The 57,671-nt window shown below is 37.6% G+C and carries 53 protein-coding genes, 1 pseudogene and 1 riboswitch (2 of these 55 cut by a window edge); of the genes and pseudogenes, 31 read left to right on the forward strand and 23 right to left on the reverse strand.

Features of this window, described 5'->3' with window-relative positions; translation table 11 throughout:
* From ribD to ribH, 4 genes are all read left to right on the forward strand, one after another.
* Positions 1–418 carry the end of a bifunctional diaminohydroxyphosphoribosylaminopyrimidine deaminase/5-amino-6-(5-phosphoribosylamino)uracil reductase RibD gene (gene ribD / locus ACE38V_RS10875; protein WP_375841279.1) on the forward strand. 665 nt of this gene lie to the left of the window's left edge, so only the last 418 of its 1,083 coding nucleotides appear in the window; its start codon lies off the left edge, out of view; the stop codon is at positions 416–418.
* A 13-nt stretch (positions 419–431) separates the two neighbouring features.
* A complete protein-coding gene (ribE, locus tag ACE38V_RS10880) occupies positions 432–1,091 on the forward strand; it encodes a riboflavin synthase (protein ID WP_375841280.1) in 660 nt (219 codons plus the stop codon).
* 91 nt (positions 1,092–1,182) lie between these two features.
* Positions 1,183–2,376: a bifunctional 3,4-dihydroxy-2-butanone-4-phosphate synthase/GTP cyclohydrolase II gene (locus ACE38V_RS10885; RefSeq protein WP_375841281.1), complete on the forward strand. Its 1,194-nt coding sequence runs from the start codon at positions 1,183–1,185 to the stop codon at positions 2,374–2,376.
* Between the two features lie 19 nt (positions 2,377–2,395).
* Positions 2,396–2,863 carry a 6,7-dimethyl-8-ribityllumazine synthase gene (gene ribH, locus ACE38V_RS10890; protein WP_375841282.1) on the forward strand — a complete coding sequence of 156 codons (468 nt, stop codon included), beginning with the start codon at positions 2,396–2,398 and terminating at the stop codon, positions 2,861–2,863.
* Between the two features lie 278 nt (positions 2,864–3,141).
* On the opposite strand, the pseudogene ACE38V_RS10895 reads toward ribH, so the two are convergent.
* From ACE38V_RS10895 to ahrC, 8 genes and pseudogenes are all read right to left on the reverse strand, one after another.
* Positions 3,142–3,424: pseudogene (locus tag ACE38V_RS10895) on the reverse strand (thioredoxin reductase); the annotation flags it as partial.
* Between the two features lie 100 nt (positions 3,425–3,524).
* Complete coding sequence (locus ACE38V_RS10900) at positions 3,525–5,270, reverse strand: methyl-accepting chemotaxis protein (protein ID WP_375841283.1); 1,746 nt, start codon at positions 5,268–5,270, stop codon at positions 3,525–3,527.
* An 82-nt stretch (positions 5,271–5,352) separates the two neighbouring features.
* Positions 5,353–6,054, reverse strand: coding sequence for a Crp/Fnr family transcriptional regulator (locus ACE38V_RS10905; RefSeq protein WP_375841284.1), 702 nt, complete (start codon positions 6,052–6,054; stop codon positions 5,353–5,355).
* Positions 6,055–6,264: 210 nt separating this feature from the next.
* Positions 6,265–7,230: a carbamate kinase gene (gene arcC, locus ACE38V_RS10910; RefSeq protein WP_375841285.1), complete on the reverse strand. Its 966-nt coding sequence runs from the start codon at positions 7,228–7,230 to the stop codon at positions 6,265–6,267.
* A gap of 18 nt (positions 7,231–7,248) precedes the next feature.
* Positions 7,249–8,679: an arginine-ornithine antiporter gene (gene arcD, locus ACE38V_RS10915; protein WP_375841286.1), complete on the reverse strand. Its 1,431-nt coding sequence runs from the start codon at positions 8,677–8,679 to the stop codon at positions 7,249–7,251.
* 124 nt (positions 8,680–8,803) lie between these two features.
* On the reverse strand, positions 8,804–9,829 hold the full coding sequence (gene argF, locus ACE38V_RS10920; protein ID WP_375841287.1) for an ornithine carbamoyltransferase: 1,026 nt from the start codon (positions 9,827–9,829) through the stop codon (positions 8,804–8,806).
* 85 nt (positions 9,830–9,914) lie between these two features.
* Positions 9,915–11,150, reverse strand: coding sequence for an arginine deiminase (arcA, locus tag ACE38V_RS10925; RefSeq protein WP_375841288.1), 1,236 nt, complete (start codon positions 11,148–11,150; stop codon positions 9,915–9,917).
* A 334-nt stretch (positions 11,151–11,484) separates the two neighbouring features.
* Positions 11,485–11,946: a transcriptional regulator AhrC/ArgR gene (gene ahrC, locus ACE38V_RS10930; RefSeq protein WP_375841289.1), complete on the reverse strand. Its 462-nt coding sequence runs from the start codon at positions 11,944–11,946 to the stop codon at positions 11,485–11,487.
* Between the two features lie 376 nt (positions 11,947–12,322).
* Here ahrC and ACE38V_RS10935 point away from each other — a divergent pair, with 376 nt between their 5' ends.
* Both ACE38V_RS10935 and pgmB read left to right on the forward strand, forming a co-directional pair.
* Complete coding sequence (locus ACE38V_RS10935) at positions 12,323–14,617, forward strand: glycoside hydrolase family 65 protein (protein WP_375841290.1); 2,295 nt, start codon at positions 12,323–12,325, stop codon at positions 14,615–14,617.
* Between the two features lie 37 nt (positions 14,618–14,654).
* A complete protein-coding gene (pgmB, locus tag ACE38V_RS10940; RefSeq protein ID WP_375841291.1) occupies positions 14,655–15,326 on the forward strand; it encodes a beta-phosphoglucomutase in 672 nt (223 codons plus the stop codon).
* A gap of 27 nt (positions 15,327–15,353) precedes the next feature.
* On the opposite strand, the gene ACE38V_RS10945 is transcribed toward pgmB, so the two are convergent.
* The gene (locus ACE38V_RS10945) at positions 15,354–15,998 is read right to left on the reverse strand and encodes a lysoplasmalogenase (protein WP_375841292.1); all 645 of its coding nucleotides are present in this window, start codon (positions 15,996–15,998) and stop codon (positions 15,354–15,356) included.
* A gap of 263 nt (positions 15,999–16,261) precedes the next feature.
* Positions 16,262–17,428, reverse strand: a complete 1,167-nt coding sequence (locus ACE38V_RS10950; RefSeq protein WP_375841293.1) for an MFS transporter — start codon at positions 17,426–17,428, stop codon at positions 16,262–16,264.
* Between the two features lie 542 nt (positions 17,429–17,970).
* On the opposite strand from ACE38V_RS10950, the gene ACE38V_RS10955 reads away from it, so the two are divergent.
* From ACE38V_RS10955 to ACE38V_RS11010, 12 genes are all read left to right on the forward strand, one after another.
* A complete protein-coding gene (locus ACE38V_RS10955) occupies positions 17,971–18,135 on the forward strand; it encodes a YezD family protein (RefSeq protein WP_375841294.1) in 165 nt (54 codons plus the stop codon).
* A 150-nt stretch (positions 18,136–18,285) separates the two neighbouring features.
* Entirely contained in the window at positions 18,286–19,353 is a 1,068-nt protein-coding gene (locus tag ACE38V_RS10960; RefSeq protein WP_375841295.1) for a sulfate ABC transporter substrate-binding protein, read from the forward strand.
* 487 nt (positions 19,354–19,840) lie between these two features.
* On the forward strand, positions 19,841–20,665 hold the full coding sequence (gene cysT, locus ACE38V_RS10965; RefSeq protein WP_375841349.1) for a sulfate ABC transporter permease subunit CysT: 825 nt from the start codon (positions 19,841–19,843) through the stop codon (positions 20,663–20,665).
* 47 nt (positions 20,666–20,712) lie between these two features.
* Positions 20,713–21,591 carry a sulfate ABC transporter permease subunit CysW gene (gene cysW / locus ACE38V_RS10970; protein WP_375841296.1) on the forward strand — a complete coding sequence of 293 codons (879 nt, stop codon included), beginning with the start codon at positions 20,713–20,715 and terminating at the stop codon, positions 21,589–21,591.
* A gap of 27 nt (positions 21,592–21,618) precedes the next feature.
* Positions 21,619–22,689, forward strand: a complete 1,071-nt coding sequence (locus ACE38V_RS10975; protein ID WP_375841297.1) for a sulfate/molybdate ABC transporter ATP-binding protein — start codon at positions 21,619–21,621, stop codon at positions 22,687–22,689.
* Positions 22,690–22,993: 304 nt separating this feature from the next.
* Positions 22,994–23,722: an amino acid ABC transporter ATP-binding protein gene (locus ACE38V_RS10980; protein ID WP_375841298.1), complete on the forward strand. Its 729-nt coding sequence runs from the start codon at positions 22,994–22,996 to the stop codon at positions 23,720–23,722.
* A 19-nt stretch (positions 23,723–23,741) separates the two neighbouring features.
* Entirely contained in the window at positions 23,742–24,551 is an 810-nt protein-coding gene (locus ACE38V_RS10985) for a transporter substrate-binding domain-containing protein (RefSeq protein ID WP_375841299.1), read from the forward strand.
* Positions 24,552–24,614: 63 nt separating this feature from the next.
* Entirely contained in the window at positions 24,615–25,253 is a 639-nt protein-coding gene (locus tag ACE38V_RS10990; protein WP_375841300.1) for an amino acid ABC transporter permease, read from the forward strand.
* A gap of 14 nt (positions 25,254–25,267) precedes the next feature.
* Complete coding sequence (locus ACE38V_RS10995; protein WP_375841301.1) at positions 25,268–25,918, forward strand: amino acid ABC transporter permease; 651 nt, start codon at positions 25,268–25,270, stop codon at positions 25,916–25,918.
* 711 nt (positions 25,919–26,629) lie between these two features.
* Positions 26,630–28,090 carry a catalase KatA gene (katA, locus tag ACE38V_RS11000; protein ID WP_375841302.1) on the forward strand — a complete coding sequence of 487 codons (1,461 nt, stop codon included), beginning with the start codon at positions 26,630–26,632 and terminating at the stop codon, positions 28,088–28,090.
* Positions 28,091–28,232: 142 nt separating this feature from the next.
* Complete coding sequence (locus tag ACE38V_RS11005; RefSeq protein ID WP_375841303.1) at positions 28,233–29,270, forward strand: DUF418 domain-containing protein; 1,038 nt, start codon at positions 28,233–28,235, stop codon at positions 29,268–29,270.
* Between the two features lie 72 nt (positions 29,271–29,342).
* The gene (locus tag ACE38V_RS11010) at positions 29,343–29,651 is read left to right on the forward strand and encodes an ArsR/SmtB family transcription factor (RefSeq protein WP_375841304.1); all 309 of its coding nucleotides are present in this window, start codon (positions 29,343–29,345) and stop codon (positions 29,649–29,651) included.
* 83 nt (positions 29,652–29,734) lie between these two features.
* Here the strand turns inward: ACE38V_RS11010 and ACE38V_RS11015 are convergent, their stop codons facing one another.
* The gene (locus ACE38V_RS11015) at positions 29,735–32,032 is read right to left on the reverse strand and encodes a YhgE/Pip family protein (RefSeq protein WP_375841305.1); all 2,298 of its coding nucleotides are present in this window, start codon (positions 32,030–32,032) and stop codon (positions 29,735–29,737) included.
* A gap of 72 nt (positions 32,033–32,104) precedes the next feature.
* Entirely contained in the window at positions 32,105–32,677 is a 573-nt protein-coding gene (locus ACE38V_RS11020) for a TetR/AcrR family transcriptional regulator (RefSeq protein ID WP_375841306.1), read from the reverse strand.
* Positions 32,678–33,002: 325 nt separating this feature from the next.
* On the opposite strand from ACE38V_RS11020, the gene ACE38V_RS11025 reads away from it, so the two are divergent.
* Positions 33,003–33,896, forward strand: coding sequence for a cation diffusion facilitator family transporter (locus ACE38V_RS11025; RefSeq protein ID WP_375841307.1), 894 nt, complete (start codon positions 33,003–33,005; stop codon positions 33,894–33,896).
* 43 nt (positions 33,897–33,939) lie between these two features.
* Here ACE38V_RS11025 and ACE38V_RS11030 read toward each other — a convergent pair whose 3' ends face one another.
* The 8 genes from ACE38V_RS11030 to ACE38V_RS11065 all read right to left on the reverse strand — a co-directional run bounded on the left by ACE38V_RS11030 (position 33,940) and on the right by ACE38V_RS11065 (position 41,254).
* Entirely contained in the window at positions 33,940–34,680 is a 741-nt protein-coding gene (locus tag ACE38V_RS11030; protein WP_375841308.1) for an SIS domain-containing protein, read from the reverse strand.
* Positions 34,681–34,757: 77 nt separating this feature from the next.
* Positions 34,758–35,480: a GntR family transcriptional regulator gene (locus tag ACE38V_RS11035; RefSeq protein ID WP_375841309.1), complete on the reverse strand. Its 723-nt coding sequence runs from the start codon at positions 35,478–35,480 to the stop codon at positions 34,758–34,760.
* A 63-nt stretch (positions 35,481–35,543) separates the two neighbouring features.
* Entirely contained in the window at positions 35,544–36,275 is a 732-nt protein-coding gene (nagB, locus tag ACE38V_RS11040; RefSeq protein WP_375841310.1) for a glucosamine-6-phosphate deaminase, read from the reverse strand.
* Positions 36,272–37,462 carry an N-acetylglucosamine-6-phosphate deacetylase gene (nagA, locus tag ACE38V_RS11045; RefSeq protein ID WP_375841311.1) on the reverse strand — a complete coding sequence of 397 codons (1,191 nt, stop codon included), beginning with the start codon at positions 37,460–37,462 and terminating at the stop codon, positions 36,272–36,274. Before nagA ends, nagB begins: the two co-directional genes overlap by 4 nt.
* A 497-nt stretch (positions 37,463–37,959) precedes the next feature.
* Complete coding sequence (locus ACE38V_RS11050) at positions 37,960–38,523, reverse strand: FAD-dependent oxidoreductase (protein ID WP_375841312.1); 564 nt, start codon at positions 38,521–38,523, stop codon at positions 37,960–37,962.
* Positions 38,524–38,971: 448 nt separating this feature from the next.
* A complete protein-coding gene (locus ACE38V_RS11055) occupies positions 38,972–39,187 on the reverse strand; it encodes a methionine aminopeptidase (protein ID WP_375841313.1) in 216 nt (71 codons plus the stop codon).
* Positions 39,188–39,294: 107 nt separating this feature from the next.
* Positions 39,295–40,578 carry a cation:dicarboxylate symporter family transporter gene (locus tag ACE38V_RS11060; RefSeq protein ID WP_375841314.1) on the reverse strand — a complete coding sequence of 428 codons (1,284 nt, stop codon included), beginning with the start codon at positions 40,576–40,578 and terminating at the stop codon, positions 39,295–39,297.
* Between the two features lie 241 nt (positions 40,579–40,819).
* Positions 40,820–41,254 carry a Dps family protein gene (locus tag ACE38V_RS11065; protein WP_375841315.1) on the reverse strand — a complete coding sequence of 145 codons (435 nt, stop codon included), beginning with the start codon at positions 41,252–41,254 and terminating at the stop codon, positions 40,820–40,822.
* 357 nt (positions 41,255–41,611) lie between these two features.
* Between ACE38V_RS11065 and ACE38V_RS11070 the strand changes: the two genes are divergently transcribed.
* The gene (locus ACE38V_RS11070; protein ID WP_375841316.1) at positions 41,612–41,758 is read left to right on the forward strand and encodes a hypothetical protein; all 147 of its coding nucleotides are present in this window, start codon (positions 41,612–41,614) and stop codon (positions 41,756–41,758) included.
* Between the two features lie 72 nt (positions 41,759–41,830).
* Complete coding sequence (locus tag ACE38V_RS11075; protein ID WP_375841317.1) at positions 41,831–42,466, forward strand: FMN-dependent NADH-azoreductase; 636 nt, start codon at positions 41,831–41,833, stop codon at positions 42,464–42,466.
* A 292-nt stretch (positions 42,467–42,758) separates the two neighbouring features.
* On the opposite strand, the gene ACE38V_RS11080 is transcribed toward ACE38V_RS11075, so the two are convergent.
* Positions 42,759–43,952, reverse strand: a complete 1,194-nt coding sequence (locus tag ACE38V_RS11080; protein ID WP_375841318.1) for an alanyl-tRNA editing protein — start codon at positions 43,950–43,952, stop codon at positions 42,759–42,761.
* A gap of 211 nt (positions 43,953–44,163) precedes the next feature.
* Between ACE38V_RS11080 and ACE38V_RS11085 the strand changes: the two genes are divergently transcribed.
* The gene (locus ACE38V_RS11085; RefSeq protein WP_375841319.1) at positions 44,164–45,030 is read left to right on the forward strand and encodes a sulfite exporter TauE/SafE family protein; all 867 of its coding nucleotides are present in this window, start codon (positions 44,164–44,166) and stop codon (positions 45,028–45,030) included.
* A gap of 162 nt (positions 45,031–45,192) precedes the next feature.
* Here the strand turns inward: ACE38V_RS11085 and ACE38V_RS11090 are convergent, their stop codons facing one another.
* Positions 45,193–46,374 (reverse strand): FtsW/RodA/SpoVE family cell cycle protein, encoded by a 1,182-nt coding sequence (locus ACE38V_RS11090; protein ID WP_375841350.1) that lies wholly within the window; start codon positions 46,372–46,374, stop codon positions 45,193–45,195.
* Positions 46,375–46,550: 176 nt separating this feature from the next.
* Entirely contained in the window at positions 46,551–47,909 is a 1,359-nt protein-coding gene (gene mgtE / locus ACE38V_RS11095) for a magnesium transporter (RefSeq protein ID WP_375841320.1), read from the reverse strand.
* Between the two features lie 379 nt (positions 47,910–48,288).
* On the opposite strand from mgtE, the gene ACE38V_RS11100 reads away from it, so the two are divergent.
* The 9 genes from ACE38V_RS11100 to cobS all read left to right on the forward strand — a co-directional run.
* Positions 48,289–49,056: a hypothetical protein gene (locus ACE38V_RS11100; protein ID WP_375841321.1), complete on the forward strand. Its 768-nt coding sequence runs from the start codon at positions 48,289–48,291 to the stop codon at positions 49,054–49,056.
* A 108-nt stretch (positions 49,057–49,164) separates the two neighbouring features.
* A riboswitch (cobalamin riboswitch) is annotated at positions 49,165–49,354 on the forward strand.
* Positions 49,355–49,484: 130 nt separating this feature from the next.
* Positions 49,485–50,447, forward strand: a complete 963-nt coding sequence (locus ACE38V_RS11105; RefSeq protein WP_375841322.1) for an ABC transporter substrate-binding protein — start codon at positions 49,485–49,487, stop codon at positions 50,445–50,447.
* Positions 50,413–51,471, forward strand: a complete 1,059-nt coding sequence (locus ACE38V_RS11110) for a FecCD family ABC transporter permease (RefSeq protein WP_375841323.1) — start codon at positions 50,413–50,415, stop codon at positions 51,469–51,471. Before ACE38V_RS11105 ends, ACE38V_RS11110 begins: the two co-directional genes overlap by 35 nt.
* Positions 51,471–52,940: an adenosylcobinamide amidohydrolase gene (locus tag ACE38V_RS11115; RefSeq protein WP_375841324.1), complete on the forward strand. Its 1,470-nt coding sequence runs from the start codon at positions 51,471–51,473 to the stop codon at positions 52,938–52,940. The genes ACE38V_RS11110 and ACE38V_RS11115 overlap by 1 nt, the downstream gene beginning before the upstream one ends.
* Positions 52,937–53,902, forward strand: coding sequence for an adenosylcobinamide-phosphate synthase CbiB (cbiB, locus tag ACE38V_RS11120; protein WP_375841325.1), 966 nt, complete (start codon positions 52,937–52,939; stop codon positions 53,900–53,902). The genes ACE38V_RS11115 and cbiB overlap by 4 nt, the downstream gene beginning before the upstream one ends.
* On the forward strand, positions 53,877–54,950 hold the full coding sequence (gene cobD, locus ACE38V_RS11125) for a threonine-phosphate decarboxylase CobD (RefSeq protein WP_375841326.1): 1,074 nt from the start codon (positions 53,877–53,879) through the stop codon (positions 54,948–54,950). The genes cbiB and cobD overlap by 26 nt, the downstream gene beginning before the upstream one ends.
* Complete coding sequence (locus ACE38V_RS11130) at positions 54,951–55,508, forward strand: bifunctional adenosylcobinamide kinase/adenosylcobinamide-phosphate guanylyltransferase (RefSeq protein WP_375841327.1); 558 nt, start codon at positions 54,951–54,953, stop codon at positions 55,506–55,508. It abuts the gene before it with no gap.
* Entirely contained in the window at positions 55,505–57,010 is a 1,506-nt protein-coding gene (locus tag ACE38V_RS11135; RefSeq protein ID WP_375841328.1) for a cobyric acid synthase, read from the forward strand. Before ACE38V_RS11130 ends, ACE38V_RS11135 begins: the two co-directional genes overlap by 4 nt.
* Positions 57,007–57,671, forward strand: partial view of an adenosylcobinamide-GDP ribazoletransferase gene (gene cobS / locus ACE38V_RS11140; protein ID WP_375841329.1) — the 5' portion only. The gene runs 127 nt beyond the window's last position; 665 of the gene's 792 nt are visible here — the first part of the coding sequence; the start codon lies at positions 57,007–57,009; its stop codon lies beyond the right edge, outside the window. The genes ACE38V_RS11135 and cobS overlap by 4 nt, the downstream gene beginning before the upstream one ends.

The raw sequence follows: 57,671 nt of genomic DNA on the forward strand, positions 1-57,671 counted from the left end.
CCATCTTCGAACGCCTTTAGATTCAACGATTATTATGGATGGTAAAGCGGAGACTTGGATTGTAACCGGTTCTGAGGCTGAAATGAGTAAAGTGAAGGAGATGGAAAAACGGGGAGTTGAAGTCATTCCGCTAGATACTCCAACAGTCAAAATTCCGCTGATGTTAAAGATGATGGGATTAAAAGGTGTCACTTCGATCTTTGTAGAGGGAGGATCAGAGGTACATGGAAGCTTTCTTCAAGAAAAGGCCTTTCAACAACTTATTGTCTATTTCGCGCCGAGAATAATTGGTGGGCGAGATGCTCCTTCTTCCTTTGGAGGAGAGGGGATTCAAGTAATGAGCGAAGCGCTAGAAGTGAATATTATAAATGTAGAGAAGGTTGGCCAGGATATACGGGTTATTGCAGTTCCGAAATAAGGAGGGATGAAAAGTGTTTACAGGAATTGTAGAAGAAATGGGGACGATTTCGGCCATTAAGCAAACGAGAGAGTCCATTGTGATGACGATAGGTGCCAATACTATCTTTGAGGATATGGCAACAGGGGCGAGTATCGCTGTGAATGGTGTTTGCTTAACGGTCACTTCCTTTACGGATAAATCATTTTCTGTTGATGTCATGCCGGAAACTTTTCGGGCTACAGGCCTAAAGGTCTTAAAGAGAGGTTCAAAAGTGAATCTAGAACGGGCCATGGGAATGACTGGACGCTTCGGAGGTCATTTTGTTTCGGGGCATGTAGATGGTGTTGGAAGGATTTTAAAGAAAACTCCGGTTGATAATGCTGTCTATTATGAAATAGAAGCACCAGAAGAGATTCTTCACTATATTATTTTAAAAGGTTCTGTTGCAATAGATGGGACAAGTTTAACTGTCTTTGGGCTCAGTGATTCCACTTTTACCATTTCTCTTATTCCGCATACATTGGATGAAACGGTGATAGGGATGAAAGGTTCAGGTGAAATCGTCAATTTAGAATGTGACATGCTAAGTAAATATGTGGCGCACTTTCTCTCATCAAGATCTGGACAAGGGCGGAAGGATAAGCAATCTAATATGACAATGGCCTTTTTAGAGGAGCATGGATTTAATTAATTAAAAAAGAGTATTTATATTAGACTGCAATTAAAAAGCAACAGATTATATGAACACAAACTTATATGATGAACGATTGGAGTGGAGCTTGGTGTTTGATACCATTGAAGAAGGTATATCAGAATTAAAACGCGGCAACGTCGTGATTGTTTGTGATGATGAAGACCGGGAAAATGAAGGAGATTTTATTGCACTGGCTGAAAAGGCAACACCTGAGGTAATTAATTTTATGATTAAGCATGGCAGGGGCCTTGTCTGTGTACCTGTAGATGAAGAAATCGCTGAAAAGCTAAGATTAATTCCGATGACGAGCCATAATACAGACCCACATGGAACAGCCTTTACAATAAGTGTTGATCATAAAACAACAACTACCGGTATTTCTGCATTTGAACGTTCGGCAACGATTATGAATTTAATTCATGAAGATGCGAAGGCCGCTGATTTTAAACGTCCTGGGCATATCTTTCCGCTGATTGCGAAAAAAGGCGGGGTGTTAAGGCGGGCAGGGCATACAGAGGCCGCCGTTGATTTGGCGAAAATATGTGGTGCTCGTCCAGCAGGGGCTATTTGTGAAATTATTAAAGAAGATGGGACAATGGCGAGGGTTCCCGATTTACAGGAGATTGCGAAGGAATTTGGTATCAAAATGATTACGATTAAAGATTTGATTGAATATCGTAATCGCGAGGAAAAACTTGTTACTCGAGAGGTGGAAATTCATCTTCCAACTGAATATGGAGATTTCCAAGCTGTAGGATACTCAAATTTAGTTGATAATAAGGAGCATATTGCGTTAGTAAAAGGGGATATTCACTCAGATGAACCGATCCTTGTCAGAGTTCATTCGGAATGCTTGACAGGGGATGTATTTGGCTCTTATCGCTGCGACTGCGGTCCACAGCTGCATGCGGCTTTAACCCAGATCGAACAAGAGAGAAGAGGAGTTCTTCTATATATGCGTCAGGAAGGTAGAGGAATTGGACTATTAAATAAATTAAAGGCTTATAAGCTTCAAGAAGAAGGATATGATACGGTGGAAGCCAATGAAAAGCTTGGATTTGGCGCTGATTTACGAGAGTATGGCATTGGTGCACAAATTCTTAAGGATTTAGGAATTAAAAAAATGAAATTACTTACAAATAATCCGAGGAAAATAACGGGATTAAATGGCTATGGCCTTGAGGTGGTTGAACGTATTCCTTTGCAAATAAAGGCAAGAAAGGAAAATCAACATTATCTCAAAACGAAATCAGAAAAACTAGGGCATTTATTCCACATATAGAAAGGGAGGAAGTATGATAATGGCAAAAACGTTTGAGGGAAATTTAGTTGGAACGGGTCTTAAGATTGGAATCGTAGTCGGGCGATTTAATGAATTTATTACAAGTAAATTATTAAGTGGAGCACAGGATGCTCTGAAAAGACACGGAGTTAGTGAAGAGGATGTTGAGATCGCGTGGGTTCCAGGTGCATTTGAAATTCCGTTTATCGCTCAGAAAATGGCACAGAGTGCAAAATACGATGCAGTCATTACACTTGGAACGGTTATACGTGGATCCACTCCCCATTTTGATTATGTCTGCAATGAAGCAGCAAAAGGAATTGCGGCAACCTCAATGAATACAGGAATTCCTGTTATATTTGGCGTATTAACAACTGAATCCATTGAACAGGCAATTGAAAGAGCAGGGACAAAGGCAGGAAATAAAGGGTGGGACTCTGCGGTTTCTGCAATTGAAATGGCAAATCTTACAAGGCAAATTGGATAATTAAAAAATATAAAAAAAGATAAAGCGCTGGGACAACCTGAGGGGGATGTTCTAGCGCTTTATTATTAAAGAGATTAACAAGGGGGAATTCTTTCATGTAGTTAATAAATGGAGGTCAATATAAGTGTCAATTTTTGATAGAGCAAAAAAAGACAACAGGGCTTGAAGAAAAGAAAAATATTTTCCAATAGATATAGAGAGATCTTTATTGAATGAATATTTACAAAAGTAGCTTTTCTAACAAGGATCCCGATTGCTTATGAATATAGGATTCCAGATTATTTAACCACTTGTTTTACTAATTCTCGATTACGCTTTGTACATAGTTCATTATGAGATGATACCATGGCTGTTTTATGGGCAGAGGGTTGGATAAAGCGTTTTGCTTGGTTTACCGCATTCGCTGCATCTTGAAATGCTCCAGCGATAAGATTGATTTTCTCTTCATGTGTTAGAATATCCCCGGCAGCATAAAGACCTTCAACGGAGGTTTGGCTGTTTGCCTGCCTCTAATAAAAAATTATCTACAGTTTTTGGGTTTAATTTGCTATTTTTTAGAAGAAATGCCTCTGGTTGCCTTGAGCGGTACACCTTATTTTCTCTATTTATTAATGAAAAAGTGACAGATTCATCCATTGAAGGATGGTTTCTGTCACTTCTTTTATATAGTAAATCGATTGATTGTAGCCTCTAGTTCTTTTGCAAGTGTTTGTAATTCAGCAGTATATTGGTTCATTTCTTTAAGAGATTGTATTTGTTCATCAGCTGAAGAGGCTACTTCGACTGAATGATCTGTTGTAACTTGGGAAAGCTTGAAGAATTCTTCAACGGAAGCAGCCACTTCTTCAGTTGTCGCTGACATTTCTTCCGTAATGGCTGAAGTGCTTTGAATCTCATCGTTGACTGTTCGAATATCCTTGAATATTTTATTGAAGGTGATATTCACTTCTTCTACTGCTTTAGATCCCATTTCCACCTCGGATAAACCCTTTTCCATATTGTTTACAGCACCTATGGTGACGGACTGATAATTTTTTATGAGTTGATTTATTTGTTCAGCTGATTCTTTTGATTGTTCCGCAAGCTTTCTCACTTCATCAGCAACAACAGCAAATCCTTTTCCATGTTCACCGGCACGAGCCGCTTCAATCGCTGCATTTAAGGCTAATAAATTGGTTTGATCAGCGATGGCCGAAATGGTCTTAACAATGACTTCTATGCCGCTTGCTTGCTCACCTAATTCCTTGATAATGCTAGATGAATCTAAGACTGCTCCTTGAATTTTGTCCATCTGGTTCGATAATTTCGTAAGCTTGGCATTACCGGATTCTAATTCATTGTTTACACCAATGGATGACTCAGATACAGCGGTAGCAGATTCCGCTATTTTTTGAATTCCTGTTGCCATTTCCTCCACAGCAACGGAAGACTCCTTGGATCTTTCGGATTGAACCGAATTATTTTCGGCTACTTCCTTCACGGCTAAAGAAATATTTTTATTGGACTCCTCAGCAATGAGGAAGCTCTGATGTAAATGGTTAAAGGATTCAATCAGCTTATTTGCTGTGATGGAAATATTTTGTATCATGGAAATCGTATTATGTGTCATCCGTTTGAAATCTTCCGCTAAAAGGGTAATATCCCGGTTGCTTTGCTTAGGGAAGGTATTAACGATTTCCTGTGCACCCTTTAAATTTCCTTCTGCTATTTCCGTTGCAGTTTGTCCAATAAAAGGGAGAACCCTTAATTGCCGTTTTACATAGAAATATAGAAAGATATTAGCGAGAATGATGGCTATTACACTAATAGAGAGAAAAAAGGGAAGATTATCCTTCGTTACCGTGGATTGAATGCTAGCCACTGATTTAGCATCAATATCAACGCCTAAGATTCCTATAATTTTGCCACTCTCATCTTTAATAGGTGCAAAAGCGGATAAGTAATCTCCATATTCAGGGTCGTGAACAATTTCTGTATGGTTCGTTTTTCCCTTTAACACAGGGGCAACATCCTGATACGTTGTAGCAGTAGTTAAATCACCAATCTTGGCTGAAATTTTTGAATCTCTAGGTAAACCATCAACAATCATATGAACCTTATTGTTTTGATCCACTTCTAATGTATAAGCATAAATTGCTCCGGATTTAATCCGATAATCATTAATTTGCTCTCTTAAAGCCCAGTAATCATCTGTTTCCTGCTTAGCTTGCATGAAGCGGGAATAAACATTAGGGTCGATTGATTTTGCGATATTTCTGGCCGTTTGAACACTAGAATTAGAAATTGTGCTTTCTACAGCGTTATTGGTATTTTTCAACAAAATAAAAACTGTTATTAATAGGATGATAAGCATTGAGAGCATAATAGATAAAGTAATTTTTGTACCTAGTTTAAGGTTTTTACTCATAATAATCTTCCTATTCCGTAAAGTATAAATGAACAGTCGTAAAGAGTGCAGATTACATATGCTTATTTCTAGTATTCATTTATCAGTTAAAATAATTTCCTCCAACTTTATTAAAAAATTCCTCATCATGAATCGTAATTTTTTTGGATGCGAAGGATAGTACATTGCTCTTTTTTAAGTCTTGAATAACATGACTTACGGTCTCTCGTGATGTTCCCGATATTTTTGAGATTTCTGTTGTCGTCATAGGGCAACCTACTACGACATCTCCTCCTTCTTTCACACCAAGGTCAGTCATAAGATAGCTTAAAGCATGAATCACTCTATCTTGTGCATTGGAATTAGTGATGGTTTGGAGCCTGGATTCATGTAGATGGAGCAGGGTGGATAGTTTTTGCACTAAGAATATCAATTGGTTGCGGTTTTGTTGGATCATATCTTCAAAGTAAAAGGTTGGGATATAATAGAGTTCCACATCAGTAATGGCAATTGCTGTGTAATGATATTCTTTGTCTGAAAAGAAGCCACCATATGGAAATAAGGTATTGGGACTAATATAATCTGCATAAGCAAGTGTTGCTGTTGGATTGGTTTTTTCAAACTTTACAAATCCATTGACTAAAAGGTAAATTCTCTCCCGGGGATCCCCAACTGTAAATAATTGCTGTCCTTTTTTGTATGTTCTGCCATATACAAAGCAGGATATTTCTTCTAATTGCTTTTCTGTAGAATAAGTAAAAATTTCGAATTTCTTTAGGATTTCTACCATTCCTTCACGTTTCAAATTATTTTACCTCCTTACAAAGCAATTTCTAGTTTATTCTAAGATGCCTTTCTACTTCTATTTTACCATTTATAGAGATTTAAGTATAAAAATCGTTATGTCGAATTAATAACATTTGCCTCGCATTAATAGAACAATAGGAATCAAATGGTGAAATCCAATAGAAAGAGGCTATCATATAAGACAGCCTCAGGAGGGTTATAACCCAATTTAGCCAACAACAGTTTCTCGTATTTGAGCGGATATATGTGTGCCAGCCTGTTTGACCAATGCTTCATATGCATAATCTAAAGAAGTAATGATGGACTCACGGCCATCTCTAGATTTTGCAAAGTCAATCGCTGCTTCTACTTTAGGAAGCATACTGCCTGGAGCAAACTGGTTGTCTTGAATATATTCTTGTAATTGATCAACTGTTGTATTCGTTAATGATTCTTGATTAGGTTTGTTAAAGTTAATTGCTACATTTTCCACCGCCGTTAAGATTAATAGAATATCTGCATCTACTAATTCAGCAAGTTTTTGTGCAGCAAAGTCTTTATCAATAACTGCTTCTACTCCGTGAATTCCAGAGAAGTCTTGGTAAACAGGAATTCCACCGCCGCCAACTGCGATAACAATATTTCCGTTATTTACTAAATTATTGATGATGCGATGCTCAAATATATTGATTGGCTTTGGTGAAGGGACAACACGGCGCCAGCCTCTACCAGCATCTTCTTTAAATACAAGATTTTGTTCGGCCATCAATTGTTTCGCTTCATCCTCTTGATAGAAAGGTCCAATTGGTTTAGTAGGATGATTAAATGCTTGGTCATGTAATCCTACTTCCGTACGGGTGATAATGGTAACAACATCTTTTTCAATATGATTGGCTGTAAGAGCTTTATCGATTGCATTTTGCATCCAGTAACCAATCATTCCTTCACTCATGGCACCACATGTATCTAATGGCATAGCAGGTGTATTTTTACTATCTGCTGCTTTTTGTTGCAGTAAGATATTTCCAACTTGTGGGCCGTTTCCATGGGTGATGACAATATCAAAGCCTTCTTTAATAATTTTAACTAATTGAAGGGCTGTATCTTCGAGAGCTTTTTGCTGTGCTTCAGCAGTTGCATCTCCTGATTGTATAGCATTCCCTCCGAGAGCAATAACCACTTTTTTTCTATTCATGAAGAACTCCTCCAACTGTTAGATAGAAATTTTACCTAATGCTAATTCAATGATGGCCCAAACAGCTAAGATGAAGATAATCGCTGCTGCAACCCATTCATATTTCGTAAATAGTTTGTCTGTTTTATTTTCTTTTTGTGATCTGCTAAAGATATAGATACCTGGTGCATAAAGAATCATGGTTAGTAACAAGTAGCTCATACCTGCCGCATAAACGAGCCAGAGTGCGTATATACTTGCAATTGCTCCAAGTATGATATCCTTTACCCGACTTTCATTTGCCGCATAGCTTTCTCCTGTAAAGGACAATTTAAATTGATAGAGAGCTGAGAAAAGATATGGAATTAAGATAGCTGATGAAGCAAGTGAAAAAGCAAAATTATAAGCTTGATCTGAAATTAAGAATGTGATTAAGAAAACTTGGACTAAACCGTTTGTTATCCATAATGAGTTAATTGGTGCTTTGTTTTTATTTTCTTTGGCAAACCATTTAGGGAAAACTCCGTCCTTAGCCGCAACATATGGAATCTCAGAAGCGAGTAAGGTCCAGCCAAGCCATGCTCCTAAAACAGATATGATTAAGCCGATATTGATGAATACGGCGCCCCATTTACCTACAACAGATTCCAAAACATATGCCATTGCTGGGTTTTGAAGGTCTGAAAGCTCACCTTTAGACATAATACCCATAGAAAGTAAGGAAATAAGAATGTAGATGATTAATGTACCAATCAAACCAATGACTGTTGCTTTCCCAATGTCACTGCGGTTTTTGGCACGTCCAGATAAAACGACGGCTCCTTCAACCCCGATGAATACCCAGAGGGTAACGAGCATAACACTGGAGACTTGGTCTTTCACGGAAGACCATGAGAAATCTGCTCCATTTGGACCCCAGAAATCTAAATTGAACGTATCGACATTAAAAGCAATAAGAGCGATGACGATAAATACAAAAACAGGAACTAATTTTGCAATGGTTGTTACTAAGTTCACAAGTGCGGCTGAATGCACTCCTCGTAAAATTAGGAAGTGGACGCACCATAGTAATACAGATGCTCCGATGATAGATGCGACATTTTGGCCCCCATCAAACACTGGGAAGAAATAGCCAATTGAGCTAAAAACCAAAGTGGCATAAGCAACGTTTCCAAGCCATGCTGATAACCAGTAACCCCATGCACTATTGAAGCCCATGTAACTACCAAAACCAGCCTTGGCATAACTATAAATTCCGCCTTCTAAATCAGGTTTTCGCATCGTTAAGTTTTGGAATGCGAGTCCTAAAGCGATAATTCCGACACCGGTTATAATCCAACCGATGATAATCGCACCGGCATTAGCACCTGCAGCCATATCGCTTGCTAAGTTAAAGGCTCCGCCACCGATCATTGAACCAACGACTAGGGCGATTAATAAGAAGAGACCTAATTTTTTATCAGATTCCATGTTCTAACACCTCCAAATATAGGAAAAACAAAGGGTTTTACTTATTGAGGTAATATGAAACATTGATATCTATGGCTGACACCCAAAATATTAAGAACGGTGCCAACCATAGAGTTTATATGATTTATGCTTTGTATTTACTGCTAGTTGCTACCATTACGGCTTTAATGGTATGCATACGATTTTCTGCTTCATCAAATACATGGGCATGTTTGCTTTGGAATACTTCATCTGTTACTTCCATTGCAGTTAACCCGTATTTTTCATAGATTTCACGGCCTACAGATGTATCTAAGTCATGGAATGCAGGTAAGCAGTGAAGGAAGATGACATCATCATTGCCTGTTTTCTTAACCATTTCCATATTGACTTGATATGGTTTTAATAGTTTAATTCTTTCTTCAAACATATCTTCTTCACCCATTGAAACCCAAACATCTGTGTAAAGAACATCTGCACCATCGACGGCTTCATCTACATTATCCGTTACAACTACTCTTCCGTTTGATTCAAGAGCAACTTCTTTAGCGTATTTGACAATTTCCTCATTAGGGAATAGGGATTTAGGTGAGCAAATACGAATGTCCATACCTACTTTTGCTCCACCAATCAATAAGCTGTTAGCGACGTTATTACGGCCATCACCGACATAGACAAATTTCACGCCTTTTAAGTGACCGATATGTTCTTTTACAGTTAAGAAGTCTGCTAGCATTTGAGTTGGATGGAAAAGGTCTGTTAAGCCATTCCAAACAGGTACTCCAGAATATTCTGCAAGGGCTTCTACTGTTTCATGCTTGAATCCGCGGAACTCGATGCCGTCAAACATTCTTCCTAGTACTTTTGCTGTATCGGCAACGGATTCTTTCTTACCAAATTGAATGTCACCTTTACCTAAATATTCAGGATGGGCTCCTAAATCGATACAAGCAACGGTAAATGCACATCTTGTTCTAGTTGATGGTTTTTCAAAAAGAAGGGCAATATTTTTTCCTTCTAAATATTTATGAGGGATTCCAATTTTTTTCTGTTGTTTTAATTCTGCTGCTAAATCGATTAGATAGTTGATTTCATTTTCTGTGAAATCTTTTTCTGCTAGGAAGCTTCTACCTTTTAGATCAACGTTTAATGGTTTTACTTCTGTAATCATTTATATCTCCACCTTTATAAAAATTAAGAATGAAAGGTGAGGGAGTAGAAGTTGTCTATCCCCCATATATTGTTGAAAGAATTCGTTAAATATCTTCACGATATAATGGCATGCTCATGCAACGTGGGCCCCCACGACCTCTAGAGAGCTCCGAACTTAATACTTCAATAACTTCGATGCCATTTGATCTTAGAATTTCATTAGATACATAGTTTCTATCATATGTGACAACTACCCCAGGTGAGATAGCTAGAGTATTTGATCCATCATTCCATTGTTCACGTGCTGAGATGATAATATCTCCGCCACCACAAGGGATAAGATTGATTTCACTTAAGCCAAGTACTTCTTTTAAGGCTTCTTTAATATTATTTCGTTCTGCAATTTGAACCTTTTCCGGATCCTTAATATCTTTTTCAAGGATGTAAATTCTCATATTTCCATCTGGCCCTTGGATGGCTGGATGGATGGTGAATTTATCATAGTCAACCATTGTGAATACTGTATCAAGATGCATGAATGCTCTTGATTTAGGAATTTCAACAGCCACTACTCTAGTGATTTCACTTTGGCGTTTAAATAGATTAACCGCTAGTTTTTCAATAGCTCGAGCGGAAGTTCTGGAACTTACCCCAATGGCAATGGTGTCTTTGCTAAGAATTAACTCATCTCCACCTTCAATAGAGAATCCGTAATCTCTTCCAAGCCAAACTGGAATGTCATGTTTAGCAAATCGTGGATGGTACTTGATAATGTAATCCATAAACATGGATTCTCTACGTCTTGCACCTTCGCGCATTCTATTAATGGTTAGTCCATTTCCAATGGATGCTGCTGGGTCACGAGTGAAATATAGGTTTGGCATTGGATCCAAGTAGAATGGATAGTGATCACCCATTATTTCATAAAGATGAGTTTTCTTTTCTTCCTCAATTTCAGTTTTTAAAACGCCTGACATGATTTTATCGATCATGACTTCAGTTGGGAAAGATAGTAGATACTCACGAAGAGTTCTTCCTGCACCATTCACATTTGCTTTACTTTCAGCTAAAATTTGATCTACAAATTGGTGGCGAACTTCTTCGGTGCTTAATGCTTCTGCTAATAATTTTTCTAGATATAAAACTTCTATACCGCGGTTTCTTAAGGCATTTGCAAAATAATCATGTTCTTTTTGGATAGTAGGAAGATAGGGAATATCATCGAATAGTAATCTTTGTAAATATTCAGGTGTTAAATTTTCAACTTCTTTACCTGGTCTATGCAATAAGACTGTCTTTAAATCACCAATTTCAGATGTAACATGTATTGGATGTTTCATCAGTTTTGTTCCTCCTTTTGTAGTTAACTTTGGATATCCTTTACACTTTTTATGATATAGCGAAAATGAAAACGTTTTTGTGAAGGAGGTAACGCTTTCTTTGTGAATTATTCCACAAAGAATGATAGGAAAAATTCAAGTTGATGTATGAATATTGGTGAGCTTAAACATGGTCATTTGGTTTTGCTATTAAATAACGGGAAAATGACATGAATAAAAACTGAATAATATGCAATTTAGTGGGAAAAAGAAAGTTTATTCTGACATCTAAAAGATATGGGGATAAATCATAGCTTGGTAAAAATAGAAAAAACCAGTCTGAATGGACTGGTTTTTAAGCATAAAGTGTAATCATTTGTTTTAAGCGGCTTTCAATAATTTCCGCCTCGTGTGGAGTAGCGGAAATTATTAGGCAGGTATCATTTCCACAAACTGTACCAACCTTTTCCTCCCATGAAAGGTCATCTAATAAAACACCAACAGCATGGGCATTACCAGGGATGGTTTTGATGACAACGAATTGATCGACTAAAGAAATTTTGATACAAGCATCATTCATCACTCTTTTAAGTCGTTCTTCTGGTTGAAAATGAGTTTCAACAGGGATCCCATATTTAAATTTTCCATTGTTCAGAGGAATCTTAATTAGGTTTAATTCTCTTAAGTCTCGTGAAATCGTTGCTTGTGTCACGGTTAAGCCCGCTTTATTTAGGTATTGTACGATGTCATCCTGAGTTTCAACTTCATATTTTTTGATAATATCCTTGATTAGTTTTTGTCGTTCTTCTTTCAGCATCAACTGCACCTCGCAATTTTTGAACAGCAGCTACTCTCTGAATGATATAAATGTAAGGGATTCCAATTAAATTTTACACCCTAATCGTTATATAATTATTTTAGAAAAGTGTCAATTATTTTACATGTAGAAATAAGAGAAGGCTGTGATCAAAAAAATGTGAAGCCTGAAATTTATCGAGACATCATTCATTAAAAAAGGATAATCCTTTAATAGCGGAAGGCCTAAAGGGAGGAACAAATACTTTATTAAAAAAATTGAATTTTTATCATGATTTTTTTTGTGAAATCCTTTACAATAAAAATATAAGTAGCGAATTTTATTTTTTTTACTCGATTGTGCAAACGTTTGCATTAGAATATATGAGGTGAGATAAATGAAGAGATTATTTGGGATTGATCAATGGAAAATTAAAGAGAGTGCATTAAACCGTGAAGATTTCCGCTTAGCAGAAAGTATGATGAGTCTTGGAAATGGGCATATGGGGATGCGTGGAAACTTTGAGGAAACTTATAGTGGAGACCATCATCAAGGCTCCTACATTGCAGGAGTTTGGTATCCGGATAAGACAAGAGTCGGCTGGTGGAAAAATGGTTACCCTCATTATTTTGGAAAAGTAATTAATTCGATTCATTACATTGGCGTTCGAATCTTGATTGACGGAGTAGAGCTCGACTTGAATACAGCAAATCTATTAGATTATTACCGTGAATTGGATATGCAGCATGGGGTTTTAACACGGCGATTTACCGTGAGGCATAAAGAAAAAATAACTGAATTTGAAGTGATTCGTTTTCTTTCAATTGCTGATCACGAGCTTGCAGTTATTAAATATACAGCAACGGCAAAAAACTATCAGGGAGAAATTACATTTATTCCTTACTTAGATGGGGATGTGAGAAATGAAGATTCCAATTATGAGGAAGACTTCTGGCTAGAAATCAGCCGAGGAGTCAAAGACTTCCAAGGTCATTTAGTGATGAAAACGAAGGATAACCCTTTTGGAACACCCACATTTCAGATAGCGGCCAAAATGAAGCTCGCAATTGACGGTGATATTCAATCCATTTCTTATAATCAAAAAGAAGAGTATATCGATAACACTTTGGTGGTTTCATTAAAGGAAAATCATCCAGTGACACTTTACAAATACGTTGCAGTAACAACAGACCGTGATTATCAGAATTTTGAGTTGCTAGAGAAAGCGGATACAGTTTTGAAAAGGGCAATGGAAAAAGGGTTTGATCCACTATTTAGCGAGCATAAGGCTGAGTGGTTAAAACGTTGGGATATTTGTGATATTGAAATTAAGGGGGATGAGGAAGCTCAGCAAGGCATTCGTTTTAATTTATTCCAGCTATTCTCCACATATTACGGGGAAGATGCACAATTAAATATTGGCCCTAAAGGTTTTACCGGTGAAAAGTATGGTGGAGCGACTTATTGGGATACGGAAGCCTATGCCTTACCTCTTTATTTAGCAACGGCAAAACCTGAAGTAGCTCGTAATCTTTTAGTCTATCGCTATAATCAATTGAAGGGCGCTTATCATAATGCGAAGCAACAAGGCTTAAAAGGCGCGCTCTATCCAATGGTCACATTTAACGGAATTGAATGTCATAATGAATGGGAGATTACGTTTGAAGAAATCCACCGGAATGGGGCCATTGCTTACGCGATCTATAATTATGTCAACTATACGGGTGATAAGTCCTATCTACATGAAAAGGGGATTGATGTCCTGACAGGAATAGCAAGATTTTTTGCTGATCGCGTTCATTATCATAAGAAGAAGGATCAATACATGATTCATGGTGTCACAGGACCGAATGAATATGAAAACAATGTAAATAACAATTGGTATACCAATCTTATGGCTAGATGGACATTAAAGTACACTCTTGAAGTAATTGAGATTATAAAAGCTTCTGGATATGAAAAGCGGGTGCAGGAATTAAAAATTACCGAGCAGGAAGTAAAGAAATGGAACGATATTATCGAAAAAATGTATTTGCCATATGATGAAGAGCTTAGAGTATTTGTCCAGCATGATACATTCCTAGATAAAGAGTTAATGACTGTTGATCACTTGAGTCCAGAAGAACGCCCAATTAACCAAAAATGGTCATGGGATAAAATTTTGCGCAGCTGCTTTATTAAACAAGCTGATGTCCTCCAAGGATTATACTTTTTGAATCATGAGTTTACTCGAGAAGAAAAAGAGAGAAACTTTGATTTTTATGAGCCGATGACTGTTCATGAATCTTCCTTGTCTCCTTCTGTTCATGCTATTTTAGGAGCAGAGCTTGGCAAAGAAGAAAAGGCATACGAAATGTATCAAAGGACAGCCCGTCTAGATTTAGACAATTATAATAATGATACAGAGGATGGTCTTCATATTACCAGTATGACTGGGGCGTGGCTTGCCATTGTTCAAGGTTTTGCCGGAATGAGAACGGCATATGAAACTCTTTCTTTTGCCCCATTTGTTCCGAAGGCATGGGATTCTTATACGTTTAAAATTGTGTATCGCGGCCACTTTATGAAGATCAATGTTACACAAAAGGATGTTTTCATTTCACAAGAGGGCAACGAATTGGCTATTAAACTGTATGATGAAGAAATTCAGCTGCCGGCTAATGGAGAAATAAAGGTATCTTTAAAAAGATAAAGCGAACGGATATTTACTATACAAGGGAGAGGATTTAATGGATAAGAATTTAAGCGCAATTATTTTTGATTTAGATGGAGTAATAACCGATACAGCGGAATATCATTTTTTGGCATGGAAGGCTCTGGCAGAGGATATGGGTATTCGTTTTACGAGGGAAGATAATGAAATGTTAAAAGGAATTTCAAGAATGGAATCTCTTGAGAAAATCCTAGAAATAGGAGGGCGTTCAGCAGATTTTTCTTCTGAGGAAAAAGAAAAGCTTGCTGCGAAAAAAAATGATCATTACCGAACACTCATTCAAAAAATTACGCCTGATGACATCCTTCCTGGGATGAAAGAGTTTATATTTTCCATTAAGGAAAAGGGTTTAAAGCTTGGATTGGCGTCTGCAAGTAAAAATGCATTTGCGGTTATGGAATCACTAGGGCTGATGGAAGTGTTTGATGCGATCGTAGATGCGAAAACAGTTGTGAATGGGAAACCAAATCCTGAGGTTTTCCTTAAGGCGGCTGATTTATTGCATGTAGACGCATCCACTTGTATTGGGATGGAGGATGCGGTCGCGGGCGTTGAGGCAATTAAAGCAGCTGGGATGTTTGCCGTAGCCGTTGGAAAGAGGGAGTCCTTTACAAAAGCGGATATGGTTTATGAAAATACCGCTTTTGTATCCTTGAATGAAATTTTGGACCGTTATAATCAAGAATAAGGAGTAGGGCTAACTCTAAAGGCAGAGTTAGCCTTCTCTGTGAGTGGTGGGGGTAACACGAAGGCTTTTGGCCATGAAAAATTGTGCAGTATAGTAGGTTATCATAATCAATTCATCGGAAAATGTAATTCCGGCAATAAATTTATTCCAAGCAAGAATCGAGTCTGATATCACAAATAAGGCACTGCCCCATGTTGCCCACCCGTTTCCAGTCATAATTGCTGACCAAGCCATTAAGGAGATAATCGTTATATAAAGAAGGACAGGCCATATTAGACTTTGGTCTCCGTGACTTTGCAGTGCGTAAATTAGATGACTACCCATAATTACAGCATAAATACTTATAGGTAGGAGGGTGGGCAGTCTTGACCATGAAAAAGAGAATTTGGCTAAAAACCCAATCAAATAAAAGAGATGGCCAATCAAAAAAGCAGATAGGCCAATGATAAACCAAATTAATAGACCATCCCCAAGCATGCAAAACACAAGTCCTACGATGATAAACCATGAAGACTTTTGCTTATTTTGGGCTAGATTTTGAGATGCATATAAAATGATGAACAACATTGGAATGATTTTGAAGCTGATTTTGATTAGGATTGGTTCTGCAGGAATGAAAAAAATATAAATGATACCCGTTAATAAAATCATCATGGGGAGATGCTTTTGCATGGGAAACCCTCCTTGTTTTTTTTATATTATTCAAAAGTGGGAGGGAAAATCCTTCTTTTAATGAGGGGGTGTGGATGAGATGGTTTATGGTGCGTTCATTGGATGAAGAGCAAAACTATCCGATTTCTATGTCCACACTAAGTCCCAAATCTTTGGCTTTTTGTCATCCTAACCTCCTTACTAAAAGAACCACATGTCATATCTAATAGCATGTGGTTCTTTTAAAGAAGATTCTTATTTTTTCCAAGAGAATGCATTAATTTTTAAGCTACCTGAGTTGTTCTAGATTTTGCATGGTAAACCATATAAAGAATAAATGCGATCACGGATAATATGATACCTGAAATATAAGGCAGACCGGCAGAGATGGAGAATAACCATCCCCCTAATGTTGGACCGATAATTCTCCCTAAGGAATCGAAGGAGGATAGAAAGCCGGTAATACTTCCATGACCTGAATGGGATTCTTTCGTGAGCAGGGAAGAGACAGCTGGGCGAATGACGCCGTTGCCGAGCCCAAATATCGTTAGGAAAATCGCTGCTGTTGTAAAGCTATTCACTAGAAGAATGAGAGCAAAGCCGATGGCAGATACAATAATTCCGCCTTTGATGACCGCTCCATCCCCAAATTTTTTCGATAATTTTCCGATTAGCCCTCCTTGGACAAATGCGCTTCCTAAGCCCATGATCATGAAAATATAGCCAAGGTTGACAGTATCCAGCCCGGCCTTTTTTGCACCGAAATAAGCAAAAGTTGATTCCAAGCCCGATAGTGAAATGGAAATAAACAATTGGAGAATAAACAACACAGATAAGGAAGTCTTAAATACGTCCCAGATGGATGTCTCACTCTCCTTCTGTTTTCCTCTTTCCTCGATTGGCAAAGACTCTTTTAAAAGAATCATGACGAGAAAGAAGGTGATGAGAGAAGAAGTGGCTGCAATGTAAAATGGAGTATTCAAATTTATTTTTGAAAAAACTCCACCGATTGCTGGTCCGAAGATAAATCCAAGTCCAGTTGCCGCACCAATCATTCCCATTCCTTTTGCCCTGTTTTCAGGAGTCGTGATATCAGCAACATAGGCCATTACAGTTGGCATATTGGCTGCGGAGAGTGATCCACCGATAATTCTTGCGATAAATAACATCCATAAATTTGTTGAAATAGACATTAAGAAGAAGGAGAGAGAGAGCCCAATAATTCCAACCATAATAACAGGTTTTCTTCCTATTCTGTCTGATACTCTTCCCCATATAGGAGCAAATAAAAGCTGCATGAAGGAATAGATAGACATTAATAATCCTAATTCCGTTGGGTTAGCTCCTATCTTTTCTGCATAAAACGGTAGAACTGGAATAATAATTCCAAATCCAACCATCACTAAGAACATGACTAAGAATAATATAGGCAAAGCTTTTTTCGTATTCATCTGTTCATCAACTCCCTTTTCCCATGATAGGGAAATCAATTCATCCTTTAATTGTTGACCTTAAGAAAGCCTTAGCAAATTTTAGTTAATGAAAAAATTTTACCAACAAAAGTAGGAGCTTGTAAACTTTTCGGCATTCATATATTTACTGACTGATTGAATGGATTGAAAATTGCAAATAAAAATTAGTAGTCTTTCTCTTGTTTGTCATCAAACTAAATTTTGAAAAAATTCTAAATCACACTTGACACCTAGGAAAAGTCAGAATAGAATGATAATTAACAAAAGGGAAAGATAACCATTCAAGATGAAATGTTAAGCTGATTGGAAAACCAAAGGCTTATACTCTTAAATTAAGGGTATAAGCCTTTTTATTATTGAAATGGGGAGGTTAGTATATGAGTGATCCACTGTGTTGTCTTATGCCGAATGAGAAAAAAGTCTATCGTTTTATCGTTAGAAGCTAGGGAAGGTCTTTTTTACCTCATAATCCCTAGTATTCATATGTGCTATTAATAATATAGGATAAGGGGGTTATACAAATGGGGAAAGTTGATCAAGAAAAACTAAATTATATTTTATCGGTGATTAAGGATATTCGATTTGGTTCGGTGCTGATTACTGTTCATGATGGTGAGATTACACAAGTGGATCGAACGGAGAAGAATCGTTTTCAATTAAAAAGACCAGTTATTGGTAATAAATAAATTAATTAGAAGGCGCTGATCAGGCGGACTGAAGGCTGCTTATTTTCTTTAAAATACTGTTGGGGATTTTTTAGATTGATCCTGACGATGTTTTTTATCGAAAATAGGCGGCCTTTTTACTTGGAAAAAAAGATAAGGGGGAGCTTTTTAATGAAGGATCAGAAATGGAGTTTAAAATGGTTATTTGTCTTTGTATTATTAGCGGGTATTCTTGCAGGATGTGGTGATGATCAAACAGCCAGCTCAAAGAAAGGGGACAATGGGGGCGGAGAAAAATCGAAAGAACCTATTGAACTATTAAATGTTTCTTATGATCCAACTCGAGAGCTTTACCAAGAATATAATGCTGAATTCGCAAAATATTGGAAGGAAAAAACAGGACAAACGGTTACGGTTAAACAATCCCACGGCGGATCAGGAAAACAAGGTCGTGCCATTATTGATGGGCTTGAAGCAGATGTTGCTACTTTAGCTCTGGCTTATGATATTGACGAAATTGCTAATCAAGGACTTATTGATAAGAATTGGCAATCACGATTAGATCATAATTCTACTCCATATACATCAACGATTGTTTTTCTTGTTAAAAAGGGGAATCCAAAAGGAATTAAAGATTGGGACGATTTAACAAAGAAAGGAATTTCAGTGATTACACCAAATCCTAAAACTTCCGGAGGTGCACGATGGAATTATCTTGCAGCCTGGGCCTTTGCCAAGGATCAATATCAGGGTGATGAAAAGAAGATTAAGGGGTTTATGAGCAAATTATATAAAAATGTCGAGGTATTGGATTCTGGTGCGCGTGGTTCTACGACTACATTTGTTGAAAGAGGAATTGGAGATGTTTTAATCGCGTGGGAAAATGAAGCCTTCTTGACATTAAATGAATTAGGAAAGGATAAGTTCGAGATTGTCGTTCCTTCTATAAGCATTCTTGCTGAACCACCTGTTGCTGTTGTAGATAAAGTAGTTGATAAAAAGGGAACAAAGGAAGTTGCTGAAGCTTATTTGAAATATTTATACAGCGATAAAGGGCAAGAAATTGCAGCTAAAAATTATTATCGGCCAAGAAATCCTGAAATTCTAGCTAAATATAAAGATACTTTCCCTGAAATTAATTTAGTCAATATTGATGATGAATTTGGAGGATGGCAAAAGGCGCAAAAGGAACACTTTAGTGATGGCGGGACATTTGATCAAATTTATCAGCCTAAATAATGAATTTTTAAATTAAACAAACGTTTGATTAAATTTTTGTTCAATCAAACGTTTGTTTAAAAAAAATATATTCGATTAGCTAGGAGCGAGATATTCAATCAAACGTTTGATTAAAGATGATTTTCTTTTATAGGTGTTTCGAATTTATCCCACTCTTAACGGACAGTAAGACTCCCACTTCAAGATTCTGAGAATACAAAGAAGATAAGTGGGAGATCAACTGTCCGTAAAGGTCCGACGACGGACAGGAGGTCCTAGTCAGGCGAAGCCACAGGACGTGGCGTTATGAGCGTGATAAGTGAAATAAGATTTTTCTTTGGGCTTCAGCCCTTAGAAAAATCAATCAGGCTCTGCGTGACTAACCATCAGTGGGGGATGAATGAAAACCCCCACTGATGGAAGTTTCACTTTATCCAAAAGGGATTTCAAGCTCTTATTTTGATGGAATTACGATCAAGATAGTAAAGGAGGTGCAATTATGGGACGAATGGAAAGCATAAAGGCTAAAAAAATGAATGTTCTACCAGGGTTTGGTCTATCTCTTGGATTCACTATTTTTTACATAAGTCTTCTGATTATATTGCCGCTCTCCATGGTTTTTTTGAATACACTTGATTTAAAGTGGTCTGAAATTTGGAAAACGATTAGTGAACCACGTGTAGTAGCTTCCTATAAATTAAGTATTGGAGCTGCATTCATAGCGGCCTTTATTAATGTAATATTTGGGATATTAATCGCCTGGGTACTTGTTCGCTATCGATTTCCAGGTGTAAGAATTATGGATGGTCTGGTTGACCTTCCATTTGCCCTGCCTACAGCTATAGCAGGGATTGCGCTGACAACTTTATATGCGCAAAATGGATGGATCGGCCAATTTCTTGGCTTTAAAATAGCCTTTACTTCTATAGGCATTGTCATTGCTCTAACATTTATTGGGTTACCTTTTGTAGTAAGAACGGTGCAGCCTGTTTTGCATAACATTAATAGAGAATTAGAAGAAGCTTCTGCAAGCCTGGGAGCAAATCGCTGGCAAACCTTTGTGAGGGTGATATTTCCTGAATTATTACCTGCCGCCTTAACTGGTTTTACTTTAGCTTTTGCCAGAGCGCTTGGGGAATATGGGTCGGTCGTTTTTATTGCGGGAAATATGCCGATGAAAACAGAAATAACTCCACTGTTAATCATGACAAAGCTTGAACAATATGATTACTCTGGGGCAACGGCCATTGCAGCGGTTATGTTATTGTTTTCTTTTTTGACATTATTGTTGATTAATCTTTTGCAATGGTGGCAGAATAGGAGATTTGAATAAAAGCTGTTATGGATGATTGATTTTAATAGAGAAAGGAGTAAAGAAAAATGGCCGGAATTGTTCCAATACAGAATGCCGCTCCTCCACCATTAAAACAACGGGTGAATAATAATGAGTCACTAATCGTTCGGTTGGTACTCATTGTCATTGCTATTATGTTTTTAGGTTTATTTTTAATTCTGCCTTTGATTGCCATTTTTGTTAAAGCTTTTGACAAGGGGATTGCTGCCTACTTGGCAGCGATAAGTAATCCTGATGCTTTAGCAGCTATTAAGTTGACCATTCTCATTACGATTCTGGTTGTACCATTAAATGCTATTTTTGGTGTTGCGGCGGCATGGGCCGTAACGAAGTTCCATTTTAAGGGGAAAAGTCTCCTCATAACGATTATCGACCTTCCGTTTGCGGTTTCCCCTGTTATTGCGGGGCTTATTTTTGTGCTATTATTTGGAACTCATGGTTGGCTTGGACCGTGGCTTATCGATCATAATATTAAAATTATTTTTGCCGTCCCGGGGATTGTCTTGACTACGATTTTCGTTACATTACCATTTGTTGCTCGGGAATTGATTCCATTAATGCAAATGCAAGGAACATATGATGAAGAGGCTTCATTAACTTTAGGGGCAAGCGGGTGGAAAACCTTTTTTATGATTACGTTACCCAATATAAAATGGGGACTTCTGTACGGCCTGATTCTTTGCAGTGCGCGGACAATAGGTGAGTTTGGAGCCGTCTCTGTTGTTTCTGGCCATATAAGAGGGTTAACTAATACCATGCCCCTTCATATTGAAATACTGTATAACGAATATCAATTTTCTGCTGCCTTTGCTGTTGCTTCCTTAATGTCTATTTTCGCGATTATTACCTTAGTGGTAAAGAATGTGGTGGAATGGAAGGCAAAACAGCAGGTGCAGCAATCCTAAGTCAGAAATAGAAAGGGTTGTCAATCAGTGAGCATAAAAATAAAACATGTCTCTAAGTCATTTGGTTCCTTCCGAGCGCTCTCGAATATTAACTTAAGTGTTCAAACTGGGGAGTTAATTGCATTGCTTGGTCCCTCTGGATCTGGAAAGACGTCTCTTCTTCGAATCATTGCCGGCTTAGAAGCAGCGGATGAAGGGTCTATTCTTTTTGAAGATGAAGATATCACTTATAAAAATGCAAAAGAGCGAAAGGTGGGCTTTGTCTTTCAGCATTATGCGCTATTTAGACATATGACGGTGTTTGAGAATGTCGCATATGGTTTAAAGGTCCGACCTAGGAAAGTCCGTCCAACAAAGGAGGAAATAGAGGAAAAGGTCAATCATTTATTAGAGCTTGTAAAGCTATCAGCCTTTGCTAAACGTTATCCGTCACAGCTTTCCGGAGGACAAAGACAGCGAGTCGCTTTAGCGCGAGCACTGGCCGTCCAGCCGAAGGTATTATTATTGGATGAACCGTTTGGAGCTCTAGATGCAAAAGTCAGAAAGGAGCTCAGGCGCTGGTTAAGGAGACTACATGATGATTTTCATATAACCAGTATTTTTGTTACCCATGATCAGGAGGAAGCGCTTGATGTTGCAGATCGGATCGTCGTGATGAATGAGGGAAGGATTGAACAAATCGGCAGTCCGGAAGAGGTATATGAAAATCCGATGAGCCCATTTGTTTATGATTTTTTGGGGAATGTCAATATATTTAAGGGGAGACTACATAAGGGAAAGATGCATATTGGGAATTTTGAGTTAGATGCTAAAGAATATGCTAGTGTATCCTCTGAGGAAGCAATTGGTTATGTACGTCCTTATCAAATTCAAATTGAACGAGAAATCATAAAGGATTCGGTTCCTGCACATATAAGGAATATTCATATTATTGGACCGTTGATTCAGCTAGAATTAACTCGTGAAGATACAGGTGAGATTCTGGAGGCTGAATTGACGAAGGAATACTATCAAAGCCAGCTATTTCAAATTGGAGAAAATGTTTATGTGAAGCCAAAACAATTGAAGGTATATATTCCTGAGGATTTTTCGATTTAAAATTCCATTAGTATGGCCAATTGTTAAGTATTTATATAATTGGTCAAAGGATATATTTCATTAAAAAGTAAATATGCTGTCTAGGACCAAAATTTAATTTTTGGTCCTAATTTTTGCTGCTTAGTCTGTTCAGTGGGAGAGAGAAAGAAATTATTTTATTAGTATAGTATAACCATGTTTGACTTTTTTTAACAAGTCGGGATATAATTAAATTATGACTAAATTCAGAATGTTTATATTTTACAAAATAATATGAACACACCTGATTCTTACATAATAATTTATGATGCAGGGAGGGGACCTTTTGATAGAATTTAAGAGTGTGAATAAGTACTATGGTGATTTTCATGTACTTAAAAATATTAATTTAGAAATACATAAAGGCGAAGTTGTTGTCGTTATTGGACCATCTGGTTCTGGTAAAAGTACAATGCTACGATGTATCAACCATTTAGAAACGATTACAGATGGTGAATTAACTGTAAACGGTCTTCCTGTTGCTGATAAAAAGACGAATATTAATGTATTAAGAAGAAATATTGGTATGGTCTTTCAGCATTTCCACTTATATCCACATAAAACTGTTCTTGAAAACATTACGATTGCTCCAATCAAAGTTCTCAGAAAATCCGCTAAGGAAGCAAATGAAACGGCTATTAGGTTATTGCAAAAAGTAGGGATTGGTGATAAAGCGGATTCCTATCCAGCGCAATTATCCGGTGGTCAGCAGCAACGTGTTGCGATTGCACGAGGACTTGCTATGAACCCTGAAGTTATGTTGTTTGATGAACCAACATCAGCGCTAGATCCAGAAATGATTGGTGAGGTGTTAGATGTTATGAAGGCATTGGCTAAAGAGGGGATGACGATGGTTGTTGTCACCCATGAAATGGGCTTTGCTAAAGAAGTAGCAGACCGAATTGTCTTTATGGACCAAGGTCAAATTTTAGAAGTAGCAACACCGGCTGAATTTTATGCAAATCCGAAGGAAGATCGGGCAAAGCTATTTCTCAGCCGTATTTTAAATCATTAAAAAAAATAGGGGGTATTACATGTTTAAGACAAGACTTTTTAAGTTCACACTGATGACGATCCTAGCAGTCTTTCTATTAGCTGCTTGTGGTGGAAAGGAAAAGGAAACAAGCGGAGAAAAAGGGAAGGATGCGCTTCAACAGATGAAAGACCGTGGAAAAATTATCATTGGGGTTAAAAATGATACACGTCTTTTCGGTCTGAAGAACCCTAGCACAGGTGAAGTAGAAGGATTTGATATTGATATTGCAAGACAATTGGCTAAGGAAATCCTTGGTGATGAAAACAAGGTTGAATTTAAAGAAGTTACCTCTAAGACAAGAATTCCACTCTTAAACAATGGGGATATTGATGCAGTCGTTGCCACAATGACCATAACTGATGAACGCAAAAAAGAAGTTGACTTTACAGATGTCTATTTTGAAGCAGGTCAATCATTACTTGTGAAAAAAGGCAGCAAAATCAAAAGTATTAAGGATTTAAAGAAAGGAACAAAGGTTTTAGCCGTTAAAGGTTCCACTTCCACCATCAATATTCGTGAAAAAGCTCCAGAAACACAAGTATTAGAATTTGAAAACTATGCAGAAGCCTTTACTGCATTAAAAACAAAACAAGGGGATGCATTAACAACGGATGATGCGATTCTTTATGGTATGGCTGATGAAGATCCTTCTTATGAATTAGTGGGAGGCACCTTCACGGAAGAACCATATGGGATTGCCGTGAAAAAGGGCAATAAAACTTTAGTTGATGCTCTTAATAAGGCTTTGAAAAACATCAAGGATTCAGGCAAATATGATGAAATCCATGATAAATGGATTAAGCAATAATAACTCTATTTGTCAGGATGAGCGGGTTTGCTCATCCTGATTTATTAGGAGGAGGGGGCTTAGATGCTCGATTTCTCGATTCTGACGGAAAATATAGATATTTATTTGGATGGTTATAAATACACGATTGTAGCAAGTTTAATTGCATTGGTAGCTAGTTTCCTGCTTGGGACGCTGATTGCCGTTTTTCGGATTGCTCCGATTAAACTATTGAACTGGGTTGGGACAGTGTATGTTGAATTTTTCCGTAACATTCCGTTGATTGTCATCGTCTTTTTCTTCTTCTTTGGCTTAAAGATGAACGGTGTGGCAGCAGGAACCATTGGTTTGACCATATATACGGCATCCTTTATTGCAGAAGCCATTCGCGCGGGGATACTTGCTGTGCCGAAAGGTCAAATGGAAGCAGCGCGTTCCTCGGGATTAACATATGGGCAAACGATGCGACTTATTATCTTGCCGCAAGCGATTAAGATTGTTATTCCGCCATTAGGCAATCAATTTATTAATCTAGTGAAAAACTCCTCTATTCTCGGAATAGTGGCTGGTCTTGATTTGATGTATCAAGCAGATTTAATTTCAGCACGTACATATGTAACATTTGATGTTTATATTTTTGTTGCTTTATTTTATTTAAGCTTAACCATCCCATTGAGCCTAGGCGTAGGATTTTTGGAAAGACGCCTTGCTAAGAGCAATTAAAGGAGGTTGTCACGATGGATTTCATTAGTGCTTATACTCCCGATCATTTATCATTTTTACTCGAAGGCTTTTGGGTCACGCTAAAGGTAGCGTTCTTTTCCATTATCCTGAGTTTTCTAATTGGCGGTATTGTAGGTACACTTCGTTATGCGGAGATTCCCGTAATTTCTAAGGTTCTTGCTATTATGGTAGAAATAACAAGGAATCTGCCTTTACTATTAATCATCTTCTTTGCATATTTTGCCTTACCGGAAATTGGAGTCAAGCTGGAGGTATCGATTGCAGCAATTGCAGCGTTAACCGTTTTTGAATCGGCGATGCTTTCTGAAATCATTCGTAGTGGTCTTAAATCTATTGATAAGGGGCAAATTGAAGCTGCGCGTTCTTCAGGTCTTACTTATGTTCAGACATTATGGAATATTGTTCTGCCACAAGCATTAAAAAGGATGGTGCCACCCATTGTCAGTCAGTTTATCTCTTTACTAAAGGATACCTCTTTAGCTACAATCATTGCGTTACCAGAATTGATGCATAATGCCCAGGTGCTATATGCGCAGAAACAAAGCTTTGTCATTCCTGTTATTTTGATTATCGCGATCATGTATTTTATTGTGAACTATACTTTATCAATTATTGCAAGAAGATTAGAAGTAAAGCGAGCTTAGGAAGGCCTGTCTCAAATTTGAGATGGGTCTTTTTTTTATGGTTTTTCTCAAAGCTAGTTGTTTATCCCACTCTTAACGGACATTTTGACTCCCACTTCAAGATTCTGAGAATACGAAGAAGATAAGTGGGAGATCAACTGTCCGTAAAGGTCCGACGAGGGATTAAGGTCCTAGTCAGGCGAAGCCACAGGACGTGGCGTTATGAGCGTGATAAGTGAAATAAGATTTTTCTTTGGGCTTCAGCCCTTAGAAAAATCAATCAGGCTTTGCGTGACTAACCATCAGTGGGGGATGAATGGCAGACTAAAAGCGCGACGTCAACACATAAGTCTGCACACTTCACGTCCTGTGCGTTGAAAACCCCCACTGATGGTAGTTTCACTTTATCGACAAAAAAATTTGAAGGTAATGACTTAGCGCCTTGATTACGAAGACTTCTGTGGAATGCGTGAAAGGTGAGACCTCACAGAAACGAATGCGATGAGAACCTCCGCTTTTATACGGAAAATGAGGTGTTTTCAGGACTCGATTTTAAAAGCGACACTCAATACGGAAAAACCTAATAAAATTGAAAATGGAGCAAATATATCATTTATAATAATTATTATTTTTTTAAAATAATTATAAAATAATATTGATTTTTTAATGTGAAATGTTATCATTGAACATAGATGAAGGGGTCTATATAAAATATATGAGGTGATGTCTTAAATGAGTACAAGTAAAAATAAACTGACTACTAGTTGGGGAGCACCTGTTGGCGATAATCAAAACTCCATGACGGCTGGTTCAAGTGGACCAACGTTATTACAGGATGTTCATTTGCTTGAGAAACTAGCCCATTTTAATAGAGAACGTGTTCCGGAGCGCGTCGTTCATGCAAAGGGGGCAGGAGCACATGGTTATTTTGAAGTGACAAATGATATGTCTAAATACACAAAAGCAAAGATTTTTAACGGAGTAGGTAAACGAACTCCAATGTTTATCCGTTTTTCTACTGTTGCTGGTGAACTCGGTTCTGCTGATACAGTTCGTGACCCACGCGGATTTGCTGTGAAATTCTACACAGAAGAAGGCAACTATGACCTTGTTGGCAACAATACACCAATATTCTTTATTCGTGATGCCATTAAATTTCCTGATTTTATTCATACCCAAAAAAGAGATCCACAAACTCATTTGAAAAGTCCTACAGCAGTATGGGATTTCTGGTCATTATCACCTGAATCATTACACCAAGTGACTTATTTAATGGGGGATCGTGGAATTCCCGCGACCTTCCGTCATATGAACGGATATGGAAGCCATACTTATAAATGGGTCAACGAAGATGGAGAAGCTGTCTGGGTGAAGTATCACTTCAAAACGGACCAAGGTGTGAAGAATATGGCGAATGACGTAGCTGCGAAGCTTGCAGGGGAAAATCCTGACTTCCATACAGAAGATTTATTTAATGCGATTGAGAATGGTGATTTCCCATCATGGACGTTACATGTGCAAATTATGTCATTAGAAGATGCTGAAAAATACCGTTTTGACCCATTTGATGTGACAAAGATCTGGTCTCATAAGGACTATCCCTTAATTGAGGTAGGTCGCATGGTTCTCAATAAGAATCCAGAAAACTATTTCGCTGAAGTAGAGCAAGCAACCTTCTCTCCAGGAACAATGGTACCCGGAATTGAGCCTTCACCGGATAAAATGCTACAGGGGCGCTTATTTGCCTATGCGGATGCTCATCGTTATCGGGTAGGGGTAAACCATAACCACCTTCCAATTAACCGCCCTAAGGCCGGTTACCAAAATTATCAGCGTGATGGGCAAATGCGGTTTGATGGCAATGGTGGTGGCTCTGTCTATTACGAACCAAATAGTTTTGATGGACCAAAAGAATCAGCTCAAGATAAGACCACACCATTTGTTGTATCTGGTGTTGCTGAAAATGTCCCTTATGATAGTGATGATCATTACACTCAAGCCGGCGATTTATACCGCCTTATGAGTGAGGAAGAACGAGCAAGATTGATTGAAACGATTGTAGGGGCGATGAAGCCAGTGACAAAGGAAGAAATTAAACTCCGTCAAATCGGCCATTTCTATAAAGCTGATCCGGAATACGGACAAAGAGTAGCGGAAGGATTAGGGTTGTCTGTTCCACAGGAAGTAAGATAAACTTATGAAAATCACTTAGAAATTCATTATCATTTAAATATTATATTCTCAATTAAGTAGGTATCCGTTCATTCGGATACCTACTTGTATATAATGGAGTTAACCACCTGATTGATAAGCAGGAAAAATGTAGAGGTAGTGGATGGACTTGGAGCCGTATGAAATCAATAAACGTATCGATATTATGGATTATTTAAGGGGATTTGCTCTATTAGGAATTATTTTGATGAACATTATTTTTTTATTGGAAGTACGAGTGCCTGTCAGTCATTCTATTGATTCGGTTTATCAAAGATTTCTTTATTTTTTTATCGAGGGTCGATTTTATCCGATCTTTGCTTTTCTATTTGGGGTTGGCTTTTATCTATTTACTTCAAGGGCAAATGCGAAAGGAAAAAATGGAACGCTTTTATTTCTCCGAAGAGTTAGCTGGATGTTTATTTTGGGGATTATCCATACGTTCTTTCACCCTGGAGAGGCGTTGACGGTTTATGCTGTTTGCGGGTTAATTGTTTTACCCTTTTATAAATGGAAGAAAGAAATCAATCTCTTGTTAGGTCTTGCTTTGCTTATCTTGTTCAGTGTGCTGGCAATTAAAATTTTGTTACCGCTTCCGATTATCATATTAGGATTGACTGCAGGACAATATCGTATTTTTGAGCGTATTTCATTAAACGCAAGAAAAATCGCTCTATTTACAGTTTTAATGTTTGTTCTTTCTATTCTTGGTCTCATCTATCAATTACAATTTTTGCCATCCAAACCGTTTGATGGCGGACATTTTTCACGTGAAGTTGATATGGATTCCATATCTCGATTTTTACATATAGGGATCATGATCGGTCCTGTTGTATCAGGTTTTTATATAGGGATGTTAATGTTGCTTCTACAGCTTCCTTCATTTCAGAAAGTATTGCTACCGCTCAAAAGCTATGGGAGGATGTCATTAACCAATTATCTCATGCAAACTGCCTTAATATTAGTGTCTGGACACGTATTTAACTTAGTTGGTACCATAACTTATATTCATACATTGTATCTATGTCTGTTGATTTATGTGGTACAGTTATTATTTAGTGTGCTTTGGTTTCGCTATTTTTGTTTTGGACCATTTGAATGGCTTTGGCGTTTATTGACTTATTTTGAGGTTTCGCCGCTGAAAAGGACTAAAAAGAGCTAATCCCTATTATTTACAAAGGAATATCTGATATGATAGATAAGGAATTGACAAATGAAAGTGAGGATTTTCTTGATGCAGCAGAGAGATCATTTATTTTTGGCACAAGAAACAGTGGATGAAGCTTCGCGAATTTTTAAAGCTTTAGCGGATCCAACTAGAATAAAAATTTTATATTTACTCTCACAAGAAGAATGTTCTGTGAATCATATTACGGAAGTATTAGAAATGACTCAATCTGCTGTATCTCACCAGTTGAGCTTTTTAAGGAATTTGCGCCTTGTCAAATATAGAAGGGAAGGGAATACCTTTTATTATACCTACGATGATGAGCATGTGATTACTATTTTGAATCAAGTGTTATCACATATAGAGTGCGAATAAACACTTTTCTTTGAAAGAAAAATTAGGAAAAAAGTAAAAGCTAAACTAGTCAATCTGACCAGTTTAGCTTTTTATCGTACTTTTTAGTTTTCCTCAACAGTATTGGTGAATTTTCGTTTGAAAAGGCCTCTGAAGAATAACAGGCTGATGATGGCAAAGCTTATGACGAACATCAGCAGTATAAAGATATTGTGCCATAGGTAAGAAAAATCACCTGTAGAAATAGCCGCTTTAAATGCTCTTACCGTATAAGTCATTGGCAAGAATGCATTAATTGGTTGCAGAGCATTTGGGATTAACTCAAGTGGGAAGGTTCCAGCACTTGTCGTTAATTGGAAAATAAGAATAAGGATCGCGATAAATCTACCTGGATCTCCTAATATGGATACGAGCATTTGAATTAATGTCATAAAGGCCAAGCTAGTAACAATGGCTGTGAGAATAAATAATGGTAAGCTTTCAACTTCTAGTTTTAATCCCAGTATTATGATCATGACAGCTATAAGAGCTTGGATGACGCCAATTCCTGCAAGAATTGCAAGTTTGCTGCTAAACCATCTTACCCCATTTTTAGGTCGAATGGCCGGTTCAACAAGTGGGAACACAATAGACATTAAGAGTGATCCAACAAATAAACCAAGTGATAAGAAATAAGGTGCAAATCCTGTTCCGTAGTTAGGCACTTTATTGATTCCATTGGAATCAAGCTTAACAGGAGATGCCATCATATCGAAATTTTTATCATTTGCTTTAACAGAACTAGTTTCATTTGAGGCATCACTAAGCTTACTATGAAGCTCCTTCGTTCCATCTTTTAATTGAGTCGTTCCTTTTGTTAAATCCTTTGAACCATCTGCTAATTTTTCAGTTCCATCCGCTAATTTAACAGAACCATCAGAAAGCTGAGAAAGCCCGCTGCTTAGATCACTAGATCCAGAAACAGCTTGTTCTGATCCTTTCTGTGCTTCACCGAGTTTTTCATTAAATACGGAGGATCCTGTTACAAGTTCCTTTTCGCCAGATTGTAATTGCTGGACTCCTGTATTTAAGTTATTGGATCCAAAAGCTAAGCTGTGAATTCCGGCCTTTAATTGTGTTTGTCCGTCACTGATTTGTGTCAAACCAGCATTAAGCTTAGAAATATTCGGGCTTATCTCTGATGATACGGCCTTGTTCAATTGAGCAGTTCCTGCTGCAACTTGAGAACTTCCACTCTTTAATTGATCAAAGCCTGCCGCAATTTGTTTTTGCATGGCAAGATTTTGGTCATTTAATTGCTTTTGTAAAGCAGCAAGCTGTTCAGGTGTCATACTTTTTTGCAAGTAAGGCATTAATTGCTCCAACTGCTGTTTGGAAGCTTGAGTTAACTGAGAAGTCAGTTGCTGCTCAAATTGATTAATGCCTGCATCGAGCTTTGCAGAACCAGTCGCTAATGCTTCGGTGTTCTTTTCTAATTCTGGTAATTGACTATTAAATTGAGCTACACCGGTCTTTGCGTCGTTCGTTCCTTTTATTAAGTCATTCATTTTAGTATCAACCTGATTTAAACCAGCTTGAACTTGACCAATTCCAGAAGCTAATTGATTGGTTCCAGATAAGGTGGCTTTTGTCCCATAGAGCAGTTGATTATGCCCCTGTTTTAACTGACTGAGCCCGGAATTTAATTCCTTCGTGCCCTCTGCTAATTGTTTTGAACCATCATCCGCAGTTAGAACACCTTCTTTAAATTCAATTGATTTATTCGCTAATGTGGTGAGATTTTCTTTGATTTTTTCCGCACCATCAGAAAGCTTGATAGCACCATTTTTTAACTGTCCAGCACCGTCACTTGCCTGGGTAAATCCATCTGACATTTCTTTGATTTTTTCAAAAATGGTTTCAGTATAGGTTTTTGTTACTTTCTCTTGCAGGGAAGCTTGAATATTAAGCATTGCGGTATTCCCGATTTGACCGGATAAGAAGTTGTATCCTTCATTTGGAATATATTTCAACTCTAGCTTCTTTGGATGGTCATCAAGTAATGTAGTGGCATTCTCAGAGAAGTTTTTCGGAATTTCCACAACCATATAGTATTTTTGCTTCTCTAAATCATTATATGCCTCTTTCTTATTTACGATGGTGAATTTAAATTCATCGCTTTTCTTAATCTCTTTCACGAGTTCTTTCCCAATATCGAGGTTTTCACCTTCGAAATTAGCGCCAGTGTCATTGTTTACCACAGCAACTGGTAAACTTTCTAGATGTGCATAAGGATCCCAAAATGCCCACATGAACATTCCTGCGTATAAAACAGGTACGATAAGAACGGCAATAATGGGAATTAACACTTTCCGATTAGTGATAATATCCTTCAATTCTGCACCAATTAAGGAACGTCCCATAAATTTCTCCTCCTAAAATAAAATGACCATTTTGTTCATCTAGTCAATTATGGTAAAAATGAAAGGATCATCTTAGCCAGATAATCCCTCAAATAAATATAATTGAAATAGCTTGGCAATTTCATCTTTTTCAAGAGGTTCATGGTGTTTTTCCCAGTCAAAGATGAGTGAGACATACATCTTCAACATGATAAAAGCAGTTAATTCTGGATTACATTCTTTGATTTCTCCGTTATCAATTGCTTTTTGCACGATATTCTTAATAAAGGATATAATGGCATGCTCTACTCGTTGTATGACTTCTAATACTTCCTTTGTTCCAATTTCTTTTTCTTCCTGGAAGAGCTTAATGGTCAACTGGTGTTGCTTGCGGAACTCTAAAATACGATAAATTGCCCGATGGACATTTTCGTAGAATGTGCACGATTCATCAAATGATTCCTCCGCCGCTTTTTTCATTTCAATAATCAGCGAAGAGATAATTTCATCGAATAAATCCTCTTTATTCTTAAAGAAATTATAAATCGTTCCTTTTCCGACATTCGCAATTTTTGCCACTTGATCCATGGTGGTCGCTTTGTATCCAAAAAGGGAAAAAGATTTGTTAGCGGCATTAATAATTTGTTGTTTTCGGTTAATCGCCATGAACATCACCTCTTAAAAAATGACTAATTGATGATTTTGGTCATTTAGTACAATGAGTACTATACCACGATAAAAATGAAATAGCAATTCATTTGAATAATTTTTTTAAATAGGAAAAATGGGAACCTTATCATAGAAGGGGTGCGAATAGATAACAATGTAAAAGTGATAAAAAAATATGAGTGTAATTCTATTTTTGTTTACTATACTCAAAATTGTTTATCTTCACTCAAGATTATTGATTAGAGCAATAATTTTTCTCTAGACCCACTAACTACCACTTTGATAAGATGTTAAAGATTTCGTTTTTTGAAGGTGTGATGATATGAATGCAAGAGAGTCAATCGCGAAAAAGGTTGCATGGATTAGTTTATGGTGTAATATCATTTTAACTGTTGGAAAAATAGTAGTGGGTTTGGTTGGACATAGTGATGCAGTATTTGCGGACGGGATTCACTCGGCAGCCGATGTGGTTGCTTCATTTATCGTGTTGTTTGTGATTAAAATTGCCAATAAACCTGCAGATGAAGATCATCCATATGGCCATGGGAAAGCGGAAGTGATTGTATCAGGAATTGTCGGGATACTCCTTTTCTTGGTTTCCTTCTATGTGGTCTATGAAGGGGTTGCGGGGCTCTTTCATCCAATTGAAGCACCAAGTATTTTAGCGATGTGGGTTGCAGTAATTTCCTATATCTTTAAGAAGGCATTATATCGTTATTCTTTAAATGTGGCCAGCTCGCAAAATAGCAAAGCTATTGAGGCTATTGCTTATGATCATAAGGCTGATATTGTGGCATCTATTGCAGCAGGGGTAGGGGTTCTTTTATCTGTTATTGGAAATCGCTTTGATATACAGTTGCTCTTATATAGTGATAAAATTGCAAGTATTTTTGTGGCTTATTTGATTTTTAAAATAGCTAAGGAAATGCTCACTGAGGCATTTGATATTTTATTGGAACGGAATATTGACTCCAAGACCATTCATGAATATATTTCATTAATTGATGAATTTCAGGAAGTAAAGAGAATTGACCGCATTAGAGCTAGAGAGCATGGCCATTATGTATTGGTCGATCTCAGGATTTCCATTGATCACAGTAAAACCATTAAAGAAGGTCATGACTTATCGAGAAAAATCAAGCAATTATTGATGAGTCATTATGACAATATTGAAGAGGTATTAATTCATTTAAATCCATATTTTGAAGAGAACTAAAAATAAGGGGAAGCATGCAAATTGACATGCTTCCCTTGCTATTTTATCCCTTTACTAGTAAAGGGATTCGGTCTTTATACATTTCGATGAGTCGTTGATTGTGGTCTCCTGCTCCATCTGCATTACTACTTTTAAAAACAGGAGGACGAAACTGATTTTCAAGCATGACCGATATGGATTCTGAAATGATTCCATTTACAATGGTCATGCCAACGATAGTGGATCCGGATCCATATGAAAGATGATGGTCTTCATCTGTAAAAAGAATATCTCCGACTTCAATATGGTTATCAATCATTAAATCGGCAGCTTGAAATAAAAATATCCCATCTTTATGTCGTGAGCTTTGATTTTCGGCATATCTTGGTGAAGTGATCGCAATCACAAAGGCTCCTTTTTTCTTCGCAATTAAAGCGACATCAATGGGAACTGGATTTCTTCCAGATGTAGAGGTGACAATCAAAATATCTCCAGATTGAATGTGAACCTCTTTCATAAACTCATTTGCATAATCATTGGTTTGCTCTAATGCTGATGAACGAATAGCGCCTTTATGCAGCATAAGATCTTCTATCAGAATAGGGTTAACCGGAACAAGACCGCCAGCACGATAGAATAATTCTTCACCGAGCATATGCGAATGACCACAGCCGAATACATGGATGATTCCATTCTTTTGAATACAGTCTGCCATTTTTTCGGCAGCTGCTTTGATGTTGCTTTGTTCTTCTTTTTCGACTACATGCATTAATTGATTTACTTTATTGATATATTGATTAAACACGCTTTTCACCCTTTAACGGTCATTTAAGTAAATCTTCAGGCGGCACGATTGATTTCTTCGTCCGCTTGGTTCCCATTCTACCGTTTCATATGAATCATAAATTTATAACGGTCAGCCCGATAAGAAGATTTTACTAACTCCACTGGCGTTCCATCCTGAAGAAAGGTATTTCTTTGAATTAGTAAAATCGGGGCTCCGTTCTTAATGTTCAAATATTGTGCCTCCAATTGATTGGCAATCGAGGATTCAATGATTTGGGTTGCATGATCAATTCTTAAATGTAATTGTTCTTCGATGTAGGAATATAAGGATTTATGGACAATGTCTATTGTTAATCCTTTGATTAAATTTGCAGAGATATAAGTCGATTCAAATGCCATCGGGACATCATCGGCAAGTCGAATCCGTTTGATCTCATAAACTGGTTCATTCTCTTGGATATTTAGTTGACTCGCAATTTGCAGCGAGGCAGCAATAATCTTGAAGTCTAACAATTGACTTCCTGGTTTCATTCCTCTTTTTTGCATATCTTCAGTAAAGCTAGTAAGTCCTTGTAGCGGCTGTTCAATTTTTCGATCAGAAATAAAGGTTCCTTTTCCTTGCAGCCGATACAAATAGCCATCATTTACAAGCTTGGAAAAGGCTTGTCTGACAGTCATGCGACTAATTTGATATTTTTCCGCATATTCCCTTTCGGAAGGAAGAGAATCGCCAGGCTTTAGTTCCCCTTTTTCAATTAATCCTTTAATAAGCTCCTCTAATTGATAATAAATGGGGATAGGGGAATTTTTATCTATCATTCCGATTATGAGCCCCTTTCTTTAAAAACCAAAAATTTAGGTCCTATTAAGGGGACAGCAAGCTTACTTGCCGGTATCCCTTAATGCATCCTCGTCTGCAAATATCGTAACACAAGGATGGTTCCTTAGAACAGATGCTGGAGAACTTTCATCGATTTCTCCATGCAATAAATTGGATAAAGCCGCTTGTTTGCTTTCTCCAGAAATTAAAAGTAAGATTTCCTTGCTCTTCATGATGGTGGCAATTCCCATGGTAATCGCTTGGGCTGGGACATCTTCAATTGAATGAAAATATCTGGCATTTGCTTCTTTAGTGGAAGGGGTTAAGTCGATAACATGAGTTTTGGCTTGGAAAGAAGTACCGGGTTCATTGAAACCGATATGTCCGTTATTTCCTATGCCAAGAATTTGTAAATCAATGCCTCCATTTTTCTCAATTAAGGCTTCATAATCAATGCATTCCTTTTGGACATCTGGTGCATTGCCGTTAGGAATATGAACATTGCTCTTTGTGATATCAATATGATTGAAAAATTCATTGTACATATAATAGTTATAACTATTTGGATCGTCCTGAGAAAGTCCTACATATTCATCAAGGTTAAAGGATTGGGCATTTTGATAGGATGTCTTATTCTTTTGATGGTCCTCAATAAGATATTTATACATTCCAAGCGGGGTGCCGCCTGTTGCAAGTCCAAGTGTTATATTGGGGTTTTGATTGACCTTTTCAATTACGTATTCTGCTACTTTTTGACTCATTTCGTTATAATCTTTTACAGTAATGATTTTCATTTTTGATCTCCTCCATTTTCAAACGCAAGTTGTCCTTTACAGAATGTCATCATCACATCTAAATTTTCATCAAGAATGACAATGTCAGCATCCTTACCAGTTGAAATACTTCCTTTGCGATCAAATACATTGATCTGTTTAGCGGGGTTTACAGAAGCCATTTTGATCGCATCTTCCAGTGTACAGCCCGCAAATTGAATGATATTTTTGAAGGCCTGGCCAAGCTTGAGAATGCTTCCTGCAAGGGTGCCATCCTTAAGTACAGCTTTGCCCTCTTTTACTGTCACTTCTTGTCCTCCAAGATCATACGTTCCATTTTCTAAGCATTTTGCACGCATAGCATCTGTAATCAGAATTAATCCGTCTTTTTGCTTTTGGTTGTAGGCAATTTTTACGACTTCGGGCTGAACATGAATTCCATCAACAATCATTTCTACCTTTAATTCATCTCTTAAAAAGGCAGCTCCCACAACCCCAGGCTCGCGGTGATGCAAACCGCGCATTTGATTAAATAAATGTGTGATATGGGTTGCTCCGGCTTCAATAGCAGTTAAGACTTCAGCATATGTTGCATTTGAATGTCCGATGGAAGCGACGATCTCATTCCTTTTTAAATAATGAATCATCTCCAGTGCTCCTGGCTGCTCAGGTGCCATCGTGACAAGCCGGATGTTGTCTTTTGATAAAGACTGCCAGTTCTTTAATAATTCAATATCTGGATCGATAATATACTCCTTAGGTTGTGCACCAGCCATTTTTGGATTTACAAAAGGTCCCTCGAGATGGATGCCAAGAATCTCAGATCTTCCAGGAGTTTGTTGTTCGGTGATATACTCTCCTGCATTTTCTAATGCATGATTAATCGTATCTTTATTTTGAGTGATTGTTGTAGCTAAAAAACTAGTTGTTCCTTCTTTTGGAAGTGCGGTTGCCATTGTTTTGAGGGCGTCCGTTGTTGCATCCATCGTATCAGCACCAGCTACACCATGAATGTGCAAGTCAATGAAGCCGGGAACAGCTTTAAAGCTTGAAGAAATTTCAATGACCTCAAAAGATTTGGTAGCTTTTAGATTTTTTAACTCTCCAACTTCCGAGATTTTTTCATTTTGGATTTTTATATAACCATCCGCGATGACTTTCTGATCAGTATAAATTTCCATTCCTTTAAGAATAATATCTTTATTCATCATCGGTTCATCCTTTCAGACAAGTTAGTATTAAGTTTTACTATTATCTAGTTGTCTATACCAATTATAACATGAAAAAGGATAATAGCATGATAAAAATGAATTTATATATGAAAAATGTATGGATTTTTAGGATGGAAGATGGGGCAGGGGAATAGTGGAAGACCTTGTGTGATAGGACGTGATGCGACAATGGAAATTTTAAAGGCTTGGGGGAGAGACTGCGTCCTTAAAGAAGCTAATAAAGACAAATAATAAGAAGAAACCTCATCTAAGATTATCCTTCATACCACCAAAAAACCAGCCTATCCTTGATAGACTGGTTCGATTGTAAAAAACATTTATCCCACTCTTAACGGACAGTAAGACTCCCACTTCAAGATTCTGAGAATACGAAGAATCTTGAAGTGGGAGATCAACTGTCCGTAAAGGTCCGATAAGTTCAACTAACCATCAGTGGGGAATGAATGAAAACCCCCACTGATGGAAGTTTCACTTTATTTTTTAAGAATATCATGATCGACATAGCGTTCACCATTTATTTCACTGATGACATTGATGGCAACTTTTGCTCCGTCTCCTGCAGTAATAATCGTATGTAAGCTAACTCCAGCGATAGCCCCTGCAGCCCAGATTCCTTTGATACTTGTTTTTCCTTGAGCATCCACATCAACGATAGTAGCGACTCTTGGTTCTGTACCAGCCTTTGTTGCAACACCAATTTCCTTCGCAAGATCAGTGACTAGTCCGGTAGCCAAAATGACATGAGTTCCTTCATAAGTTCCTTGATCAGTTTCAACTGTGAATCCAGCTTCTGCTTCTTTTACATTGGTGACTTTTGCTTTGACTATTTCGGTGCCAAATTTTTGAGCTTGTTCTTTTCCTGTATTTACGAGATCTGGTCCTGTAATTTCTTTTACCCCATAATGGTTTTCAATCCAAGCTCGTTTGGTTATGCTCTTATCATCATCTAGGATTAAGGTTTTCTTTCCAGCTTTTGCTGTGAATAAGGCAGCGCTTGCACCCGCTGGGCCGGCTCCCACAATAATCACATCATACATCTTTATAACCTCCTTAAAGTTTTTCTTATTTAAAAATAAATTTAAAAAGTGTGAAAGTCAAGGAAAGTGCCTTGACTTAAGATGAACATAAAAAAAGAGCTCATGGCCCTTTTTTATCCCACTCTTAACGGACATTTTGACTCCCACTTCAAGATTCTGAGAATACGAAGAAGATAAGTGGGAGATCAACTGTCCGTAAAGGTCCGACGAGGGATTAAGGTCCTAGTCAGGCGAAGCCACAGGACGTGGCGTTATGAGCGTGATAAGTGAAATAAGATTTTTCTTTGGGCTTCAGCCCTTAGAAAAATCAATCAGGCTTTGCGTGACTAACCATCAGTGGGGGATGAATGACAGACTAAAAGCGCGACATCAACACATAAGTCTACACACTTCATGTCCTGTGCGTCGAAAACCCCCACTGATGGAAGTTTCACTTTATAAGATATGTTTACTGTAATTGATTATTCTCAAACCAATCAGAATATTTTCCACTTCCATTGCAACCGGGACAATCATATATATTGGAATAGGTAAATTCATTTAATGGATAAGTATTAAAGCCCTTACCATAGCAATCTGGGCAAATTCCTTTTGATTCCATATCGGCTAACCTTTTTTCGTTTTTTGCTGACATCCATGAAGAAACTGCATTGAAAAAACCCAAAACAAATCACCTCGAAATCTTTTTCTATTATTTTTTGGTAAATGCAGGGCTTTTATTCCTGTTGAAGAAAAAAAGAGGCTAGCTCTATTAAGAACTAACCTCCATGATTAAATTAATTTACGAATTTCTTCAAAATTAGAATCTGATTCTAGTTCGAGTGGTTCTTCTGCAACTTGGAATTTACCTTCCCACTTAGAAACGACGACTGTAGCAAGGGAGTTTCCAACAACATTGACAGCAGTACGAGCCATGTCAAGAATTCGGTCAATTCCAGCGATAAAGGCAAGACCTTCAACCGGAATACCGACTGATCCTAATGTTGCAAGTAATACAACGAAAGATACTCCAGGAACACCAGCAATTCCTTTAGATGTAATCATTAGGACAAATAGCAGTGATAATTGTTGTCCGATAGATAAATCGATTCCGTACATTTGGGCAATGAACATTGCTGCTAATGCTTGGTAAAGGGTTGAACCATCTAAGTTAAAGGAATAGCCAGTTGGGACAACAAAGGAGCTAATGGATTTTGGACATCCGAATTTCTCCATTTTTTCCATGATTCTTGGTAATACGGTTTCTGAGCTAGCTGTTGAGTAGGCCAAAATTAATTCATCTTTTAATAAAGCAATAAATTTAAAGATATTAACTCCAACGATTTTGGCAACTATGCCAAGTACGACGATAACGAAGAAAATCATTGTTCCATAGACAGAGATAACTAGTTTTCCAAGAGGAATAAGTGATTGTAATCCAAATTTTGAAACAGTGATGCCGATAAGGGCAAAGACACCGAACGGGGCAAACTTCATGACTTGATTTGTTACATAGAACATTGCATCGGCAGTACCTTGGAAGAACTTAAGGACAGGTTTTCCTTTTTCACCGATTGCTGCAACGCCCAAGCCAAAAAGAACTGAGAAGAAAATAATGGCGAGCATATCACCTTGAACAATAGATTCAAAGATGTTTTTTGGAACAATGTTAACAATAGTGTCTGCAAATCCGTGATCTTTCACTGTTTCTGCAGTGCCAACATAGGAGTTGATATCGGTTTTTTGAAGGGAATGCATATCCACACCAATACCAGGTTTTAATACATTTGCTGCAATAATTCCAAGAATAATAGCAATCGTCGTGATGGCTTCAAAATAAATGAGAGTTTTTCCACCAAGTTTTCCAAGACTTTTAACGTCTCCGACACTTGCTACCCCTACAATAATACTCGAGATAACAATTGGAATTACAATCATTTTAATTAATCTTAAGAAAATATCGCCAATTGGCTGTAAATATTCACTAACATGGGGATTTCCGTAAAAAATAGCCCCAACAATAATCCCAATCACAAGACCTATTAAAATTTGCCATGCTAATCCGATTTTTTTCATAAATGACCTCCCTGTAAAATATATTAAAATAAGTAGTTTACGTAAAAAACGTATACTTTATATAATATTACAAAAATAATTTTTAAACAATATTAATTAATTTCCTGCATATTTATCAGAATTATTTAAAATTACTTAATGTTCTAATATAATTATTTATGGGAGAATCTGATTATTTTTTTATAATAAAAAATGCGTCTTACCTTTACAGGTAAGACGCATTTTGTTAATGAAATTCAGCTTATTCACCTAAATAAGCACTTAACATCCAAACATGAGTTTCGATTTTTCCAATTAAGCCTACAGCCAAATCATTAATAGCATGATTATTCGCCTTTTCAGCTAAATCAGCGAGAACGATTAAATCCTCTTTAACTTTTTGATAGTCATGAACAAGTGTTGTAACCATGTCTTTAGCTGTTTTCTCATTATTATCTTCAGTAAGTGTAGTTGTTTCTAAAAATTCTTTTAAAGTTGCGATTGGCTCTCCACCAATTGCAAGTAAGCGTTCAGCTGTTTCGTCAATGACAGTGGCAGCTTCTTCATATAGTTCTTCAAATTTTGCATGTAAAGAGAAGAATAAAGGTCCTTTCACATACCAATGGAAGCGATGTAATTTTGTATAAAGAATGTTCCAGTTTGCGACTTGTACGTTTAATGCTGTTTGTAAGTTCATAAGTATTACCTCCTCGTATTGTTAATATTATTATAACAAATATTAAATTAAAATCAATACTATATTATAATTACTATAAATAATAATATATTTATAGTAAAAAGGCTAAAAACGAGAGTTAGGAATGGATAGATGATGTGACAAAAAGGATCTTATTACTAATCATGATTCTTATGAGATGAAATTATACAATCAATTTTATCATCCCTTCCATAATGATCTAAAGTATAGCATTTCATAAATAAATAGTCATGTGTGAAGTCCTTAACATTCTTTTGCGAAATTGTTTTGAACAGATGGAGGTTTCTATTAAGAATTGGGTAAATTACAGATATTAGTGGAAGGAGGTGAAATAAGATGGAGAAGAAACTGTTTCACTATGATGGAAGTCTCCTGCTTGAATATATTTCAAGCAGTGACATTCTCAATGAAGGTTTTCAAATAACAGATGAAGTACGAAAGATTATCGCATGTAATCCATATGCCATTCAAACTGAAGAATAGGCTTTGACTCTCTGCAATCTTTATCTTGTAAGGTAAAACAAATATATCTAAAGAAAAGGTGAATATAATCTAATGGAAAAAGTACTATACATTACAGCACATCCACATGATGAGACTCATTCCTACAGTATGGCAGTGGGAAAAGCATTTATTGATACGTACAAGGAAACAAATGCTAATGATGAGGTTATTCATCTTGATTTATATAAGGAAAATATCCCGGAAATTGATGCCGATGTGTTTAGCGGGTGGGGGAAACTTCAGTCCGGACAGGCATTTGATGTACTGTCCTCAGAAGAAAAGGCTAAGGTTGCCCGACTTGGAGAACTGTGTGATCAGTTCATATCTGCTGATAAATATGTCTTTGTTACACCATTATGGAATTTTTCTTTTCCGCCAGTGATGAAAGCCTACTTAGATTCTGTTGCCGTGTCGGGAAAAACTTTTAAATATACAGAACAAGGGCCGGCAGGGCTTTTAACAGATAAAAAGGCACTCCATATACAAGCTCGTGGTGGGTATTATTCTGAAGGACCTGCGGCAGAAATGGAAATGGGTCATCGATATATTGGGATTATGATGCAGTTCTTTGGCATCCCATCCATTGAGGGGCTTTTTGTTGAGGGACATAATGCGAATCCTGAAAAGGCAGAAGAAATCAAAGCTAATGCTATTGCACGTGCTAAGGATTTATCCCAAACTTTCTAATTTTATCCCACTCTTAACGGACAGGAGGTCCTAGTCAGGCGAAGCCACAGGATGTGGCGTTATGAGCGTGATAAGTGAAATAAGATCTTTCTTTGGGCTTCAGCCCTTAGAAAAATCAATCAGGCTTTGCGTGACTAACCATCAGTGGGGGATGAATGACAGACTAAAAGCGCGACGTCAACACATAAGTCTGCACACTTCACGTCCTGTGCGTCGAAAACTCCCATTGATGGAAGTTTCACTTTATCAAAAAAGCAATCGGAGAATTAGGTCCGATTGCTTTTCCAATATTTTATAATTTCTCAAGCAAAAGCTGTATCGTTTGTTCACCAGTTAAAAGAGCTTCTCCGCCACCTTGGGCAAATGATTCATTTCCGCCACCCTTTCCATTTATTAATGGCAGGATTTCTGAAATAAGGTTTTTCATATTCCCCTTTGCTGCTGTTCCTTTCGCACAAACAAGCTGTAACTGTGGTCCATTTATCGCGACAATGAAGGTGATAGTATCATTTGCCTCTGAAGTAATAATTCGTGCAAGCTTTTGTAATTCCTTGATGGTTCGATCTTTAAAGATATGGCTAACGATTTTTGTTTCCTTATGAGTATAACTTGTGTTGATTAAATCTTTTCCTTCATAAAAAAGTAAGGCATCCTTAGTTTCATCTAATGATTTTTCTAATTTTTTGCATTGATCTAAAAGCCGCTTTGCTGCATTTCCTAATTCATTTTCTGGTGCGCTTAATAAAGGGCTTAATTCTTTTAGGATTTGGTGTTTTTGCTGCAGTTCTTGGAGGAGGCGATCCCCACAAATAAAGGTTAAGCGGATTTTCTTTCGTTGTCGCTCCCATTCTAATAATTTGATTCCTCTAATTTGACCTGTTGTTGATGGATGTGTTCCCCCACAGCCGTTGTAATCAAAATCTGGGATGATAACGAGTCGAATATTGTCCGTAACACTTGGTTTCTTGCGCATGGGGTATTGTGATAATTCCGCCTCTCGAACCCATTTCGTTTCGATTGGCCGATTTTCCAAAATGATTTGATTCGCCCGTTGTTCTACCTTTGCAGCCGTTTTAAAATTTAATTCCTCTATATCTAAATCTATGGTTACAATATCCGTTCCCAAATGGAAGCTTACTGTATTAATATCAAATAGTTCTTCAAAAGCCGCTGAAAGGATATGCTGCCCTGCATGCTGCTGCATATGATCAAAGCGTCTTTCCCAGTTGATGATGCCAGTAATTTCTGAAACTTCATCTGAGAGGGGCTGTTCGACATAATGACGGATTTCTCCATCGATTTCCTCGACATTTATTACTTTTACATCATTGATTGTCCCTGTATCATGGGGCTGTCCGCCACCAGTTGGATAAAAGGCCGTTTTGTCCAAAATCACATAAGGCTTTCCGAATTCATCTACTTTCTGCAATAAAAGCTTTGCTGAGAAGGATTTTATGTACGGATCTTGATAATATAATTTGTTCATGATAATTGGACTCCTTTTTTTAATGTTTACTCCATTTTTGAGCGATACTCCTATAAACAAGCAATTAATTTAATGGTACCATGAAAATAAAGTTTTATCATGAATTTGGTCAACTTCTCATGGAGTGTTATAAGATAGATGAGATTTATGATACATAGTGAATTTCCTTATTACAAAAAATTGAGAACAACATGAAAAGAGGGTTATTCCTTTGACTATTATTTTATTTTTTTTCTTAGGTGGAATTATTAGTGTGCTTGGCGGTTTTTTTGGAGTTGGCGGCGGTTTTATTTTGACCCCCATTTTGTTATTGTCAGGGTTTGCCCCTGTAGTGGCCGTTACAACTAGTCTGCTCTTTACAATTGGCACGTCTGTTTCAGGTATTTTCGCGCATTTTCGCTTGAAAAATATTATGTGGAAAGAAGGCATTATATCAGGATTCAGTGGTGTAGTGGCCACCCAGTTTGCTCATCCCCTTGTTTTGTATATTGAACGTATAGGCTGGGATGATGTGGTCATTCCTGTTTTTTATGCCGCTTTATTAGGCTATTTTGCCATTTCCTTGTTGTTAAGAGGAAAGAAAGCCTCTGTTCGAGAAAAACAAACATTAAAGAAACCAGCTTTAGTGAAAATTATTATCATAGGGTTAGCGGGAGGTTTTGTATCTACTGTTCTAGGCGTGGGCGGCGGCTTTATCATGGTTCCACTTTCGATGTCTGTATTGGGCTATGAGCCTAAAAAGGCCGTTGGGACAAGTTTGTTTGCCGTTCTTTCCATTGTGAGCGTGGGATTCATTTCTTATGCTCTGACGGTATCATTTGATTATCGGATTGGCCTTCTTTTAATTGCTGGGGGACTTGTAGGTTCGCAGTTTGGTGCAAAGCTTACAGCCTATTTCCATAATTATGAAATAAGCCTGTTGCTCAGTATGCTTTATATCGCAACTTTTTTTAGTGTCATCCTCAAGTTACTCAAGTTAAGTGAAATTGGTTTAGGCTTATTATCCGTATTTGTCTTCTTCTTTTTCGCGTTTTCCTTTTTCAAAATTCACCAGAAGAAAAGCGAAAGGATGGTTTAGGTGCCAGGCACCACCCGATTTTTCTTTGTATTTGTCGAAAAGGCACACGGAATTCCATGTGCCTTTGTTTGTTTAAAAAGAGAATAATGGCATTTTGCATTGTTTCCAGTTCTTCACGAAAGAGGGCGCTGCAATTTGAATCCTTCTGTGTGCAGTCCTACATTAATGAATACTTGTTCCCGAGGAGAACATATACTCCTTATGATGATAATGGATGCTGAAGATTAAGCCCATCGCAAACATATTTCCCATTAGGGAACTTCCACCATAGCTGATAAAAGGTAGAGGAATCCCCGTAATGGGGAGTACTTGAATGGTCATTCCGATATTTTGAAATACATGAAAGGCGATCATACTGATGACCCCTGTGCAGATATAGGTATTGAATGGTTCATCGGTTTCTAAAGCTGTTTTGATTAGATGGTAGATAAGGATGAAGAATAATCCGATGACAATACTTCCACCAATAAATCCGTATTCTTCTCCAATAACGCTAAAAACAAAGTCAGTATGGCTTTCGGGAAGATAGATTTGTCTATTTCCTAAGCCTTTTCCCATTAATTGCCCTGAGCCAATTCCAAGAATGGAATTATAAAGCTGGAAGCTTTCCCCTTTAGGATCAAGATTTGGATTTAGCCAAGAATATATCCTGTTAAATTGATATTGTTCTATATGTAAATATTTTTCAAGAATTTGGGGAGCCTTAATGACTAAATAGAGAATAATGGCTCCAAAGGCTGCACCTCCTCCATAAATAGGCGTGATTAACTTCCATGAAATTCCTGAGACGAAAATAAGCCCAGTAATTATAGCGATAATCACAAGAGCAGTTCCTAAATCATCCTTGATGATTAAGCCCAGTGGAGGTAGGGTAGTTAGACAAAGTTTAAGTAAAAGCTGAAAGTCTGTTTTTAATGTTTTCATGGGATGATTTTCGTGATGGGAAGAAATAATTTTGCTTAGAACTAATATCAGAAAAATCTTTACAAATTCTGAAGGCTGAATGGAACCGAACCCTGGAATGATGAACCATAGTTTAGCTCCTTTAATCATAGGAGTAAAGTCTGAGACAGGAGATAGGACAAGGATAAGCAGTAAAAGAATGCCTAAACCATATAAATACCAGGAGAGACGTTTAAATTGATCACTATCAAAATACGTGACAATAGCGATTATAAAAATGCCGACCCCATACCATCTGATTTGTTTTAATAAATAGTTATCGTGAAGTCCATCAGATTGTTGTCCACTATAAATGGCGATACAGCTAATTAAAAAGAACATTAACAACAATAAACACAATGTCCAATCAAATTTATCAATCTTTTTCATTGTTTTTTTTATCATAGTGAGCACCTAAATTTAGTATTATTTCTAATTTTATCCTAACAGAGTCAATATTTTGAAACAATAACTCTTTCAAAAATGATTAGGCCTCCCGTATTATTTGACGATAATATGAAGAAGATAGTTTCAAAAAAGCCCATCCCAAAAGAGATTCTTTAAGGGATGGGCTACTTTTACATTAAATGATTTAAAAACATGGTGGCAATTCCAAAATAGGTAACTAATGAGAAGATATCATTCAAGGTTGTAATGAGTGGACCGGATGCGACAGCCGGGTCAATATTTAATTTATAAAGGACAAGCGGAATGATGGTTCCTGCTAATGTTCCGATAATGAGGGTGAGGAAGAGTGAACTTCCAACAACTAATCCAAGAATCGCATTTCCTTGCCAAATATAAGCGATTAATGAAATTAAAACGCCACATATGACACCAATGATCAAACCGACACCGAATTCACGCAATATGACCTTCAAGATAATTTTTTTATCAATGTCTTGAGAAACAAGTCCTCTTACAATGACTGCTAATGATTGAGTCCCTGTATTCCCACTCATCCCTGAAATCATGGGCATAAAGTAGGCTAATGCGACAACCTTTTTCAGCATGCCTTCATAGCCGCTAATGATACTGCCAGAGACAATTCCAATGAAAAGAAGAAGGATTAACCAAGGGAGACGTCTGTAAGCGGCAATGAATGATTTGGTATCGAAGTCAATAGCTTTACCTGAAGCAGAGAGCTTTTCAATATCTTCATTTGCTTCATAAATCACGATATCGATAATATCATCAACGGTGATGATCCCAACTAGTTCATTTTCTTCATTCACAGCGGGAATCGCTAAAAAGTCATAGCGGCGAATCACGCGAGCAACTTCTTCTTGGTCAATTAGAACCGACACTGAGATAACACGCTCAAACATAACATTTCGAATGATTTCTTGAGGTTCAGAGAGTAATAAATCACGATAAGAAACAACCCCAACGAGTTTAAGATTTTGGTCAACAACATATAAATAATTAAGGGTTTCTGCATATTCTGCAAAGGATTTTAATTTATCTACTGCTTCACGAACCGTGTAATAATCACGAATCCAAACAAATCGGTTGGTCATAATTCTCCCTGCAGTTTCTGGCGGGTAGTTCATTAGATTCTGAACGATTTGGGATTCTTCTTTTTTCATCCCAGATAATAGGGAAGCAATTTTTTCAGGGGAGAGGTCTTCTAGAAGTGAGGCTAAGTCATCGTTATCCATTTCATCAAGAACTTTTCCGGACTTTTCAATGCCTAGCTTGTTCAAGACTTCAATTTGTCCATCGCTATTTAGCTCTTGGATAAAGTCTGCAAGAGTGTCAATATTCATGAAAAGTAAAAAACGCGTTTTATGCTTTTCCGGCAGGTCATTATAAATTTGGGCAATGTCATATGGATGTAGCTCGTCGAGGATTGCTTCAAAATCCTTTTTCTTATTCTCTTTTAAAGCTTTAATAATGTGAAGTGTGATTTGATCTTCCGTCATTTTGTTGATCATACATTCACGCTCCTTCCACCGGAAAATGTTCATCATCATTTATTGTTTGTCAATGAAGGGTGAATCCATGCAGGTCTTTAGCACCGTTAGGACCGTTTTCTATCAACCATGAATATTATAAGTAATTTAAGGATGTTTTTAAATGAAGTTTTCTTTAAATAATAAAAAAGAAGGAAAAAGATGAATAAAATGTACTTGAATTATCATATAGGAAGAAAACTTTTCGTGTTTATGTCCTTTTTGAAAATTATTCTGCTATTTATAATGTAAAATAATGATAAATATAAGATAATTGTTTAAATATTTGTTAAAATTATGTAGAATAAAGGTTTAGACGGTTAAACTAGCATAAATGGTTTCTATTTTGGGGGTAATTCCATTGAAAAATGACATTCGTGATTTGGTTTATGTTCATTTAAATGAAAATGAACATTACGTTTTGTCTTATGGGGTGGAGTTCAAGGAGTTTGTTTCCACTCATTTGGATTTAATAAACAATATCTTATTGTTAAAGCATGGCTTTGATGATGGGGATTTAAATATGCATACCCTTTTAGAGTATGTTCCACAAATGAGACTGAAGAAGTTGATTCAGGATGATGTATATAGCTATGGGGATTTTTGCTGGATTGATTTTGAAGAAATAGAAGGTTTAAATGAATTACCTGGGCATGAGTTAGCTGAGCTCTTATATCTGGGTCATATTAAAGAGCATTTAAAGCCCCCTTTTTATAATTATTTAAGAAATCGCTTTGTTTATCTTGCCCATGATGACGGGTGGTGGAATAAAGTTTATTACCGCCATATCAATGATTTTTACCGTTTGCTAAGTGATGTGATATCGGAAAAACTCAGTCGTATTAAATTGGAAAAGAATCTTTTGGGGATTAAGAAAAAAAGGTCTTATGCATCTGTTCATAAAGAAGTTATTTTATCCTTAAAAGGGATGATGAAGGAAGGATTGCTTTTCTCCATAAAGGATGCTAAGCAAAACCGATTACGTATCGAATTGCCCATCTATGTAATTGGAGATTTCCTCAATATGGATGATATGTATGATGAATATGAAAGAGTAAAAAAAGGATATCCGGATGGAAAGCTAGTTTATGATAAAAAAACAAGAGAATGGAATTATCTATCAAATTAGGTCGAATAGGCTTGGCAATCGTCAGGCTTTTTTTAACTTTAAAAAAGAATTGTGAAAAAATTTGTAGAATAATCATGATAATGTTGTATAATTTGTTTTAGTGAAAAATGAATAGATGAGGAATACGGTGTTTTCGCTTTTGAAAACTTAAAAGGGAAGTTGGTGAAAATCCAACGCGGTCCCGCCACTGTAAATGGGAGCTTAGCTGTATCTAGCCACTGTGCAATTGTTTGTATGGGAAGGCGCAGTTAGAGCGATGACCATAAGCCAGGAAACCTGCCTAATTCCTACACCAAATAACCTACGAGGATAGGGGGTGTGCGGCGGGCTTATCAACATGATTTAGCCAAACAGCTTACACCAACATCTCTATAGACTAGGAGATGTTTTTTTGTTTTATAAAGGTTGTTAAAAATGGGGGATTTAGCATGAAAAAATGGTATTCTTATTTATTCGCACTTATTTTGTTAATAGGTGTATTGACAGGTTGCAATGCGGACTCAAAGACAGAGAAGAGCAGCAATTCAAACAAGACTGAACAAAAGGCAGAAGCCCTTTTTCCGGTAACGATTAAAGATGCTGTTAATAAAGAGGTAAAGATTGACAAGAAACCAGAAAGAATTGTCTCATTAATGCCAAGTAATACGGAAGTTGCGTTTAAACTAGGTTTAGGAGATAAAATGGTCGGTGTTTCTGATAATGATACGTATCCAGAAGAAGTGGCGAAAATTGATAAAGTCGGAGGCATGGAGCTTAACATTGAAAAAATCATATCTTTAAAGCCTGATTTGGTTTTAGCCCATGCATCAAGTGCCCATAATTCAACGGAAGGCTTACAGCAATTAAGAGATGCAGGAATTTCAGTTCTTGTGGTGAACGACGCCCAAAACTTTGCACAAGTGTATCAATCCATTGATATGATTGGGAAGGCAACTGGTGAGGTGGATAAGGCAAATGAAGTTATCCAATCAATGAAGGACAAGATTGCAGAAATTAAGGAAAAAGCTGCAGCAATTAAAGAAAAGAAATCGGTTTACATAGAAGTATCGCCAGCTCCGGATAATTTTACAACGGGGAAAAATACATTTATGAATGAAATGCTGACCATGATCAATGCGGATAATGTGGCTGGAGATTTAGAAGGATGGGTCAAAGTCGACCAAGAAGCGATTATTAAAAAGAATCCAGATGTGATCATTTCCACGTATGGAAGTTATGAAAAGAACGCAGTGGATAAAATCATGAAGAGAAAAGGCTGGCAAGATGTTAAGGCGGTCAAAAATAAACAAATCTTTGATGTGAACCCTGACATTGTCACTCGTTCCGGTCCAAGACTTGCTGAAGGGGTAGAGGAACTTGCAAAGGCCATTTATCCAGAAAACTTTAAATAACAAGCTGCTAGCTTATCTTTTTGCAGGGATATTTCTAGTTTTTTCAAGTTTATTAGCGATATCAATCGGGACGGTTTCTGTCCCGATTTCTGATATCGCCCAAATTTTAGGGACAAAAATTTTCCATCTTTCAACTACAGATGTGGATTCGATGAATGCTAATATTGTATTAAATATCCGATTGCCAAGAGTTATTTTGGCTGGTCTTGTAGGAGCAGCTCTCGCTATTGCGGGAGCTGCCTTTCAGGGCTTATTGAGGAATCCGTTAGCAGATCCGTATACACTTGGAGTTTCCTCAGGGGCATCTGTCGGGGCAGTGTTAACCTTATTTTTTCAGGTTTCCATCCCATTTGTTGGGGAGTTTACACTTCCGGTAATGAGTATTCTTTTTTCGATATTAACCATTTTCCTGGTGCTGTTATTTGCTCGAAAAATTGAGCATTCCATGAGGGTAGAGACCATTATTTTAACAGGAATTATTTTCAGCTCTTTTTTAGGTGCAGTGATTTCTTTAATGATTGCGTTAACAGGGGATGAACTAAGACAAATTATTGGCTGGTTATTAGGAAGTGTTTCGATGCGAGGCTGGTCTTATATTCATTTGATGCTTCCATTTTTTCTGCTTGGCTCTCTTCTTCTTATCCTAAATGCGAGAGAATTGAATGCCATGACTTTTGGTGAAGAGCGGGCACAACATTTAGGCGTGAATGTGGCTAAGAGAAAGATGCTGATCTTAATTGCGGGTTCGATTTTAACAGGAGCTGCTGTGGCTGTCTCAGGGACGATTGGTTTTGTCGGCTTGGTCATTCCACATTTGACGAGGCTATTATGGGGATCGGATCATAAGCATTTGCTCCCTCTATCCATTTTAACCGGTAGTGGATTTTTGATTTTAGCTGACTTGGTGGCGAGGACTATTATTTCACCAACTGAATTACCTATTGGCGTAATCACGGCATTAATCGGTGCGCCGGTATTTGCACTTATTTTAATCAAAAGAAGGACGGAAGGCAGGGGATCATGATGTTAACCGCGGAAGGATTAACAGGGGGTTATTTGAATAAGCCCATTTTGAAGGATGTCTCCTTTCAAGTGGATCAAGGAGAGTTCTTTGGAATATTAGGACCGAATGGAAGCGGAAAAACAACGCTTCTGAAAATGCTAAGCGGAATTCTTCCCCTTCAAGAAGGGAGTATTTTGTTTAAAGGAAAATCACTTCAATCATATTCCCCAAAACAGCTAGCGAAATCGATGGCTGTTCTTCCGCAGCTTTCCTCACAAAACTTTGCCTATTCTGTTAAGGAAACTGTTTCTGTTGGACGTTATGCCCATCATAAGGGCTGGTTTCAAACGTGGAGTCAGGAAGATGAGGCAGTTGTGCAAAGAGTCATGCAGCAAACAGGAGTCTCCGTATTGCAGGATAAAAATATATTAGAGCTTTCCGGTGGCGAGAGGCAGAGGGTATTTCTGGCGCAGGCACTGGCGCAGGAGCCCGAAATTCTTCTATTAGATGAACCTACTAATCATTTGGATTTATCTTTTCAAAAGGAATTATTAGACCAACTAAAAGCTTGGACCATTGAAAATGGACTTACGGTGATTTCCATTTTCCATGATTTAAATTTGGCCGGATTATATTGTGACAGACTTCTATTACTGGAGAATGGCATTATTGATATTGAGCATATTCCAAATGAGGTATTAAAAGAGGAGAGAATTAAGAGAATTTATCGGACGCATATTCAGAAAATTCCGCACCCAAGAGTGGCTGCCCCCCAAATTGTATTACTGCCAGTTCATGATTCTCACAATCATTCATCCACAGCCTTTGATGAATCGATGCTAGAACAGGTAGAGGATCGTATTATTTTTCATTCACCAAGACCATTGAAGTGTATGTCTTCCGGAGTTGTAGGCTCCGGCTTTGGTTGGTATCAAACATTTGTTAATCGCCATGTTGATAAGAGTTATAATTGTCATCATCATCAGGAAGAAATGGTCCAATATTTGAGGGATAAGGGGATGGATCCGGTCAACAGCGTTGGAATGATGACAGCTGTCTTCTTAGAAGATGTTTATTATAGAAAATACGAAGATAATGCTTTATCGCTTTTCATTGTCGTCACCGCAGGGTTGGGAAACGCAGTTGATGCTTCAAAATCCTATGAGCATTCCTTCACGCCCATGCCTGGAACCATCAATACTTGGATATTCATTGAGGGAGAAATGTCGGATGAAGCCTATATTCAAAGCATCATGACAGCAACCGAATCGAAAGTAAAGGCACTGTTTGATTTAGAGGTCTATGATTCGGTGACGAATTCCCTTGCAACGGGCACTTCGACAGATAGTATATTGATTGCTTCAACGCAAATGGGGGAAAGAATTACGTATGCTGGGACTATTACCCCTCTCGGAAAATTGATTGGCAAGGGAGTCTATGAATGTACGACTGAGGCCATTAAAAAAAGTAAGGAAAGGGTAAGAAAATGATGATTTATCATTTATGCTCGATTACCTTGGCTTATTTTCTCGATAAGTTAGTAGGAGATCCACCAACTTGGCCGCATCCGGTAAAGTGGTTTGGGAGGATGATTTCTTTCTTAGAGAAGCGCTGGAATAGAGGGAGCAGACGTAAATTAAAAGGTTTTTTGCTGCTTGTGAGTATGCTGCTTTTGGTAGCTGGCTCGACAAGTGCTCTTGTATGGTACGGGTATCATATTCATCCAGGAGTAGGTATGGTTCTTGAAGCGATTCTCATTGCCGCGACTATTGCAGAAAAAAGCTTGAAAGAGGCTGCGCTTGAGGTGTATGAACCGCTTGAAAACGGGGACATTGAGGAAGCGAGAGTAAAGCTTTCTTATATTGTTGGGCGAGATACGGACACTTTAGAAGAAGGAGAAATTGTTCGGGGAACGGTTGAAACAGTGGCTGAAAATACAAGCGATGGAATAACGGCTCCGTTATTTTGGGCTTTTATTGGGGGTGCTCCTTTAGCGCTGGTCTATCGCCTAGTTAATACTTGTGATTCTATGGTTGGCTATAAGAATGAACGATTTATGGATTTTGGCTTTGCCTCTGCAAAGCTAGATGATCTATTAAACTTGATCCCAAGCCGATTGACCGGTTTTTTCATGCTTCTAATGAACCAACCCAAGTATTTTAATTGGAAACAATCATGGGGGATATTGGTTCGGGATGCGAGACGGCATCCAAGTCCAAATAGTGGCTGGGGGGAGGCAGCAGTTGCTGCTCTTCTAGGAATCCAATTAGGTGGAATCAATTATTATAAAGGAATAATTTCGATTCGGGCAAAAATGGGAGAGCCTATGGTGGATTTGGAAAGGGAGCATATCATGGAGAGTATTCTCATTATGGAAAGAACCGTTTTCCTGTTTATCTTATTCCTCTGGATTGGAGGCATTTTCATTGACATTACCTATTCATGGCTCTAATCCTAGCTATTTATATCAAGCATTAGGAATAGAGCCACCAAAACAACTTATTGATTTTAGTGCAAATATCAATCCTCTAGGACCACCAGGTGCACTTAGAGAGAATTGGGGAAACTTTTTTGATCCCATATTGGTTTACCCGGATCCAAAAGTCCAGCGCTTAACCAAGCGGATGTCTAAGGAATTAGGGATTGATGAGGAGTGGATTCTATTTGGAAATGGGGCTTCAGAGCTAATTGGATTAGTTGGACGCTTGCTTTTTGGTAAAAAGGTGTTAATTGTTCAGCCTGCCTTTGCAGAGTATGAGGCAGCTTGCTTAGTTAATCAATGTGAAGTTTTTTCATATCAATTAACAGAACCTGATTGGCAAATAGATGTTGAAGAGATTAAAAGTTCTATCAAAAAAGTAGATGCAGTCTTTTTCTGCAATCCAAGTAATCCGACTGGGATTCATTATTCTAATGAAATAATTAGGGACCTAATCAATATTTGTAAGGAAAGCAATTGCTATCTTATCCTCGATGAAGCTTTTTATGATTACATAGACATTTACGAGTCGATTGTTCCTTATATTGAAGAAGGAGATAGAGTGATTCTACTAAGATCCATGACAAAGATGTTTGCTATTCCTGGTCTCCGGCTTGGGTATGTTGTGGCTAAGCCAACGATTATTTCTAAACTGAAAACCTATCAACCTCATTGGAGTGTGAATACAGTTGCTATGCTAGCCGGAGAAATATGTTTAGAGGTTCATGATTTTCAGCAAGAAACGCTGGACTTTATTTCAAAGGAAAGAGCAGCAATATTTCACTTTTTAGAAGAAGAAGGATATATTCATTCCGCTTCGCAAACCAATTTTTATCTTTTGCGGGATCCGAATCTAGAGGATCAATCGCTACTTATTGCCTTTCTGCTAAAAAAGGGGATCGTTCCTAGACATACGTTTAATTTCTCTGGTTTAGATGGGAGATGGCTGCGCTTTGCCATCAAAAGTCACCAGGAAAATCGCCAATTAATGAATGTCCTAAAGCAATGGAGGAATGGGTAAATGCTCATCTTCATTACCGGTGGAGTACGAAGCGGAAAGAGTAGTTTTGCTGAAAAAACGGCAATGGCTCTTGCAAAGGAAATCAATGGACAACTTCATTATATTGCAACAGGAGTTGCATCTGATCCAGAAATGCAGGAAAGAGTTTGTCGTCACCAAAAGGATCGGGCAAATGGCCCTTATTTATGGAAAACCTGGGAAAAACCCTATCTTGTTGGGAAACTGGGTTCTAAGTTTTCAAAAAGAGATATCCTGCTATTGGATTGCGTGACGACTCTTTTAAATAATGAGTTTTATCTGCATGAAGCAGAGTTAGATAGCCATGTATTAAAAGGGATAAAAGATAGGGTTCTTTCCGGAATAATAAAATTGGCAGGCTGCAGCCATTCTTTAATTGTTGTGAGTAATGAAATCCTTTTTGAACCATGTCAAAGTCCATTTGTTCTTTCTTATCAAAAATTATTGGGAGAGCTTCATCAAGAGATTGTTCAAAGGGCTGATAAGGCTTATATGGTCGAAATGGGGATTCCAATATTAATGAAAGGTGACTTATCATGAAAGGAATTATGATTCAAGGGACCTCATCTGATGTAGGAAAGAGCTTGATAGTAACGGCTCTTTGCAGGCATCTCTCTAATCAGGGACTAAAGGTGGCTCCGTTTAAATCACAAAATATGTCGAATAATTCTTATGTCACTGCAGATGGAAAGGAAATTGGCAGAGCTCAGGGAATTCAGGCAGAAGCGGCAAGGACAGAAGCAACTACCTCGATGAATCCAATTCTATTGAAACCGCGTTCGGAGAAGGAAGCAGAGGTAGTGTTAAACGGTCAAGTGGTGGAAACTTTGTCAGGAAGCAGATATCGTCAAACCTTTTATGAGAGAGGGCAAGAGGCAATAGCGTTTGCACTTGAAGAACTAAAGTCTACATACGAGATTCTCGTGATTGAAGGGGCAGGTAGTCCTGTTGAAATGAATTTGAATGACCGTGAGCTTGTCAATATGAAGGTAGCTGAAATGGCTGATGTTCCGGTTGTTTTAGTGGCTGATATTGATCGAGGAGGGGTATTTGCCTCCATCGTTGGGACGCTGGAGTTATTAACGCCCATTCAAAGAAAAAGAGTCCGGGGGATCATCATTAATAAGTTCCGTGGAGAAAGAGAATTATTTCATAGCGGTATTAAATGGCTGGAAGAGAAGACGGGAATTCCGGTCCTTGGCTTGTTACCTTATATCGAACATCATGGGATTGATGGAGAGGATTCTTTATCGATTGAGCACCATTATTTTGGCAAGAAAAAAGGGAATTTGGATATTGCTGTGATTCGTCTTCCGTTAATTTCAAATTATAGTGATTTTGAGTCCTTTGCATCTGAAGCAGATGTTTCTATTCGCTGGGTTCAACATGTTTCTGAGTTTGGTCAACCAGATGCCGTGATTATTCCAGGAACAAAGAGCACGATAGCCGATTTGGACTTTTTAATTGAAAACCATTGGGATGAGTGTCTTCAAGATTTCGTGGCAGCTGGTGGTTATTTGGTTGGAATCTGTGGCGGTTATCAAATGCTAGGAAATGAAATAATCGATGAGGCAGGAACAGATACGGGCCATAAGAAGCTAAAGGTAGAGGGCTTACGAATGATTCCAGCTATAACGATATTTGAAAATGAAAAGGATACGATAAGAGTGAAAGGAAGGATTCATCCTGCAACTAGGATAAGAAATACTCCATCAATCGAAGGATATGAAATTCATTTAGGAAGAACGACAGTAGATGAGCTTCATGCCTTTTTACAATTAGAAGGAAATCGATCTGAAGGATACTACGGTCAGAATGGAAGAATCATTGGCACGTATTTGCATCATTTATTTTTTAATGATGAATGGAGAAATATATGGCTTAATAGGCTAAGGGTAGAAAAAGGACTTGAAGAAAAAGAGGTTGTTAATACTAGGAATGTTAAGGATATGAAATACGATGAACTTGCAGCAAGTTTTGAAAAATATTTGGATTGGGAGTCTTTGGGGAAAATCATTGACCAATGGGATGCTGAACAATGAAATGGATAAAAGGGCTATTAATTAATGTACAATTTTTTACTGCGATTCCTCTGCCGTTAGAGCTTCCAATGGATTCTATGCATTTAAAAAAGGCAATTCAGACCTTTCCTTTGTTAGGGATTCTTCAAGGGGCTTTATTTTCAACTTTATTATGGGGGCTAACTGAATGGAGCCCATTTTCACAACTTGCCATTGCCTTTCTCATTTGGTGTGCAACCATCTTGATAACAGGTGGGATCCATTTAGATGGCTGGATCGATGCGAGCGATGCTTATTTCTCTTTTCGCGATATTCATAAACGTTTGGAAATTATGAAGGATCCAAGGACGGGAGCTTTTGGGGTTCTTTCGGTTTTGCTGTTATTAAGCTCTCGTTTTTTATTTATCTATGAGATTGTGAAGATGCTTCAGCCAGAAACTTATTTTGCCATTTCCCTTATCCCTTTTTTCAGCAAATCTGTTTTAGGAGGGGTTCTATTATCGGTTCCTTCCGCCAAAAAAGAGGGATTAGGAGCATTATTTCAGGCAGCAGCAACCTTTTCATCCTTATGGGTCTATCTGATTTATTTCGGTTTCGTCTTTCTTTTTCTAATCATCATGAAAATAGATTTTCTAGTGTTACCGCTAATCTTATTTCTTGTTTCTATTCTTGGGTATCTATT

It is taken from the genome of Cytobacillus sp. Hz8 (genome assembly GCF_042263505.1).
GTDB lineage: Bacteria > Bacillota > Bacilli > Bacillales > Cytobacillaceae > Bacillus_BE.

Excerpts from the sequence above, each read along its gene's own strand:
- ACE38V_RS10990 (WP_375841300.1), top strand. The coding sequence starts at position 24,615 with ATGCTCGATTTCTCGATTCTGACGGAAAATATAGATATTTATTTGGAT.
- ACE38V_RS11010 (WP_375841304.1), top strand. The coding sequence starts at position 29,343 with ATGCAGCAGAGAGATCATTTATTTTTGGCACAAGAAACAGTGGATGAA.
- ACE38V_RS11070 (WP_375841316.1), top strand. The coding sequence starts at position 41,612 with ATGGAGAAGAAACTGTTTCACTATGATGGAAGTCTCCTGCTTGAATAT.
- arcA (WP_375841288.1), bottom strand. The coding sequence starts at position 11,150 with ATGAAACATCCAATACATGTTACATCTGAAATTGGTGATTTAAAGACA.
- ACE38V_RS11050 (WP_375841312.1), bottom strand. The coding sequence starts at position 38,523 with ATGTATGATGTGATTATTGTGGGAGCCGGCCCAGCGGGTGCAAGCGCT.
- cysW (WP_375841296.1), top strand. The coding sequence starts at position 20,713 with ATGGCCGGAATTGTTCCAATACAGAATGCCGCTCCTCCACCATTAAAA.
- ahrC (WP_375841289.1), bottom strand. The coding sequence starts at position 11,946 with ATGCTGAAAGAAGAACGACAAAAACTAATCAAGGATATTATCAAAAAA.
- ACE38V_RS11015 (WP_375841305.1), bottom strand. The coding sequence starts at position 32,032 with ATGGGACGTTCCTTAATTGGTGCAGAATTGAAGGATATTATCACTAAT.
- ACE38V_RS11135 (WP_375841328.1), top strand. The coding sequence starts at position 55,505 with ATGAAAGGAATTATGATTCAAGGGACCTCATCTGATGTAGGAAAGAGC.
- ribH (WP_375841282.1), top strand. The coding sequence starts at position 2,396 with ATGGCAAAAACGTTTGAGGGAAATTTAGTTGGAACGGGTCTTAAGATT.
- argF (WP_375841287.1), bottom strand. The coding sequence starts at position 9,829 with ATGATTACAGAAGTAAAACCATTAAACGTTGATCTAAAAGGTAGAAGC.
- pgmB (WP_375841291.1), top strand. The coding sequence starts at position 14,655 with ATGGATAAGAATTTAAGCGCAATTATTTTTGATTTAGATGGAGTAATA.
- ACE38V_RS10950 (WP_375841293.1), bottom strand. The coding sequence starts at position 17,428 with ATGAATACGAAAAAAGCTTTGCCTATATTATTCTTAGTCATGTTCTTA.
- ACE38V_RS11025 (WP_375841307.1), top strand. The coding sequence starts at position 33,003 with ATGAATGCAAGAGAGTCAATCGCGAAAAAGGTTGCATGGATTAGTTTA.
- mgtE (WP_375841320.1), bottom strand. The coding sequence starts at position 47,909 with ATGATCAACAAAATGACGGAAGATCAAATCACACTTCACATTATTAAA.
- ACE38V_RS10945 (WP_375841292.1), bottom strand. The coding sequence starts at position 15,998 with ATGCAAAAGCATCTCCCCATGATGATTTTATTAACGGGTATCATTTAT.
- ACE38V_RS11065 (WP_375841315.1), bottom strand. The coding sequence starts at position 41,254 with ATGAACTTACAAACAGCATTAAACGTACAAGTCGCAAACTGGAACATT.
- ACE38V_RS11005 (WP_375841303.1), top strand. The coding sequence starts at position 28,233 with ATGGACTTGGAGCCGTATGAAATCAATAAACGTATCGATATTATGGAT.
- arcC (WP_375841285.1), bottom strand. The coding sequence starts at position 7,230 with ATGAATAGAAAAAAAGTGGTTATTGCTCTCGGAGGGAATGCTATACAA.
- ACE38V_RS11060 (WP_375841314.1), bottom strand. The coding sequence starts at position 40,578 with ATGAAAAAAATCGGATTAGCATGGCAAATTTTAATAGGTCTTGTGATT.
- ACE38V_RS10995 (WP_375841301.1), top strand. The coding sequence starts at position 25,268 with ATGGATTTCATTAGTGCTTATACTCCCGATCATTTATCATTTTTACTC.
- cysT (WP_375841349.1), top strand. The coding sequence starts at position 19,841 with ATGGAAAGCATAAAGGCTAAAAAAATGAATGTTCTACCAGGGTTTGGT.
- ACE38V_RS10960 (WP_375841295.1), top strand. The coding sequence starts at position 18,286 with ATGAAGGATCAGAAATGGAGTTTAAAATGGTTATTTGTCTTTGTATTA.
- arcD (WP_375841286.1), bottom strand. The coding sequence starts at position 8,679 with ATGGAATCTGATAAAAAATTAGGTCTCTTCTTATTAATCGCCCTAGTC.
- ACE38V_RS11035 (WP_375841309.1), bottom strand. The coding sequence starts at position 35,480 with ATGATAGATAAAAATTCCCCTATCCCCATTTATTATCAATTAGAGGAG.
- nagA (WP_375841311.1), bottom strand. The coding sequence starts at position 37,462 with ATGAATAAAGATATTATTCTTAAAGGAATGGAAATTTATACTGATCAG.
- ACE38V_RS10955 (WP_375841294.1), top strand. The coding sequence starts at position 17,971 with ATGGGGAAAGTTGATCAAGAAAAACTAAATTATATTTTATCGGTGATT.
- ACE38V_RS11075 (WP_375841317.1), top strand. The coding sequence starts at position 41,831 with ATGGAAAAAGTACTATACATTACAGCACATCCACATGATGAGACTCAT.
- ACE38V_RS11020 (WP_375841306.1), bottom strand. The coding sequence starts at position 32,677 with ATGGCGATTAACCGAAAACAACAAATTATTAATGCCGCTAACAAATCT.
- cbiB (WP_375841325.1), top strand. The coding sequence starts at position 52,937 with ATGATGATTTATCATTTATGCTCGATTACCTTGGCTTATTTTCTCGAT.
- ACE38V_RS11130 (WP_375841327.1), top strand. The coding sequence starts at position 54,951 with ATGCTCATCTTCATTACCGGTGGAGTACGAAGCGGAAAGAGTAGTTTT.
- ACE38V_RS11105 (WP_375841322.1), top strand. The coding sequence starts at position 49,485 with ATGAAAAAATGGTATTCTTATTTATTCGCACTTATTTTGTTAATAGGT.
- ACE38V_RS11115 (WP_375841324.1), top strand. The coding sequence starts at position 51,471 with ATGTTAACCGCGGAAGGATTAACAGGGGGTTATTTGAATAAGCCCATT.
- ACE38V_RS11080 (WP_375841318.1), bottom strand. The coding sequence starts at position 43,952 with ATGAACAAATTATATTATCAAGATCCGTACATAAAATCCTTCTCAGCA.
- ACE38V_RS10985 (WP_375841299.1), top strand. The coding sequence starts at position 23,742 with ATGTTTAAGACAAGACTTTTTAAGTTCACACTGATGACGATCCTAGCA.
- ACE38V_RS10900 (WP_375841283.1), bottom strand. The coding sequence starts at position 5,270 with ATGAGTAAAAACCTTAAACTAGGTACAAAAATTACTTTATCTATTATG.
- ACE38V_RS10935 (WP_375841290.1), top strand. The coding sequence starts at position 12,323 with ATGAAGAGATTATTTGGGATTGATCAATGGAAAATTAAAGAGAGTGCA.
- katA (WP_375841302.1), top strand. The coding sequence starts at position 26,630 with ATGAGTACAAGTAAAAATAAACTGACTACTAGTTGGGGAGCACCTGTT.
- nagB (WP_375841310.1), bottom strand. The coding sequence starts at position 36,275 with ATGAAAATCATTACTGTAAAAGATTATAACGAAATGAGTCAAAAAGTA.